Genomic DNA, 57,671 nt, shown 5'->3' with positions numbered 1-57,671 from the left:
CGTGGCTAAACTGTTCAATATGTATAACAGCGTGCGTCAGTATTTCGACAATGGCGGCGGTCCGTGCTACATCGTATCCGTAGGCAGCTACAGCGATACAGTGGCCGCCGGCGACGAAGCTGCCGGCACGCCGGGTTTGCGCGTAGGCTTAAAAGCCCTGGAAAAATACGATGAACCTACTATCATCGCTATTCCGGATGCTGCCAACCTCGGTAAGGAAGAGTTCTACGCCTTACAGCAAATGGCGGTAGCACAGGCCGGCCTGCTGCAAGACAGGGTAGCGCTGCTGGACCTGCGCGAATACCATGCTAACGATCATTCGTATGTAAGGGAAAGCCAGGCAGATACCGTATATACGGAGTTCCGTAATAATATCGGCATCAACGACCTGAAATACGCTGCCGCCTATACGCCGTGGTTGGTATCCACCTACACCCCGGAAATTCCTTATACAGTGTTGAAAGAAAACCTGAAAAATAAGTCCGGCGCGGATCTCAACCTCACGCAGCTCACAACCAATGCTGGTTTGAATGCGCTCGTACAAAAAACGGAAGATGCCGTTGGCGATCTGACAAAAGTAAAGGGCGTAATTGCTACCGGTAAAGGCGATGCCGCAACGCCTTCAGACCGCTTCAACCAGCTGAAAGCAGCGGTGCAGCAAGCTACTTCGGACGACAATGCCAAAACGGCTTTCAACAGCCTGCTCGGCTATGTGCGCAGCCTTGTAAACGGCATCCCCGCACTGAAAGGCGCTACGCCATTGGTAAGCACCCAGCTGCTGAGCGACCTCGACGCCAGCGCAAAGGATGCCAACGCCGGCCTGGCGGCTACTTTGAAAGCGCTCGTGTCCTTCGAGAATAACGATGATATCAAGCTCTTTGGCGCCGCCGATACCTATGCCGCTTATGATGCAGCGCCGGTAAGCGCCTGGTGGAAAGTATTCCCTGATACAGATTTCGCCGGAAAGGATATGAGCAAAATTGCCAACTTCAATTCCAATGGCAAGGAGTATGGCGCCGCAGCGGATAAAGCGACAGCGCTGAAAGCCGCTGCCGACCTGGAAGCCATCTTCCGCGGATTGCTCGTGTTCCTGAATAAACTTCAGTCCAGCGCGACCAAATACGTAACCAGCAACCAGTCCGCATTGTATGCTTCCCACCCGGTTATTGCCGCAGCGGTGACTGCCCTGCAATCCAAGCTGGCCATCGTGCCGCCATCCGGCGCAGTTGCAGGCGTGTACGCTAAAACTGACCGCGAACGCGGTGTATGGAAAGCGCCTGCCAACACCAGCCTGAACAGCGTGAGCGCGCCGCTGGTAAAAATCGACAACAACACGCAGGACAGCCTGAACGTAGACGCCGACGCCGGCAAGAGCATCAACGCCATCCGCGCATTCAGCGGTAAAGGTACTCTCGTATGGGGCGCCCGCACACTGGATGGCAACAGCAACGAATGGCGCTACATCAGCGTTCGCCGCCTCTTTAACATGGTGGAAGAAAGCGTGAAGAAAAGTACGGCCCCGTTTGTGTTCGAACCTAATGATGCCAACACCTGGGTGAAAGTAAAAGGAATGGTGGAAAACTATCTCACCACGCTCTGGCGCCAGGGCGCACTCGCCGGCGCTAAAACTGACCAGGCATTTTTTGTAAGAGTAGGCCTGGGTCAAACCATGACCGAACAGGACATCCTTGAAGGACGCCTCATCGTGGAAATAGGCATGGCCGCTGTTCGCCCGGCAGAATTTATCATCTTACGCTTCTCTCACAAAATGCAGGAAAGCTGATTGACGCTGACCTGATTCTTTTCTGATCCAAAAAATTTAAACATACTCCAATGGCACAATATCCATTATCTAAATTTCACTTCCAGGTAGAATGGGGCGGAGCAAGGCTCGGCTTCACAGAAGTAACGGGACTCAATGTGGAAACCCAGGTGATTGAATACCGCGAAGGTATCAGCCCGGAATACCACAAAATCAAAATGCCCGGCATGCAGAAATTCGACAACATCACCCTGAAACGCGGCCTGTTCAAGGCGGACAATGAGTTCTTCCAGTGGTGGAATACCGTTGCGCTGAATACCATCACCCGCCGCGACATCATCGTATCCCTCATGAATGAAAAACATGAGCCGGTGATGGTGTGGAAAATCAAGAACGCCTGGCCGGTGAAAGTAAACAGTACCGATCTGAAAGCAGATGGGAATGAAGTAGCTGTGGAAAGCATCGAGCTGGCGCATGAAGGGCTGGTGATGGAAGCGGCGTAGGTTTTTTTTCTCGCAAAGAGGGTTTTTCTCGCAAAGAGGCATAAGAGGGCAAAGCTCGCAAAGGTTTTTTGCTCGCAAAGAGGCATAAGAGGGCAAAGCTCGCGAGGGTTTTTGCTCGCAAAGAGGCATAAGAGGGCAAAGCTCGCAGAGGTTTTTTGCTCGCAAAGGAACATAAGAGGGCAAAGGTCGCGAGGGTTTTTGCTCGCAAAGGAACATAAGAGGGCAAAGCTCGCAAAGGAACAACATAAATAACTTTGCGCCCTTAAAATCCTCTGCCTCTTTGCGAGAAAAAAACAAACCACAATCCTTTGCGCCCTTAAAATCCTCTGCCTCTTTGCGAGAAAAAAACAAACCACAATCCTTTGCGAGCTTCCCACCCTCTGCCTCTTTGCGAGAAAAAAGATCCCTGCAAGAAAAACACAAACTATGTTAGAACGTACTCCCCCCGTAGGCTTTCACTTCCTCGTCGCTTTTGAGCTATTCCCGCAAACACTGCAGGAATGCGCCTTCCAGGAAGTCAGTGGCCTCAACGTGGAAATGGAAACAGAGCCTTACAAAGAAGGCGGCGAAAACAGGTTCATTCACCAGCTGCCCCTGCGGGCACGCTATGAGGACCTCGTGCTGAAACGCGGACTCCTCAACGGCTCTGGCATCATGCTCTGGTGCCAGGAAGCCATCGAAAGCTTTATGTTCAGCCCCATTAACATCATCGTCAGCCTGCTCAACGAAAAGCATTTGCCGGTGTACTCCTGGTACGTGGTGAATGCGTTTCCGAAGAAATGGACCGTCAGCAATTTTAATGCGGAAGAAAACAGCATCGTGGTGGAAAGCCTCACCCTGGGATACCAGTTTTTCCGGCCGGTGAGCCTTAATACCATCGTCAGGGGAAATACCATCGGCTCCGGCGGAGTCGCGTTTACCTAATCCTTAATATCCGTTTTATGCCCATAGAAATTAAAGAGATCAGCATCCGGGCCGATGTATATCCCGGCCAGAAAAACGCCGCCAATGGCCTTACGCCTGCTGAACTGGAACGCATGAAGCAGGAGATCAAAGAAGAAGTTACCCTGGAACTGATCCGGGAATTTACCAACACTATAGAAAGATAACTATGTTCAGCACAGCTGTAGGTCAACTGGAAAAAATGAAGCTCAAGGCGTATAAAGAGCCGAATGTAAACAGCGCGCCGGTGTCTGTCAAAGGCAGCGATACCTTTTCTTTCAAGGTCAACCCGGAGTCGTTCAAGCGCTCGTATTCCATCGCCTATAAGGATGAATGCCATACGCCCCAGGGTACTACCAGTCAGCCCAAGCAATTCAGTCATATCAACCCGGAAAGCTTCAGCGTGGAAATGCTGCTGGATGAAAGCGGCGTTATACAGGAACCGCACCTGGCCAGCTTTACCTCACCGGTAGTGCTGGAGCCACAGCAGCGGCCGGACATTGCCGACCAGGTGGCGGACCTGCTGGCATTCTGCTACGAATACCAGGGAGATATCCACCGGCCTCACTACATCCTGCTTTGCTGGGGCTCTTCCGCCGGCTTTTTCTTTGGCGTGGTGAAGTCGCTGGAAATAGACTACAAGCTCTTTCGCCCGGATGGAAAGCCCATCCGCGCCGTAGTACGGCTGCAGCTGGAAAGTGCGGAATCCCGCACGGAGATGATGCGGCGGCAATCCCCCAACTCCCCGGATATGACGCATGAAAAAGCTTTCAAAGCCGGCAACAGCCTGTCCAACATGGCCACGGCCATCTACCAGGACGATAGCTATTACATCGACGTCGCGCGGGCCAACAACCTGCTGGGCTTCCGTAACGTAAAACCCGGTACCACCCTCAAATTTCCACCCCTGAAATAAATCATTATGGCAGCAGTAGCAACGAGAGAATTACAAACCACGATCCCGGGTACGGAAAAAGTCACCCTCGTTTCGTGCAAGGTATTGATAGATGGACAGGAGCTGGACCCGGCTATCCCGATCTTGAAAATTACCATCGAGAAGGAGGTAAACCGGATACCAGCTGCTATCCTCACTATTCCGGACGGAGATGTGAGCCTGCAGGATTTCCCGGTGTCCAACAAGCAGCTGTTTAAACCCGGCAACAAAGTGGAGATACAACTGGGTTATGAAACCAAAACGGAAACAGTGTTCAAAGGCATTGTGGTTGCTCATGGCAGCAGGATTTCCCGGCTCTCGTCCCAACTGGTGGTTACCTGCCGGGATACGGCCATCCAAATGACGCTGGCCCGCCGTAATGCGGCTTTCTATGAAATGACGGACAGCGACATCGCCTCCCAGCTCATCGGCCAGTACAGCGGCCTTACGGCGGATGTGGAAAGCACCGATATCAAACACCTGCAACTGCTGCAATGTAACCTGAGCGACTGGGATTTTATCCTGGGGAGGTTTGATGTGCTCGGGATGTGCTGTACCGTGGAGGATGGAAAGATCAGTATCAAAAAGCCGGATTTAAAACAGGATCGGAAATTCGATGTGGTCTATGGCGCTACACTGATAGATTACCAGGCTAACATTGACGCACGTACGCAATCCAGCGGCGCGGAAGCCAGCAGCTGGGATTATAGCGCGCAGGCGTTGAACAACGGCGCCGGTGCGGACCCCTCCGTGAACGCTGCCGGCAACCTCGGCGCAGCGGACCTGGCTGGCGTAATGGCCTTTGAATCGGAAACCTTCGCCTTCCCCGGCAAATGGTCGGAAGCGGAACTCAAAGCCCTGGCAGATGCCCGGCTGACCAAACGCAGGCTCGCCGCCATTAAAGGGAATGTGCGCTTCCAGGGCACCAACAAGATCCACCCCAACGAATTTATCACCATCGGCGGCATCGGCGACCGCTTCAGCGGACCGGTGTACGTTAGCGCCGTGAAGCATGTGTTTGAAGGAGGCGACTGGCTTACCACGGTGAATTTTGGACTGGACCCGGTTTGGTTTGCAGAAAAAATAAATCCCTGGCACCCTGTGGCGGCGCAAGGCATCATGCCCGTAACGCAAGGACTGTATAACGGCGTAGTGACGGATATCGAAGATCCGGAAAATGAATTCCGGGTAAGAGTGAAAATACCCGTGATAGACGCGAAAGGAGAAGGGGTATGGGCCCGCATCGCCACGCTGGACGCCGGCAACAACCGGGGCACCTTCTTCCGCCCGGAGCTGAACGACGAAGTAGTGGTAGGCTTCATGGGTACGGACATGCGGGATGCCGTAATACTCGGTATGTTGCACAGCAGCTCCCTGGCGGCTCCGCTCACCCCCGCAAAAGATAACTACCAGAAAGGCTACGTTTCCAAAACCAATTTCAAACTCATTTTCGATGATGAGAAAAAAAGCCTCACCATCGAATCCCCCAAGGGAAAGAAGATCACCGTCAGCGATGAGGACAAAGTGCTGCAGCTGGAAGATGAAAACGGCAATAAAATTATCCTGGACGAAAAAGGTATCACCCTCAAGACGGATAAGGACCTGCTGTTGGACGTTGGCGGTAAGTTTAACCTGAAAGCCGGTGGCGACGCAGGCGTGGAAGCCATGAACCTGGCCCTGAAAGGCAGCTCCAAAGCGGCGATCGAAGGCGCGCAGGTGGAAGTGAAAGGCAGCGGCCAAACCACCATTAAAGGTGGACTGGTAAATATTAACTAACGATAAAAAATAACAGATATGCCCCCGGCAGCAAGAGCGACAGATATGCACGTATGCCCGATGACAACAGGCCCGGTGCCCCATGTAGGCGGCCCTGTTGTGGGCGGCGTGCCTACGGTACTGATAGGCGGCCTTCCGGCAGCAGTAATGGGAGATACCTGTGTATGCACCGGCCCGCCCGATACCATCGTTAAAGGCAGCGCCACCGTCATGATTGGCGGCAAGCCGGCTGCCAGGATGGGAGATACCACCGCGCATGGCGGCTCCATCGTATTAGGTTGTGTGACCGTGATGATAGGTGGCTGACAGCAAACATTCAATTGTAACCATTAACCCCAAAAAAATATTACCCCATGGCATCCTTTTACGGAACGGGATGGAGTTTCCCTCCGGCGTTTGATAATGTGCCCGGCGAAGTGGCCACCGCCAGCGACCTGGCGGATATTCAGGAAAGTCTGCAGATACTGCTGGGTACCCGGCCGGGCGAAAGGATCATGCAGCCGAATTATGGCTGCAACCTGGACCAGCTTTTGTTTGAGCCCCTTACCACCACCTTCAAAACCTATATGAAGCATGTGATAGAATCCGCTATCCTGTACCATGAACCACGTATTAAAACGGATTCGGTAGAACTCTCGGAAAGCAGCGACACGGAAGGGCTGGTGCTGATCCGCATCGCATACACCGTGCGGGCCAACAACAGCCGCTTCAACTTCGTGTACCCGTACTATAAGAATGAGAAATCCGGTTGATACTTATTTCTTCATCTATTAATACTACTAACTTGTCGACCAATACTTCATATAAAAATCCATTGCTGCACAGTGGCACTTCCCGCTACAACCGGGTGCTGGCTGCGTTGGAGCCTGCATTTGCCAAAGTGGATGAAAGGAGCATGAGCGATTTGATCCTCTTTGCCAAAGAATACAGCAGGCAGCTCACTTACTACAACGCCCGCAATGAGCAGGACGGCAACTGGCTGCCCCTCATGCAAATGGACGTCAGCGTTATCCTCGCTACGCTGGGCAACCAGGATATGGCAGGCTACCGGCAATTGATCCGCCAGCAACTGCAGTACCTCTCCGATAAGAAGCATGCCTCAGCGCCGGACCTGGTGGAACGGTTTTCCTTCCTGTTCGATTTCACCTGGAGCTGGCTTTACGAGCTGGATACGCAGCTGCGGCTGCTGCCGGATGGCTGGCCGTTTAAAAACTGGCTGACGGATGTCATCAGCAGCAGGCTGGCCATACAACGCGGTAAGCTCAACGCCTGGTACCAGCAGGCCGCCATGATGGGATGCGTAAAAGCCGATTATGACGCCACCGCTTTCCTGCTGCCTACCAGCACCGTCCCCTTCCACATTGAGCATGCCGGCAGCCTGCAGGCGCAAAAGTGGGAAAGCGCATGGACCCAGCCGCCAGCCGCCTACAGCTTTCACCTGCAGGGCGAAAGCATTGCGGAGAAAATCCGCTTCGCCGCCACCAACAACCTGTTTACCACCATGCTGGACGCCATCTTCAAACAGGGCAGCATGATTGCCAACCACGCCGCGCAAAGCCTGGAAGAGGCAGTACACACGTTCCCGGCACATACGCCGCATTACGCGCTCTTCCTCACCTTCCTCCAACTCTTCCGCCTGGCGCAGGAAGAGCTGAATACCTTTACCGGCCGCCACCTGGATTGCTATTACCGGGACGTGCTGCAGCTCTCGCCCGCACCCGCCGTGCCGGATGCCACGCACCTGCTGGTTGAACTGCAAAAGAATGTAAAGGAATACCTGGTGCCGGCCGGCTTCCTGTTCAAAGCCGGGAAGGACGCCGCCGGCAACCCGCAATTCTATGCGACAGATAAAGAAGTATTGCTGAACCAGGCAACGGTAACGGATATACGCGGTATTACCCACTTTGGTCCCACGCACCCGCAGGCAGGGCTGTATGCCAGCCCGGTAGCCAACAGTGCGGACGGACTGGGAGCGCCGCTGAAAGCCGGCAGCACCTGGCAGCCCTTCGGCGTAGCGGGCCCTCAAACCCTGACCTGCAACGGGTTTGCCATCGCCTCCCCGCTGCTGCTGATGAAGGAGGGAAGCCGCAAGGTGGTACTCACCCTCAAATCCAATAATGTATTTCCGCAAAATGCAGCGATCAGCAACCTGCGGGTCATGATACAACTCACCGGCGCCTCGGGCTGGATGGACGCAGTAGCGCAGCTGGAACCGGAAGACCCCTCCTTTAAACAACCGTCCTACCAGCTTAAAATTATCGCCACCCTGGCCACAGAGCAGGAAGCGGTGATCCCCTATAACCCTGCGCTCCATGGCGGTAATTTTGTTACGGCCCACCCGGTCATGCGCCTGAAATTCAAACCGCAGACCATGGAGGCTGCCTTGTTGCTGCAACAATGGACCGCCACCGCGCTGAGCGAAGTGCAAGTGAACGTGCAGGTCAACGGCGTCCGCCAGCTGAACGTATTCAATGAAGCAGGCCAGCTGGACATCTCCAAACCCTTCCAGCCATTCGGTTACGCGCCATACGCTGGCAGCGCCTGCATCATCGGCAACAACGAAATCTTCATGAAACCGAATGTGCAGGTAAGCCTCAATATTGCGTGGGACAAAGTTCCGGCAGCGGAAGGCATCGTGAACCACGGCAGTAAATACCTGCCCAACGCCGCCGGCGTACCGGAGCCCACCACCAAACCTTATTCGGCAGATCAATTGAAGGATGCCAGTTCCAACCCGCTTGCCAACACCCCGGTAGCCGCCGTGGAAGTACTGGAAAACGGCAGCTGGCAGTACAAAAGCACTCACCCGCTTTTTTCAGCGATGGAATATTACGGGGAGTCGCTCATCAACCCTGTTGACCTCAACACCCTGCATACCAACTTCTTTACCATATACCCGAAAGCCACTGTCAAAACGCGCTACCCAGCCAAAGTTACTTTTCAGGCAGCCGTAGCGCAGCCTTTGCAGTACGGGGAGAATATCAAGTTTCAAACGGCCGCCAATCACGGCTTCGCAAGGCTGGTATTGCAGGCGGACCTCGGCCATCGCGATTACCAGCAACGCTTTGCCTTCCTGGCTGGCAAGCAGCAACCTTTGCCGCCGGAGCCATATACCCCGCTGGCAAAAAGTATTACGGCAGATTATACCGCTACCCAAACGCTGAAATTTGGCAGCGCTGCCAACCCGCAGTTCCCCGGGCAGTTCTTTTCCCTGCACCCCTTCGGGGAAAGGGAGGAGAACGATTTCTCCCGCCGGGACCTCCGCTGGACGCCGCTGCCAGCCAGCGAAGGGGCAGGGCAATTATACATCGGCCTGGATAAATGCCAGCCGGAAACTACCGTGCAACTGCTGTTCCGCGTGAGCGAAGGCAGCGCCAACCCGCTGTTGCCCAGCCAGCCACTCCGCTGGCAATGGCTCTCCAACCGCGGCTACTGGGAAGATTTCAGCGCCATCGCCGTGGAGGATGATACCAATGGACTCCTCCATACCGGCATCATCACCTTCCGCCTGCCGGCCGCACTGGCCCAGGGCGCGCCGGTAATGGGAGGGAAGCATGCCTGGATCAGGGCCGTGGTAGCTGGTAACCCGGACGCGATCAGTAACCTGCAGGCGGTAGATGCGCAGGCGATCCGGGTCCGCTGGACGGACAATAACACCGGTAACGCCTATACGACGCCGGCCCCCGCCGGTACCATACAGCAACCGCTGCAACCGGCGTCTCCCCTTAAAAAAATATACCAGCCCAACGCCAGTACGGGTGGGCGGACAGAAGAAACCGCCGCACAATTTCGTATGCGCGTCAGCGAAAGGCTGCGTCATAAGTCGCGCGCCATTACCATCTGGGATTACGAACACCTGGTGCTGGAAAAATTCCCGGAGATCTACCGCGTGAAATGCCTGAACCACTCCGCCGCTACGGCGGACAGTACCCGCGAAATGGCGCCCGGCAACATCGTCATTGTACCCGTACCGGATATCACGCGCATGAGCGCCGCCAACCCGCAAAGGCCCCTCACGAGCCTCGATACGCTGAGCGCCATCGAAAAATACCTGAAAAGCATCAGCGGCAGCTTCGTAAACATACAGGTCTGCAACCCGGTGTTTGAAGAAGTGGTGATCAGCTGCGAAGTGTTGTATAAAGACGGCAATACTGCCTTCAATACCACCCGCCTCCTGAAGGATTTCCGCGCGTTCCTTAGCCCATGGGCCTACGATAACAGCGTACAGCCGGAGTTTGGCGGCAAGATCAGCAAAAGCACGCTGGTCAACATGCTGGAAGGACTGCCTTATGTGGAATACATCATCAACCTGAAACTATTCCTGCGTAAAGACGGCGTGACCATCCTGGAAGACCGGGAAGAAATTACCACCACCTCCTCCCGCAGCATGCTCGTATGCGCGCCGGATGAAGTTCAAATGATAATCCCGGTGATCAACAACTCAAATAATTAGTCATGGCAACAGCTGAAAATATTATTCTGAAATCAAGGAAGCTGCCTGCCGCAGCGGACTTTCACTTCCTGCGGTCGGAAGGGCTGCGCTACATTGAGCGCATGGCCAGCCGCTACTGGACGGATTACAACGTGCACGACCCGGGCGTCACCATCCTGGAAGCTTTGTGCTACGCCATTACGGAGCTGAGCTATCGTACCGGCTTTGATATCAGGGACCTGCTGACCAACCGGGACGGTACCATCAGTCAGCCGTTTTTTACGCCGCGGGAAATTATGACCACCGCGCCGCTCACCCTGCTGGATTACCGCAAGCTGCTGATAGATATCAACGGCGTGGCCAATGCCTGGATATTTCCTGTCAACAACCTGGGAGACGCGCCGGATTGGGTGCGCGCCAAAGGCGCGACGGAAGTGCCGCTGTATCCGGACTGCAAAGCGGAAGCGCTCTCGTTTGAAGAAACGCACCATGAGCCTGTCGCCATGCGCGGCCTGTACCACGTGCGCCTGGACCTCGATACCACGGATGAATATGGTGACCTCAACAGCGGCGATATCGATATTACCCTGCAACGAAAAGCCATCGCGGGCGCTAAGCTGACCTGCCTGATGCCGCCGGTCAACAAAATTGACCTGATGCAGCTGGCCATATATGCCACCCTCCTGCCGGACAGGGTGGAGGTGTACATTGCGGAGCGGAACGCCGCCGGCAACGCCATCCGCTGGCGGGTGTACCTGGAATATAACTATACGGAAACGCGGGTGATCAAACATGAATATGAAGTGGTCGTTGCCATCCGCGTGCCCGTGGAAGCCGAAACCCCCACCGGCGAAACTGACCTCGAAGATGAGGAAACCCAATACCAGCCAACGTTTGAAGAATATGTAAAACAGGAGCTGGAAGTGCAGAGTATGCAGCAGCGCATCCTCACTTTATACTACCAGAAGATGCTGCTGACGCACGATATCATGCGGCAGGTATGGGCCACCCTCCATGGCAACCGTAACCTTTGCGAGGACTGGTGGACGGTGGATACCATTTCCTCCACGCCGGTGGCTTTCTGCGCCGATATTGACGTGCAGCCGGGGGCGGACATCGAAGCCATCTATGCGCAGGTAGTAATTGCCCTGGAACAATATTGTAACCCAACCCTGGTGTTTTATAACCTGAAAGAGATGCAGGACCTGCAACTCTCTACTGACGCCATTTTCGAAGGTCCTGCGCTCAGAAACGGCTTCCTGCTCAATGAACAGGTAACAGGCTCCGAGATCAAAAATAAATTACTGGGCAGCGAGGTGATTGAAGCCATCATGCAAATAGATGGCGTGGTGGCAGTCCGTAACCTAGTCATGACAGCCTATGACGACAATGGCCGGCCTGTACTGCCCAGCCAGCAATGGCTCGTGCATTTGCAAACGGACCATAAGCCCATACCGGATATGGAACGCAGCAAATTCACCTTCTTTAAGAACCAGGTACCCTTTCATATCAATGCCGTGGAAGCAGCCGATAGCCTGCTGTACCAGAAAGGCCTTTTGCAGAGCCGCAAGATCAGCAGCAGCGAACTGGATTTCCAGGTGGCTGCAGGCAGATACCTGGAACTGGATAAATACAGCTCTATTCAGCACGACCTGCCGGAGATATACGGTACCGGCCCTGCCGGCCTGCCGGATGCGGCTTCCCCCGAACGGAAGGCACAGGCACGCCAGCTGAAAGCCTACCTGATGTTTTACGATCAGCTGCTGGCCGGGTTCTTTTCCCAGCTGCATCACGCAAAGGACCTGATGAACCTGGACAGCTCCCTCAGCGCTTCCTATTTCCAGCAGTTCCTGCAGGATTGGGAAGATGATCCCGAAAATGGTATTCATCACATCAAAGCCATCTATGCTAATCCCGGTCTGTTGAAACAGGTGTTTGCACAGCCTGCGGCGGACGATCCCGCAGCGGTGAAGCTGCTGCGCAACAAACTCGTGGAAACGCCACGCCAGCAATTCAACCGCAGGAACCGTTTCCTGGATCACCTGATCGCACGCTTTGCAGAAACGTTTAACGATTATGTGTTGTCCAGGTACGCCTCTCAAAGCGCGGCAGGAGAGCAGGAGCTGATTGCGGACAAAATCCGCTTCATCCGGGATTACCCGCAAACGAGCAGTCGCCGCGGCCTGGGCGCCAACCTGACCCTCCCGGTATGGAACACGGAAAATGCTTCCGGCCTGCAGAAGCGCATCGCGCGGCTCAGCGGCATTAACCAGGCCGGCCACCGCAGCCTGTTCCGGTTTCCGCTGCCGGTGGTTACGGAAGACAGTAACGGGTTTTTCACCTTCGTGCTTGCGGACGAAAACGCCGGCGGGGAGAAGTACCTGCAGCCCGCCACCTCCCTGAACTCCGAACGGGAAGCCTGGCAGATGGCCAATGAAATCTATAAGCATATGCGCAGCGCGGACCGGTATAGCGTCAAAAGCTACGGCGCCTACCACGTGGTGCAGCTCAGCAACGGCCATGAGGTAATTGCCGTATCGCCCAATACCTACGATACCAAAGAAGAAGCCCAGGCCATGATAGAAGTGATGCTGCAAAAATTCCAGCTCCCGCAGGATGCGGAAGTGCTGCACGTGATAGAGCATTTCCTGCTGCGGCCACGCTTTGCGCCGCCGGTGGTGGAAGGCATTCCCGGCGCAGACATCTACCGCCTCATGGACGTATGCCTGCCGGACGATTGCAGTTATTGCGGGGAAGAAGATCCTTATTCCTTCCGCATCTCCGTGGTGTTGCCCTATTGGCCGGAACGCTTCAGGGATAATGGTTTCAGGACTTTCTTTGAAAGAATGGTACGGATGGAATGCCCCGCGCATATCCATGCAAAGATATGCTGGGTGAACTACGCCACCATGCACCGCTTCGAAACCGCGTACCGCCAATGGCTGGAAGTACTGAAGGATTATAATGCCTTTATTGTGCCGGATACATCCCTGCAGTCAAAACTGATGCACGCCGCCAACCAGCTGGTAACCGTCATGAAGGACCTGAACAGCGTATATCCGGAGGCCACCCTGCACGATTGTGCGGAAGGTACCACCAACCCGGTTATGTTGGGCCATACCAGCCTGGGATCATACTAATACGATTAAGCAAGAAATAAATCACTACCAATGTCAATCATAAACTTCTCATCCGACCCCCAAAAAGTGTACCCCGTGTTTGAGCCGGACCAGGTGTTGACCAACAAACATCTCAACGGCGCTATTGCGCACCTGCAACAGCAGGATGCCCTTACCCGTACCCGCCTGCTGGGAACCGGCATCCTGTCCGGCCTGCAGGCTAGCTACGATACCACGGGCGATGTGCAGAAAATCATTATCTCCAAAGGCGCCGGCATTACCGGCAGCGGCTATCTCGTCAACTTTGAAGGCGGCATTTACAGCGCCACCCGCACCTACACGCTGCCGGAACTGACGGAAGCCATAGACCCCGAAATCCGCGCGGCGTACCGCCAGCTGATTTTGCTGGAACTGGTGCCCCTCAACGCAGAAATAGACGGCGACCAGCCACTGAAGGAATCGGACCTGGCGTCCGCCGATTACGTGGTGATGCTGCTGGCAGAGCCAAAGGTGGTTAACCTGAAAAACTGTACCGTGGACGATTGTACGGACAAAGGCCAGGAAGTGAACATTACCTACCGGCCCATGCTGGTGAAGGCATCCGCGCTCTCCCAGTTCAATCCCTTACCCGTTCAGCAGGATACGCCGTTGTTTCCGGCCATCCCTATCCGTAAATGGAATGTGCCGGCGGATAGCATCCAGCATCCTTCCGCACTCGTTACCTCCTTCGACGCAGTGTTGAACGCCCAGCTGCTGGCCGATTTCAACAACGCTTTCACCTTCGTGTACCACGCCTTCAGCCATCTCTACACCGTACCCGGCGATGATAAGCTGAAAACGGCCGGCACTACCATCGGCACGATGCGGGACCAGGCGCGTAACGGGAAGCCCTACTACATGCAGTGCGTATATGCGTTCGCGGTAGACCTCATCAAAGCGTATGAGGAATTTTGTGCGGCGATCACTGACCTGCTGCCAGCCCCGGATGCCGAACTGCCGCAGTTTCCATTGCACCTCTGTCTTGGCAGGCCGGTGAAAGGTAATGCAAACGGCAACTACCGCACCCAGTTCCAGGGAACGCCTTTGGTGCGCGCAGGCGTGCATCCCTTCGATGAGGCGTGCCTGTTATACAAACGGCTGGTGATTATGCTCAATACCTTCGCCTTGCCGGAGGCGGCAAAAGTCTTGCAGATCACGCCGAGCCGCACCATGGACGCGCCGTTGGGCGATCAGGCCATCCCGTATTATTACGACGGCGTGCAGCTTTTCCCTTATTGGGATTACCGCAAATACAAAACCGGCCGGGCCAAGCAGAACAAGGGTTATTATGCCAACCGTTATCAATCCATACCGGCTGAATATACCACCTGGGTGTATGAGGATTTTGCGGCTAACTTCTACCGTGTGGAAGGGCACCTCGGCATGAATATCACGGACGCCATGAAAGGCATCAATAACCTGAAAGTCCGCAACCAATACCCGTTTGATGTGGTGGCCGTCAACCTCTATGCGACCAGCACCTATCCAACCAGCTCCGGACTGACGGCCATTTTCGCGGACCTGGAAAACCAGTACCAGCTCTTGCTGACCGAGCTGCTCACCCGCGTGGCGCCTTTGTACAACCGGCTGCAATCCATGACGATTGACGGCGCTACCGTACAAGCGCTCATTGGTGCGTATAATAAAAATACCCCGAACGGATACGTGGTGCCGCCCTACCTCGGCGAGCCATGGAACAATACTGCCGCGCGTTTTATCGATAATATGCGCATGATGGCCAGGTACCAGCGTGGTTCCTTCCTCCAGTATTTCTTTGGCGCGAAGTTCAATGATCCGAACGCCAATGGCCCGCTGGGCGGTTATTACCTGCGCTGGGTGGACCACCCGGACAATGCCAGCCGCATTGTGCCTATGCCGCCTGCATTTAAGTTTACCGACGAACCCGGCACGTGGACGAAGAATCACTACCATCATGCTTTTTACCTGATAGATATCCTGGAAGAACTGCTGCGGAAAATCATTTTATCCAATGTGGATGAACTGAGCCTGATCAATTTCAATGAAGAGATCAAAAAGTTCACCGATGCGCTGAATACCTATGCCGACTTCTATAATGCCCAGCTGCATGCTGCTGATATTTTGAAGGATCAGACGGATGCGCAGGCGGATAACCTGCAGCTGGCGGAAGAAAGGGAGTATTGGGAATCCGTTGCCAGCAAGGCATTGCCATTGGTGGCGGAATGCAAATCCCTGGCGCAGCTGGCGCTGGACGAACGTATGGCCCTGCTGAAGCGGGAATACGAAAAGCGCTGCACCTTCATTTTGCAACAGCTGATATTTACCAACTTCACCCGTCAGCATCCGGGCATACGCCACGGAGGCGGCGTAGCGGCCGGCGGCACGCTGGTGTTGGTGTACTTTGACCGTACGGATATTGCCGGCGCACCGGATTATCCCGCCGATACCGTTAACCAGCTCATACAGCAACGCACCGTCTGCGCGGATTTCTATCTTCCCAATATCATGGTTACTTCCTACGCGCCGTTGGCCACCGTGTATGAGTCAGCGCCGAGCGCGGAGGTGGAACCACGGATTAGCCTGGATTCCCATAACTATTGCAGCGGGCAGAATATCGTATATCCCATCACGTTATGGCCGGTAACGGCGGAAGGCCAGGTGACCGGCCCCGGTACCAGCCTTGAAGTGAAGGACGGCGTGCAGAAATGGGTGTTTAAACCGGCAGCCGTAGCGCCGGGGGATTATAATATCACCTATACGATCGGCAACAGGTCCGCCTATTTTCCTATCAGCGTGAAAGCGCCTGTAAGTACTGACTTCACGGTAGTTAAGCAGGTGACCAATGCTGCTAAAAACGGCGTGGAAGTATTGTTCCAGGCCAGCGATATCCGCGGCGTGCATAGCTGGATCTTCGGGGATGGCACTTCTGCGGCGGGTACGTATGTCAACCACCTGTTTACCTTACCGGCCGGCGGTTCCAAGGATTTTGTCGTACAACACATGGTGAGCGACGGCAGCAGTTGCGTGGGCGCTACCACCTCCAAAACGATCACTGTTAAGCGGGATGATGTGCCATTGAGCCTTTCCGTGGAGGATGCCAACCCATGTACGCACCTGAGCCAGGTGCGGGTGTTTAACAGTCCTGCCGGCGGTGTAGTGGCCTGCTCTGAGCCGGCTGCTTTGTCCCTCGTGAGCGGCGTTTATTACTTCAACCCGGCAACGGCCGGCGCGGGCAAACCCGATAACTACGAAGTAACGTTAACGTACACACTGAACGGCCGTTCGGTGGAATGTAAAGTGAAGGTACGGCAGTCCTTGTCTACCGCATTTAATCACACGGTTACGCTCAAATCCAGCACCGGCGGCGGTTTGCCGGATTCCATGCAGTCGCAGCAGCTCAGCGGGTTCAAAATTGGCGGCGGTACCACCAGCCCTACCTACGAGTACAGGGTGTACGAAGTGGCCGTACAGGCCAACAGCGCGGGTACGCATGACTGGTTCCTCAGCACCGGCGATGCGAAGTCCGGCAATACGGCTACGCTTACGTTCAGCGGCCGCTTCCCGGTAAGCGGGGGCAGCAGCGAGACGCCGATAGAGTCCATTGTAGCGGACCCGGTGGAAGTGTTGATACCGGTGTACCTGACGCACCGGGTGACGAACCCGGCCAACGGATGCCAGAGTACAAGGTCCGTGTACCTGACGTCCATGATGGGCAGCACCAGTGGCGGCGTGTTAATAGAAATGTAGCGTAATCCGATCCTTGCAAATGTTGATGTAACCTAAATTTCAATGACCCATAACCCCATTCATATGATCTGTCAGCAGTCGCTGCATCTCCGGTATTTCGGGGAGGTGGCGACTGTGCAGCAGTTTTCCCGCGAGTTGAGCAGGTGGTGTAACCGGGAGCTGTTACCCGCACTGGAAGCGCTGTTTGACGCATTTCCTGTAACAGCCACGCTGCGTATTACGCACCTGGAAGTGGATGCAGGGGCGGTCTGTGGCGCGGACTGGCAACAGCAGCTGTTGCAGCGGGTCTGCGAATCGCTGCACCGGCAGATCAGCGCGCAGTTGACGCCGGATGTACTGACCGGTCAACAGTATGTGAAAGCAGTAACGGGGCAGGCTATACGAAGCTGGGCCCGGCAGCTGGAGCAGCGGAGAAGGCAATTGGGTGTAGTGGGGCAGGGTTTGGAAGCATATATGCAAGAAAATGCAACTGCCGGTATGGGCAAAGTCCCCGGCGGGGAATATTTCCACGAATCGCGGCTGCCTGGCGAGGGAAATACTTTCTATCATGAGGCGGGTTTGCAGGAGGAATGTATGGTTAAAAAATTAGAGGGGGGAGAGATTTACCTGCACGATGCATGGTCTTCCGTTAGTGAAGCAAATAGTACGACGCAGCATGCCATGATAGACGGCGCCGCGATTTTCCACCAGCAGGCGGGAAATGCAGTGGAGAATGGAAGCAGGGACTTATCCGTTTCCCGGAATGGTTCGGAGATCCGGAAGTCCCCGAATGAAAATGCCAATATAATTAACCAACATACGGAACAGTCCATCGGTGGTTCAGGGGAAGCGCCCTCCCCGAATGAACCCCGTTTGGATAACAACAGGCTTATGAATTTTACAAATATTGGTTCGGGTAATTCGCCATCCCCGAATGACAATGGCGATGGGAATACGTTGCAGGGCAGGGATGCAGGAAATCATCCGGCTGCGCCGCAGGATGATGCTAACGAATCCGCTGCACAGCGCTTCGCAAATAATCTGTCTAATGCAGATGCATCCGCTGCACAGCGCTTCGCGGGCAATCCGCCTAATGCTGATGCATCCACTGCACAGCGCTTCGCGGGCAATCCTGCTGCGCCGCAGGAGCATGCTGACACATCCTATACGCAACGCTTCGCCAGCTATACCGCTGCGGCTACATCCGGCCCGGCAGCCATCACTGCCAACCTGGAGCTGGTGATGTATTACCTGCAACACGGCCAGCTGCCCTGGCATGCTACCGGCTTGCCAGGTTCCGTATTACGGTCATGGCTACACGAAGCAGTTAACGGAGGCCTGTTGTTTACGGATGAAGGCATGGGCTTATTGGGCAATTGCCCGGCCGCCTTGCAAAGGCTGCTGCTGCAGTGCGCCCCGGATGTAGTGCTGTCCGCCTGCCTGAAGCGCCATACGCCGGCAGTGGATTATTACTATTGCCTCAACCACGTCCTCCGGCCGCTGTGGGAAGCGGAGCAGGGCAGCAGGCTGACCTTAGCCGTCATTTACGAATTATTGCGGCCCCTGCCTTCCGCCAAACCCCTCTGGGAGCAATGGTTGCCCGCAGCGTACCGGGAGGTGCTACAACCACTGTTGACGGTAATCATGGAAGAAGTTCGCAGGGTGGGTAACGTCAGCAGGGAACAACTGGAGCAATGGAAGGCAGGGTTGCAGCAGTGCATCCCGGCCGGTGGACAGCCTGCTAACGCTGAGCAGCCGCATGGTAAGGAAGTATTTACAGGCGCGGGCTCTAGCTGGGTGGCTGATGCGCGTGCATGGGCGAATGCAGCGAAAATGCCATCAGCCGCAGTACAGCAGCAATTGCAGGGAGATCAGGATATGTTGACAGTTGCAGCGCAGGATAACCCTTTGCCGCCGGCAGTTGAAACGCCTGCGGCAAGTGCAGATAAGCATAATCAGCCATCAGAAAGCCCTTCCGCGACTGCTGCGGATCATCTCGCAGTCGAAGGCCGCGTGGGTGTTCAGCTTTCACCGCAAAGCACACCCCAGCCAGAACCCGCATCCGTAAAGATTTCCGACGCCGCCAATGCACATCATTCCGGTCCGGTTAACCCGGGTACTGCAGCTGCATCCACGCCAGGCAAGGATCATCCGGCGGCGGCAACCAAGCCCGCAGCACATCACCGGCCGCATACGCCACCGCTTGCCCTCCGCCTGTTGCCTGATGAACCAACGCCGGAAACCGGCATGTATATCAGCACCTCCGGGCTGGTGATCGTACACGCCGTTATCGTACCATGGCTCACGGAACTGGGCTTGCTCATCAACGATCAGTGGCGGGATGCCGCCGCGCACGACCGCGCCGTAATGTTACTCTGGTACCTCTGCACCGGGAAGTGCGAAGCGGCAGATTATGAACTCGCGCTTTGCAAACTGCTCACCGGCTTCCCGCTCAACGAGCCAGCCACCGGTTTTATCGTGCCCACGCCGCAGGAAGCGGCGGAATGCATGCAGGTACTCCAACAGGTGATTGACCAGTGGCCGGTGATGAAAAATACATCCGTGGAAGGTTTAAGGGAAACCTTCCTGTACCGCGAAGGAAAACTCCGGCAGCAGGACGGGAAATGGCTGCTTCAGGTAGCATCCAGTCCTTACGATATGCTGTTGCAGCAGATCCCCTGGGGATTTTCCATTGTTCGCAACTCAAAAATGAATGCATTATTATTTGTGGAATGGGCCTGAGGCTCTTGCATCAATACGTTATATGGAACAGGTAATGACAGCTAAAAATAGCCCCCATACGCTGGTAAGCTATTTCGAATATTTTGAAAGATATGTGGCGGCAGCCCTGGCCCGCTATTTCCACGGGGTGGATACCATCATCGATCTCCCCGCATGGAAGCACCCTGCATTTGGCGGCCGGCAGCTGAATACCGCGGAAACCATCGTTATTTGCTGCGCCCTGGCGCCGCACCTGCAGGCCGGCTTTTACGACCGCATTATCCAGCAATACCTGCCGGATGGAGGAGAGTTCGCCTCAATCGGCGGCGTGAAAGGCAGCAATACCCGCTATATGCTGCCCACGGGAGATACGGCGCTTTTCCTCCTCGCCGGCGACGATGCGGCAGAGCGGGAGCCCTACTTTTCCCTGTTCAGCACCAGCCACTGGTTCTGGAAAGAGGGCGTGCTGTGGCTGGAAACCGTGAAGGAAGGGGAGCCGCGCTGCAGCGGGCGACTCATCCTCTCCCCGGAAATACTGGAACTGCTGCTGGAAGGTAAGCAACATGCCCCCGCCTTCGGCCCTGAATTTCCGGCCAAACAACTGGAAACCGCCCAGCATTGGGACGACCTCGTCCTCAACGCTTCCACCATCGAACAACTCAACGATGTACGCGCCTGGCTGCATTACCACGAGCGCGCCCTGAAGGATCCCGTGCTGGCACGCAAGGCCAAACCCGGCTACCGGGCGCTCTTCTACGGCAGCAGCGGCACAGGCAAAACCCTGGCGGCCACGCTGCTGGGAAAAGAACTGCGCCGGGAAGTGTACCGCATTGACCTGAGCATGGTGGTCAGCAAATACATCGGCGAAACGGAAAAGAACCTGGAAAAGATTTTCACCAAAGCCATGCACCGCAACTGGATCCTGTTTTTCGACGAGGCGGATTCCCTCTTCGGCAAACGCAGCAGCGTGCAAAGCTCCAACGATAAATACGCCAACCAGGAAGTCAGCTACCTGCTGCAACGGGTGGAAGACTTCCCCGGGCTCGTCATCCTCGCTACCAACTACAAATCCAATATAGACGCCGCATTCCTCCGGAGGTTCAATGCCATCATCGAATTTCCGCTGCCGGAAACCGAAGAGAGAGTACTGCTCTGGCAAAAGGCCATGCCGGCTGATATTCGTATAGACGATACCGTGAACCTGGCCCAGCTGGCTGCCAAATACCCCGTGTCCGGCGCCACCATCAACCAGGTGGTGTATTATGCCGCGCTGCAATATTACCACCGCCGCCTGCCGGCCATCACGCAGGAATTACTGATCGCCGGCGTGCAGCGGGAACTGCGCAAGGAAGATAAGCTCTTACGTTAACCTCTTGTGACCCCAAAAAAGATTTTTATGAGTACCCAACATACCACCCGGGATAACGCTACCCCCTCACAAAAAAACAAACCGAAAAGCAATTTCTTTTCCGGTAAAGGAAATGGCTTCTTCCCAACGGTCCAGGCCAAACTAACCGTGAGCCAGCCGGGCGATGCCGCAGAAAGGGAGGCGGACGCCATGGCAGACAAAGTAATGCGCAAAGCCGCCACCGGCCCCGTTACGGAGCAGCCGCGTGTAGCCGGTAACGTTATCCCGCCGGTACAACGCAAATGCAGCCACTGCGAGGAGGAAGAAAAAAAGCTGCAACGCAAAGAGGAGGAAGGAGAAGAACTGCCTGTACAACGTAAATGCAGCCATTGCGAGGAGGAAGAAAAAAAGCTGCAACGCAAAGAGGAGGAAGGAGAAGAACTGCCGGTACAACGCAAATGCAGCCATTGCGAAGCGGAAGAAAATCATCTCCAACGCCAACCCGCCAACGAAAATCAACCGGCCGCCACCACCGATGTAGCCGTCGGCATCCGGCGCTATAAAGGCCAGGGTAGCCCCATGCAGCCGGAAGTACAATCCTTCATGCAGGAGCAGTTCAATGCTGATTTCAGCAACGTCCGCATCCACAACGGCGGCTACGCGGCTGAAATGACCTCCGCTGTAAACGCCCAGGCCTTCACCGCAGGCAGCGATATTTATTTCAACGAGGGGAAGTATGCCCCGGATCACCATTCCGGCCAGCGGCTCTTAGCCCACGAACTTACGCACGTGCTTCAGCAAGGTGCAGGCGCTCCTCTGTCACTTTCGCGAAAAGCGGCTGAAGATAGGACGGAACATCCTGCCCCTGCGTCGCCATCTTTTCCCCCAAAAACAAATGAAACAACACTGACCACGGAAGAACCTGCCCATCCGGCGCAAATGAATGCAGCCGTAACCGTTCGCGTACCGGTAGACCAAAGCATGGAAGGCAATAACAGCGACCTGCTCCGGGAAGCGCTGCTGAGAACTGCCCTGCAATCCGTTTTCCCCATCACGGACGAGCAGGTAGATACGCTTGTATCCTCCGGGTGGAACTGGACCTACTGGCGGCCCGTAAGCCGGCAGGAAGCAGCGCAGGGCTTTAAAGTGGTAGCGTTGTCGCAAGCGGATTACCAGAAAATCATGGGCATGGCGCAAACGCCCGCCCCTGGCTATGAACAGCGCGAGCAGGCCAGGCAGGACCAACTGCTGGATAGCCTGGAAAATATGAACCGGGGAGGAGAAGTCATCCGGTTGCGACAAGCAATAAAGGAGAAGAGAGCGGAGCAAAGGGCCTTGTCGCGCCTCAACGGGCCAAACGGATACTACATGCCCGTACCCGGCGTGCTCAAACTGGAAAGGGAGATCATGGAGCTGGAAAAGCAGCTGGACGCCGCTTACAAAGCCCTGGGCTTAAGCAAAGAGATCATGGAGCATCAGCAACAGGAATTCATCGCACGTTTCCGTTACAAGGCTGTGCAGGTGGCATTTGCCCTGTTAGCCAAAAATGAAATGAACGCCAATATCGAAACGCAGCAATATAATAACCCCGCTAACCTGGAGGCCTTGAAACAAGCCATAGCGGACCTTCACAGGAGGTTCGAGACAGCGGATACCCTGCTGGCAAAAGGCCTGGCTATGCAGGCCAATGGCCGGCCCGACGAGGTCAGGAGCCTGCGGGATTACATCTATTCCCACGCAGTACTCGTGCCTTACCCGGGCGGCGGGGAGCGACTTGTTACCGGGCATGCTGAAAAAGAAGTGGATGCCGGCCGCATGATCTGGCGGGAAAAGCGTGCGGAAAATAATCCCTACCTTGCCGCGTATTACGACATGGAGAAGTCCACCGATCAGCAACTGATCGGCGTGGCGCTGCGTTTCCCCATCATTACCTACCCGGAGCTGAACCTCCGTGCAAAGGCCGCGGAGCTGCAAGCAATGCCTAACGACTCCCTGAAGCAAAAGCTGCAGGGCTACATCGGCAAGGCGGGCGAAAGCGGCGTGCTGGACAGTATCCGCAATACCTGGAATAACCTGCGCGCCAATCCGGAACTGGTTTGGGAACTGCCGCCTGTCATCGAAGCTACCCGGCTGGAACTGGGCATCGCGAAAGGCACCGGCGCCGCGCTGGCCCTGGATGAGCAACTGGAAGCGCATAAAGACGCTGCCTTCTGGAAATCCATGGGCATGGCCGCGCTCTCCGTGGGCGCAGGCTTGCTGGCCATTGCCAGCGGCCCGGTAGGCTGGGCAGCGCTGGCCGGCAGTATCATGCTCGGCGGCATTGATGCATACAACACCTACAAGGAAACGGCCTTTAAACGGGATGCTTACAACGCGGCGATGGACCCGGCCTACAGCCTCTCCGCGGAAAATCCTTCCTACTTCTGGTTCGCCGTGAGCCTGGCCGGCCTGGGAATGGATATACACGGTGCGGTAAAGGTCGTGCGAAACCTCAAAGCCGGCGCAAAAGCGACGGAAGAAATACTGGCCGCCATGGACGGGCAAAAGCAGGAATTGCAGCAGCTGATAAAAGAAGGGAAAGCCGCGCCAACCGCGCAGGAAGAGCTGCGCCAGCTGGAGGCGGCCAGGCAGCAGGTGGAAAAAGGCGCCTTTGCACACCAGGTGCAGTTGCTGGAACCGCTGACGGGCGATGCTGCCGCCATGGAATTTATGCTGAGGGCCATGCATCACCCGCAGCAGATCACTGCATTCACCCGCCTCGCGGAAAGAGGCGGCAAGGACCTCGCCATCAAAGCCGCGAAATTCTATATGGCGCAGGGTAAAGATATGTTGCCGTACCTGCCGGAGCTGGTGCAGCTCATGGATAACAGCAGCTTGTACGCCATCCGGGAGCTGGTGGACGTGGTATTCATGGAACGCGGCGTGCAGCAGGCCCTCCTGGAAACAGGGGACGCTTTCCGCCTCGCAAATGAATTTGACGCGTGGACGAAGTTGGCCGAAAGAGGCGCCTTCACGGCGCACCTGCAACAGTTGGGCCTGGGCGCCAACGCAGGCAAAGGAGCTACCATTGCTGAAAAGTTAGGCGCGGCCGTAGCTAATGCCGCGCCGGAGCAATTGAACCGGCAGCTGCTGCAACTGGCGGAACCGCAACTCATGGCCGCGCTGAACGACGGCTCCCTGAAACCGGGCGTCAGCGCCATCCTCCAGGATATCCTGAAGGGCGATCATGTGGGCGTGGTGGTGGACTTCGAAAGAGCGCAACGCAGGGTTGCCGGTCAACTCAGCGCCCTGGCCGCAACGGTAAAAACGCCGCAGGATTTTGTGGCGGTAATGAAGTTGCTGCGCTCAAAAGATGGCGTGGTAAGCTTTACCAGCGGCCTCGCGGATTTCCTCTCCGCCAACCACTATATGCGGTTGCTGGCAGATATACACCTGCAGAAAAATCCAATCCCCGCAGCGGTATGGGAGGACCTCCTGAAGATCGGCGACATGACGGATGAAGGTACTATCATCCGGCTGATCAACGACACGGAGTTCAGGAAGGTATTAGTGGCTAATCCCAGGGCGGCGAGAGCGCTGAAGAAGTGCGACTCTCCCTGCTTCCCGCCGGAAGCCACGCCAGCCCAGGTGTTGCGCATTGCGGATATCCTAAAGGATAAATCCGAGGTGGAGATCGCAAAAATTGCTGAGTACATCTACCAGAACAGGGCCACTGCCAAACAGCTGGACGAAGCGATCCTTGCCATGCAGGAGAATTTCGCAGATGCGGTGAAAGGTATTAAATCCCCCATGGAAGGTATTCCGGCGGCGTACCAGCACGAAGCAGGCCGTATTGCCACGATCACGAACAAGGGGATGTCGCGCAGCCTGCTGATTCGGATACTGGATCGCACGCAGCAGGCAAACATTCCTTCCCTGGATGTCAGCAAGATGCTTGGCCATATATACAACGCGGTCAACATTGAAAAGAAGATGCCGGGTAAGAACCTGGGTAAGATCATGGAAGGGTTGACGAATGAGAACGAGGAGATCTTTGCCGTGTCCTGGCAGTTATTGGATGAGATTTACCGGTATGGCACGCCGCGTGCGACCGATGAATTCGTCGGCAAGTTCTTTGGGTTGGAACGCGCTGAATTCCTGCTGGATATTTTCACCGTGAAGGAACTGGCGGACCTTTCCGCACGCTTCAGGAAAACTGATTTCCTGCGGTCTATGTACGAGGTGTTCAAGCGTGCGAACATTAACGCAGAGGAGTTCAAATCCCTGGTGGAACTGGCCGTGGAAGGAGAGGAGTCGATCCTGCGCTTACAGGATATTCTCTTCCAGGTAAGGAAGCCCGGCGTGCTGACCTACGAGGAGGCCCGCGCCGCCGTGTTGTATGCCAACAACTACGCTACGCAGCTGAAAAAAGTGGCCGGCACCAGCGAGGAATACCCGGCGCTGGTGCGGAAGATATGGGGCGAAAATGCGGTGATAGAAAACGGGAAGTTGAAAGTGGACCCCGGCTTCCATGGCGATCTGGAGGAATCCGGCAGCAAGGCGTATGCGCAGGTGGTGGGCGCCGGCTATGTATTTGCGGACGACCTGGCCGTGAAATACGTATTGAACGGGGCGGAGATCGATGAATTCAAATGGGCGTTGATCCGCAAGATCGTCAATGATGCAGAGGGCGTCAGCAGCTCTATCAAGAATAACATCATCGGCGCGATGTGGAACCGCGTGAACCTGGCGAAGTTCCGGAAACAATTCCCCGCGGCGGAAATCTATACAGAGGTGGCCTTCCGGGTTGGAAAAGGAAAAGCCGCTTCGGCAGACGCACTCATCCTGGACGGCGATACAATCATCATCGTTGAGTTTAAGTCCATGGCGGGTAAAAGGGAGCGCGAACAAAAAATCATTTATGACATGATGGAAAACAACCGGTTCGATGAACTGACGCTCACGAAGAACAAAAAACTCAGTGAAATGTACGCGAAACCGACTACCAAAAAAGTATTCGTGGAGATACGCGATTCCGGCTTGCTGCCTGGCTTTAACCCCAGTGCCGCACCGGTAAAAAATTGAGGCAAATCAATGAAGATATTGCCCTAATCGTTATCTTTATACTGCGAAAAGCGATGCCACTTTAGCAAAGCCCCGGAGTAAGATTGATGTACGTTTAACCCTGATAATCAGTATAAATAAATCCCAGAAATTATGACAGAGAGACCCCTGAAAATCGTCCTGTACCTGCTACTCGGCGTTTGTGTAGTATCCTTCCTGATGACCATTTTCGGTAATAACGCCCTCAAAGGCGCCCGTGAAGATATCCGTGCCGCAAAGAAGAGCGCCGATTCCGCCATCAGCGAGCTGAAAAAGAGCCAGGACCGGGTGGATTCCATCCATGCCGATATGGACGTGCTGAAGCAATACGCTTCCAATATCCGCAAGTTCGTGGAGCTGAGCGATCAGCAGAAGATCCTGGAAGAAACCAGGTCCGCAGCGGAAAAGAAAAGACTGAAAGACTATATCGATTCCCTGCGGAATGAAATTAAGAAAGATAGTCTTCCCGTAATTGAAGTAACCGTGTTTAAAACCCCGAAGTAAATGAAAATCTCCCGACTTTTAGCGGCCGTACTCTTCGTGCTGCTCGCTATGCCAATGATTACCCGCGCCCAGCAGGTGCAGACCGCAACGGATTCCCTCAGCCTCCGTGCCTACCTGCTTTCCCGCGGGGATACCCTCACGCTGGGGTACGACACAGCGTACCTGCTCAACAAACGGATATTCAAGCTTTATTCCGATAATTACCAGAAGGTGCTGAAAGGCAACCTGGCCTCCCAACGCATCATTGAAGCGTACGACAGCCTGGCGACCCTGCAGGATTCCATGCTGAAGCGCAAGGACTTCTATTACGCCCAGCTGAAAAACAGCTTTGATGGTTTGCAGGGCGCTACCGATGTATTCATCAAAAAGACCGACGCGAACCTGGCAGGGCTTAACCAGTCGCTCGCAACAGCGAACCAGCATTTGCAAAATGTGCAGACTTCCCTGGACGCTTCCCTGGAAAAGCTGAAGACGCAAAACAAACAAAAGGTAAAACTGGCGATAGGCGGGTTTGCTATTGGAATTGCGCTGACATCGCTGATTTTTTTGGTGGCGAATTAATTGCGCTGAAATGAGCCTTTTTTCCGGCGGTACATTCACCGCCTGCTAACCCCAAATCACAATACTGCCCGGATTTCCCGGGCAGTAAATATTTCAGCGCCGCCATTACAATGCTGGCGATTGCGTGTATGCCGTCCAGAGTTCATCCAGCGCGCTGCCTGTTTCCCGCTTCCAGATGCTATCCTGGTAAGTATGGTCAAACAGGCTTTTATTCAACGTTACTACAATGCCTGCCTTCCTATGCGCTTCCAGCCAGGCCAGGAACCGGGCGGTAATGCGATAGCTGTTCGTGTAATGCTGGCCGGGCTTATAATCCGGCAACGCCCATTTAGCGCCGGCATTATCGATCCCGAATTGGTAGCGGGCATAGTCCGCAATGCCCTCCGTGAGCCATCCCGGCCCTACGCTTTGTTTGTAATCCTGTACGATGTGCATGACTTCATGCGTCACTACATCCAGGTCAGTCGGCTGCCTGAGCATCCATTTCGGACTGTAGGTAACCACGCCGTTATCCGTAGCGGCCACGCCATCGTAGGCAGGGTCCATCACAAAGGTGACCTGCTTCAGCGTCGCTTTGTTATAGGTTTTAGCCAGCTTCGGATATACCTGGAAGAATGCGCGGATCATCCGCTCCCGGATGGCTTTACCGGCGGTGGCGAAGTTCCCGTCCTTGTTTACAAATATCAGCGTGTAGCCGTTGCGGCGAATAGTGTCCCTGCTGATTTCATCAGCGGCAACGGCGCGTTGTATGGCCAGGCAGCAGCAGGCTGCCAGTAAGATCTTTTTCATATTTGCGGGATTGCGATTTTGGTATTATGGCAGCAAAAGAACTACTAAAAAATCGATTTAGCAAGTGTTTTTGAAAAATTTAATATGACTTTTTGATGAGCGGCTTCCTTACCCCGTTAGTTTATTTGTCCACCTGACTTTTAATATCTATCTTGATCCCGGCAAAAAAACGGCACGTTATGAATCAAAAGCATTTTCTATGACAGCAAGCAACACGTTACGAACTATTGGCGCTTTTTTTGCGTTTTTCCTCACGATGGAATCCGCATATTCGCAAAAAGCTACCGTCTGGACCACCACCGCCCAGCCGCTGAAAGAAATGGAACAGGTACGCCGGCAAATCAAAGCGCCCGTTTTCAAACAAAAGGACTACAACGTTACGGCCTACGGCGCCAAGGGCGACGGTACCACCATGAACTCAGAAGCCTTCCGCAAAGCCATTGAAGCCTGCGCGGCCAACGGCGGCGGCAGGGTGATAGTGCCTGCCGGCAGGTTCCTCACCGGCCCGCTTTACCTGAAAAGTAATGTGAACCTTCATTTGGAGGACAACGCCGTCATCGCGTTCAGCCGCGATTCCAAAGATTATCCCATCGTATTTACCCGCTGGGAAGGGATGGAGTGCATGAACTATTCCGCACAAATTTACGCCTACGGCGAAAAAAATATAGCCGTTACCGGTAGTGGCATCCTCGATGGCAATGCCGATAACGATAACTGGTGGAGCTGGTGCGGAAAACCGGTATATGGCTGGAGCAAGGATAAACCCCGGCAACAGCCTGCCCGCGATTCCCTCCACGCCCTGATGCACGCCAATACGGACCCGCGCAAACGGGTGTTCGGGGAAGGTTATTATCTCCGCCCAAACATGTTCCAGCCCTATAACTGTAAGAACGTGGAAATATCCGGCGTGCAGCTGATCAATTCCCCCATGTGGTTCATCAACCCCGTCCTCTGCGAAAACGTAATCGTGCGCGGGGTGAAGGTAAAGGCCCATGGCCCCAATACGGATGGTTGCGATCCGGAGTCCTGCAAAAACGTGCTGATAAAGGATTGCTACTTTGATACGGGGGACGACTGCATCGCTATCAAATCAGGCCGCGATGAGGATGGCCGGCGTATAGGCCGCCCCGCTGAAAATCACATCATCGAGGGGTGCGACATGAAGGACGGCCATGGCGGGGTAGTCATCGGCAGCGAAATCGCCGGCGGCGCCAGGAACATCTACGCCATCAATTGCAAAATGAACAGCCCGGAACTGGATCGTGTACTGCGTATCAAAACCAGTTCTTCCCGCGGCGGCATCATCGAAAATATTTTCATGAAGGATATTAAAGTAGGGCAGTACAAAGAGGCGGCCATCCATGCTACCATGTTCTACGAAAAGCCAGGCAATTACATGCCGGTTATCCGGAACATCTGGGTGGAAAACCTGGAAGTGACCGGCGGCGGGCAATACGGCATCTTTGTCAATGCTTATGAAGCTTCCCCGGTAACCAACCTGCGCATCGTGAATTCCAGCATCAACGGCGTGAAAGTGCCGCTGAAAGTGGATCATGCAAAAGGCGTGGTGTTCGATAACCTCAGCATCAACGGCCAGCGCATGGAAGTGCCGGCTGATATTAAATAGCGTCATCTCCTGATAAGATAACAACAGGCAGCGGTAGGTAATACCGCTGCCTGTTCTTTTCATGATATAGGATGTAAGCAGGTACGAGTGCCGCCTGTGTTCGATTTCCGGGTCTTTCCTTATCTTAGACCTTTATTCAGGCCTTAGCTCACTTAGTGATCAATACTCATGAAACGAATGTTCCTTTACCTTACCAAATGGACACCTGTTGTAACCCTGCCGTTGCTGCTGTTGTACGCCTGCGGTGATACAGCAAAGAAAACCAACGCCGGGCAAACGGCGCACAAAGCCGCAAAAGCAGATTCAGCCCGTGCTGCCATTGTGTTAGACTCGCTCACCACTGAGCAATATGTCGCGGAGATCATCCGCCGCCGTGAGGCCGCCCTCAGGCAGCTGCCCGCCCTGAGCCAGGACGCTGCCGCCGCTGCCTACCGCTCACTGGCCCAGTATATGGACACCGCGCTGGCGGGCATCTTCCAAAACGAAGCTAAGTGGCTGGATACCTATGTCAATTATTATTCCGAAGAAAAACACAAAACCCTGCCGCCACCGGAGGTACAGGCCCGGGTAAATCTCCTGGCCACCGCCGGCATCGAACCCTGGTATATCGGGGAAGGCTATACGGAGTTGCGGGTGGTACCGGACTACCTCCTGAAGCTGTTCCAGCAGTACCTCCCGGCGGACTACCGCCAGTACCTCCGCATCCGCGCGGATGAGGATTCCGTGTTGTACTCGGCCGATGGCGGCATCCTCGTGCCGGTGCAAGACATAGGGCTGCGCGTACTGAACTGGGAGAAGTTCCTGCGGGATTATCCTGCAAGTATTTTCACCGCCAACGCAAGAGAGGAGTACAAATTTTATCTGACGGATTATTTGTTTGGGGAAGACAATACCCCATCGTTTGAAAACCACAACGACCTCAGTACCTTACTGCCGGAATATAAAGCCGAATACATCGCCTACGCTGAAAAGCATAAAGATACCCGTAGTGGTTCCGTGGTAAAATTGTTTCTCGACAACGTGGAGAAAGTCAATTCCATGGACCTTTTCAGGGATATGATCCGCAACGCCATCGAGCAGGCCCTCGACCCGGCGGTGACCATCCTGCCCGCGCAGCCGGAGTTCCGCGAGGAGCAGGCAGAGCGGCTGACCAAACCGGTGTACGACACCGTGCCCGGCGAAGTGGAGATCGCGGAAGGCACGAACGAAAAAATTGACCGTACCCTGGATACCCTCCTGTATTTCGCGCAGCAAAACCAAACCTATTGCCTGGCCGTCTATAAAAACCAGGGCAGCCAGGGCAGCGCGCCGGTATCCGGCTGGGTGGATGTATGGGTATTCAAAAAAGTACACGACCAATGGCAAATTGCCGATTATAAGCTGGAAGCCGGCGGCGGAGGCATGTACGGCAACTCCGGTTATTTTGAAAAGGTGCTGGCGATGGGCGCCAACAGCACCGGCATCGTCGTGAACGGCGGCCTTACGCACATGGGTACCAGCGCCTCCTGGGATGATGTGCTGACCTTTGCTAACGATAAACTAACGCCGGCCTTCCACCTCGTCACGATGGACGGTTACGACGGCGGCATGGGCGCCTCCAGCTGCAGCAGCAACAAATGGTATATGGCTGCCGGTAACAACAAGGAGGCCTTTGACCTCGTGATTGTGCCCAGCAGCTGCCTGGGGCAGAACATACCGCTCGAAAAACTCGTTATCTCCGCAAAGGACGGCAGGTACGAAGTGCCGTCCCGGTTCCGGGATACCGGCATTTAAGTAAAAAGTAAGCCCCCATCAGTGTTTCACTGTTGGGGGCACTCCCTGTCAGGGCAGGCATTCATTACTGCAGTACTGCATCGAACCCGGTATTCACCGTTACTTCCTTCCACTGTTCCAATTCTTCCTGCAATGCGTTCAGCTTATCTTTCGCCAGCTGATAGGCGTCCGCGCCGAGGTACAGATGTTTCGCAGGCGTTGCTTCGGATGCCAGCGCAATGATTGCTTCGGCCGCTTTTTCCGGATCGCCGGGCTGGTTGTGGTTGATCACCTGCGCATGTTGCTCCAGCGCCGCCCTTACGTTGGTATATGCCGCAATAGGGTTAGCGGGCATGCCGATAGAGCCGGCAGCCAGGAAGTCCGTACGGAAATAACCTGGCAGTACCACCGTTGCGTGGATGCCAAATTCCGCCACTTCAGCGGCCAGCGCTTCCGTGAGGCCCACTACGGCAAACTTGGTGGCGCAGTAAATGCCGAATCCAGGGAAATCGCCCGTGAGGCCGCCTATAGAGGCAATATTGATCACATGGCCTGCTTGTTGCGCCCGCATCACTGGCAGAATTTGACGGGTGGTATTCAGCAAACCGAATACATTGATATCAAAATTTGCGCGGGATTCCGCATCGGATAATTCTTCCAGCGCGCCTCCCAGGCCATAACCGGCATTGTTGACCAGCACATCGATGCGGCCGAATTTTTCCCGGGTGGCCTGCACGGCGGCCGCCACGCTTTTTTCATCGCCGAGGTCCACCTGCAGGGGCAACAGGTTCTCATGGCTCAAAGGGGCCAGGGCGGCCAGTTGACGGGAGGTAGCAGCTACTTGCTGGCCCTGGGCCAGTAACTGTAATACGATGGAGCGACCAAATCCTTTTGAAGCTCCTGTAACAAACCAAACTTTGCTTTTCATATAATTTTTCTTTTTTGGTAAAGCAAAGGTAGCGGCGTTGCGAGGCTCAAAAATTGCGGTCTTCAAACAGATGATTGCAAAAATCAAACAAGGCGGTAAGCGCCCGGGGTCGTGTTGGTTTGCTTGCGGAAAAAGTTGTTGAAGTGAGCGGGTTCTTCAAAGCCCAGGGCATAACTGATCTCTGAAATATTCCAGTGGGTGTGCTTCAGCAGGGCCTTAGCTTCCGCGGTGAGGCGCTCCGTAATGTGCGCTGTCGTGGTTTTGCCGGTGGTTTCCCGGATGGCCCGGTTCAGGTGGTTCACATGCACGCTGAGCTGGTCCGCAAAATCGCTGGCAGAGCGCAGTCCAAACCGTTGCCCGGGGGATTCAATAGGGAACTGCCTTTCCAGCAGTTCAATGAACACGGCCGTGATGCGGGCATTGGCATCCGTATGCCTGTACAGCGTTTCCGCCGGCTGCATCTTCAGGGCGTAATGCACCATTTCCGAGAGGTAGTTGCGGAGCAGGTCATACTTATAGATATAATCCCCGGCAATTTCGTCCATCATCTTTACAAACAACTGCGCTACCTCTTTTTCCTGCTTTTTGTTCAGCGGGTAGGAGGGGATATTGCCCGGCATCATCATCGGCAGTTCATGGGCTTTTGACCGGCCAACGCCGGAAAAGAAGGCCTCTTTGAAAATGCAGAAATAGCCCGTGGTATTGTTGTCCATGGACTCCCAGGAATAAGGTACCTGCGGGTTGAAGAAGATGAGCGCGGGCCCTTTTATTTCCAGCGTTTTCTCCGCGTAGTGGTAGAGGTTATGCCCCCGTACGAGGCTGACCTTGTAATAGTCGCGCCGGCTGTAAGGCACTTTGATCGTGCCATCGTCCAAAATACAGTCCTCCAGCCGGAAGACGTTGAAATGCCCGATGTCCTGCTGCAGGGCAGCCGGCACGGAATGGAATTTCTGCTCGTAAAAGTCCTCCAGGGATTCTGTTTTGTTCATGCAACAAAGTTACAAAATTCAAGCAATATGGAAAAAGCGTTTTACCCCGGCGGCGTTCCGTTCCAGTGGGGCGCCGGCCATGGCATGGCCCGTGCGCTTCCCACCGCCGCTCCGGGCAGCGCGCCTGGCGCGGGTTTAAATCTCTCCCAGTAAAATCCTCCATCATTACAGTAAAACCTGTCATTGGCCCCCAGGGGCCCTTAAACTAATTTGAATCGCGCTAAGGAAAGAGGTTTAGTAATTATTTAATCAGCGATAGGATTCATGTTTGTAAAAAAATATTACGAAGAGTTTGAGCCGGACGAAAAGCGGAAAACGAAAGGCCGCACCATTACTGAAACGGATATTGTGCTGCATGCGGGGCAGTCGGGCGACTTCTTCCCCCACCACATGGACGAGGAGTGGTGCAAAACGCAGCCTTTCAAACGGCGCATTGCCCACGGCACGCTCATTTTCACCGTGGCCATAGGCCTGACGGCCGAACTGGTCAACGAAGTGTCCATGACCTACGGCTACGACCGCCTGCGTTTTATTGCGCCCGTTTTCATTGGCGATACCATCCACGTACACGTAACCATCAAAGAAAAAAAAGATCATAAAAAACCCGGAATGGGACTGGTAACGGAGCTGGTGGAAGCCTACAACCAGCAAGGGCAGCTGGTCATGCTTTGCGAGCACCTGTTACTGGTACACAAAAAAGATAGTTAATTATGGCCCGAATCGTATTGCAGGGAATCACATGGGATCATAGCCGCGGCCTGACTCCATTGCTGGCAGCCGCGCAGCGTTACCAGGAACTCCATCCCAACGTGGATATTCACTGGAAAAAAAGAACGCTGCAGGAATTTGCCGATGCCCCGATTGAAAAACTGACACACCACTATGATCTCCTGATTATTGACCATCCGTGGGTAGGCTGTGCCGCCGCCACCCGCTGCGTGCTGCCGCTGAACGAATACCTGCCCGCGGAGTACCTGGCCAACCAGGCCGCCAATTCCGTCGGCGCCTCGCATGCCAGTTATGAATACGACAAGCAGCAGTGGGCGCTGGCCATCGACGCCGCCACGCCGGCCGCCAGCTACCGGAAGGACCTCCTGGAAAAACACCACCAGCAGCTGCCCGCCACCTGGAACGACTTGCTGCTGCTCGCCGTGAAAGGAAAAGTAGCTGTGCCGGCTATTCCGATTGACCTGCTGATGAACTTCTATACCTTCTGCATCGCCAACGGCGCTGCGCCGTTTGCAAACCGGGAAGAGGTAATCGACCGGGAAACCGGGCTGCGGGCTATCGAAAGTATGAAACAGCTGTATAGCCTCCTAGATAAAAGGATGTTCCAGTGCAATCCCATTGCCGTAGCGGAACTCATGAGCCGTACGGATGATTTTTGGTACTGCCCCTTTGCCTACGGTTATTCCAACTATGCCCGTTACGGCTATGCGGACAACCTCCTGCATTACGCGCCGGTGGTCACTTTCAATGCCAGGCCTTTTCGTACAACCGTGGGCGGTACCGGCATCGCTGTTTCCGCTTATTCCAAACACCGGGAGGCAGCGGTGGACTTCGCCGCATGGATATGCGCAGAGCGCATCCAGCGCACGCTGTACGTGCAAAACGGCGGGCAGCCGGGCCACCGCGCCGCGTGGACGGACCCGCTGGCCAATCAGCTGACCAATAACTTCTTCCAACAAATATTGCCCGTGATGGATAACGGGTATATCCGTCCGCGTTATAACGGCTACCTGCACTTCCAGGACCATGCAGGCCTGCCGCTGCATGCCTGCCTGCTGGACAATAAAAACCCGGTGGCCACCCTGGATGAAATGAACCGTATTTACCGCGACAGCCTCGTCACTCACAAAACGCATGCTACTGTATGATGGACCTGCCATTAGAAGGAATTACCGTGCTGGAATTTAGCCAGTACCTCTCCGGCCCCTCCGCAGGCCTGCGCCTGGCGGACCTCGGCGCAAGGGTGATCAAAATTGAACGGCCCGTACACGGGGAAGCCGGAAGGAAATTGTCGATCAAAAACCTGTGGGTAGACGATAGCTCCCTGCTCTTTCATACGATCAACCGCAATAAGGAAAGCTTTGCGGCGGACCTCAAAAACCCGGACGACATCGCCCTCGTGCAACAGCTCATCGCAAAGGCGGATGTGCTCATTCATAACTTCCGCCCGGGCGTGATGCAAAAGATAGGGCTGGACTACGCCGCAGCCGCGGAAATCAATCCCCGCCTCATTTACGCGGAGATCACCGGCTACGGCAAAGACGGCCCCTGGAAGGAAAAGCCCGGGCAGGACCTCCTGCTGCAATCCATCACCGGCCTGGCATTCACCACCGGCAACCGGAGCAACGGCCCCGTGCCATTCGGTGTAGCCATTGCCGATATCCTCTGCGGGTCGCAACTGGTGCAGGGTATCATCGCGGCGCTGATACGCCGCAACAAAAAAGGCGTAGGCGCGCTGGTGGAAATCAGCCTGATGGAATCCTTGCTGGACTTCCAGTTTGAGCTGCTCACGACTTATTACAATAGCCGGCAACAGCCGCAGCGGAGCGAGTCCAACAGCGGGCATACCTTGCTGGGCGCGCCTTACGGCGTGTATAAAACCGCCGATGGTTTCATTGCCCTGGCGATGATGGATATTGGCGCGCTGGCGGAAACGATTGACTGCAGCGGTTTGCAGGGCTTTACGAACGACCAGGCCTTTGCCGAAAGGGACCGTATCAAAGCCCTCCTCGCCGCGCACCTGCCGGCGCAACCTACCGCGCACTGGCTGGAAAAGCTGCAGCAGCGCGGCCTCTGGGCGATGGAAGTATTTGACTGGGAAAAAATGACGGCCCATGACGCCTATCGCGCGCTGCAAATGGAACAGCCGCTGCACGCGGAAGGCAAGGAGATCATTACCACCCGCTGCCCGATCCGCATCAACGGCCGCCGCCTGTTATCCAACCGGCCTGCCCCGAAAGTGGGAGAGCATACGGAAAAGCTGATCCGGGAAATGAATGAAGTGTTGAAGTAAACAAGAACGAATGTTGTTAGACGATATACTGGTAATAGATTTTAGCCAATTTTTATCCGGACCTTCCGCCGCATTGCGGCTGGCGGACATGGGCGCGCAGGTGATCAAAATTGAAAAGCCCGGCACGGGCGACATCTGCCGGCAGCTCTATGTATCCGACGTACGGATAGAAGGGGAGTCCACCATCTTCCACGCCATCAACCGCAATAAACAAAGCTATGTGGCGGATCTCAAACAGCCGGCCGACCTCGAAAAAATAAAGCAACTACTGTCCGGAGCGGACGTGATGATGCACAACTTCAGACCCGGCGTCATGGAGCGCATCGGGCTGGATTACGCATCCGTGAAGGAGATCAACCCCGGCATCGTATATGCGGAGCTGAACGGCTTTGGACACGAAGGCCCCTGGAAACACTTGCCCGGGCAGGATTTGCTGTTGCAGGCCGCCTCCGGGCTGACCTGGCTGAGTAATAACCAGCAGGAAAATCCTACGCCCATGGGCGTGGCCGTGGTAGATATTATGGCCGGTACCCACCTGGCGCAGGGCGTGCTGGCAGCGCTGCTGAAGAAGAGCGTGAGCGGCAAAGGCGCGCTGGTACAGGTGAGCATGTTCGAAAGCATACTGGACTTCCAGTTTGAAGTACTCACCTGTTATTATAACGACGGGCGTCAGCTCCCGGTGCGCAGCGCAGTGAATAACGGGCACGCCTATATTTCGGCGCCCTATGGTATTTATAAAACGAGCAGCGGCTATATGGCGCTGGCCATGGGCAACATCCTTGTGCTGGCGGAACTGCTGGGCTGCGCGCCACTGAAGCAGTTCACCGAGCCGGCGAGCTGGTTTAACAAACGGGATGAGATCAAACAAATCCTGGCCGGTCACCTGGCGGGTAACACGGCGGCGCACTGGCTGGGTATTCTGGAGCAGGCGGACATCTGGTGCGCGCCTGTAATGGATTATGACCAGCTGGTGAAGGAAGAGGCCTACCGCCTGCTGCAAATGGAAATTACGGTGAAAACCAGCAACGGCTTATCCGTAAAAACTACGCGCTGCCCTATTAGAGTAGACGGGAAATTATTATCTTCCGCCAAAGGAGCCCCGCTGCTGGGAGAAGACAATGAAGCAATAGACAGGTTGTTTGGGCTCAGGGATTAACCACGTCTTGTATGGAAGCCAATAGAAAACCAGCATCGATGAAAATAGTCGATACACACGTACACGTATGGAACCTCAGCCGGGCGCCTTACCCCTGGCTGGAAGGGGATACCTCTATCCTGAATCGTACCTGGACCATTGATGAACTTGCGCCCGTGCGGGAAGCCGCCGGCGTAACGCATGGCGTGCTGGTACAGGCCAGCGGCTGCCTGGAAGATACGGAGCTGATGCTGGAAACCGCCCGCGAAACGCCATGGGTGCATGGCGTAGTGGCATGGCTACCGCTAACGGATATACGAAGTACGACTGTTTTGTTGGAGGAGCAATTCCTCCACGAACCATATTTCAAAGGCATCCGCCACCAGATCCATGATGAGCGCGATCCCAGGTGGCTGCTGCAGCCCGCCGTGATAGAGAGCTTGCGGCTGCTGGCCCGTTATGATATTCCTTACGACCTGGTGGGCATCCTGCCGGAACACCTGGAAACAGCGCTGGCCGTAGCGGAAAAAGTACCCGGTTTAAGAATGGTGTTCGACCACCTGAATCAGCCGCCGATCAGCGAAAAGCGGCTGTCCGGCCGCTGGCATGAGCTGATGCGCGAGGCGGCCGGGCATCCCGGATTTTATGCTAAAATATCCGGGCTGGGCACGGCTTCCGGGAATTTTGCAGGGCGCACCGCGGAGGATATACTGCCGTACGTGGCCTATGTATTGGAGCATTTCGGCGCGGAGCGCTGCTTTTGCGGGGGCGACTGGCCGGTGTCTATGCTGGCGGACGATTATGCCGGCACCTGGCAAACCACCCGCAGCATCATCTCCCGGCTTTGCGGCAGGGAGGACCAGGAGAAAATATTTCACGAAAACGCAGCGCGTTTTTACCGATTAACCACCATTTAAAATATTACCATGGAAGTGATCAATGGTATATTCTTTCATGCAATGGGCGCTTCCGGCGCGGCATTGTGCTATACGCCGCAAAAGAAGGTCAGCGGCTGGTCCTGGCATACCTACTGGCTATTGCAGGCGGCGGTTTGCTGGCTGTTGCTGCCGGTGCTGGTGGCGTGGATCACCATTCCTCAGCTGACGGCCGTACTGCGGGAAGCCCCGGGATACGCCATGCAGCGCTCCTTCCTGCTGGGCATGGCTTACGGCGTGGGCGGTACGGCGTTTGGCATTGCCATCCGCTACGTGGGCTTTTCGCTGACCTACGCTATCTCTGTGGGCATCTCCTGCGTGCTGGGTACCTTGCTGCCGCCATTGGTGCACGGTACGCTGCCAATGATATTTGCCGCCAGCGGCGCGCCTTACCTGGCGGGCGGCGTAACCATGGGCGCGGTGGGCATTGCCCTGTGCGGCCTTGCCGGCCGTAAAAAGGAGAAGGACATCACCGCGGGGAACAAGGCTGCTGCCTTTTCGCTTGCGAAAGGGTTGCCTTTATGCCTGCTGTCTGGCGTACTTTCCGCCCTGTACGGCTTTTCGCTGGACCAGGGCCAGCCCGTGGCCGATGTGGCGGCGCGCTATGGCGCCGGGCATTTCCAGGGCAATGTGATTTACCTTTTTTCCAATACCGGCGCTTTTGTTACAACGCTGTTGTATTGTTTATACCTGCATGCGAAGGAAAAAACGTTTGGGGAGTATGCAGTGGCGGGCGACAATAAACTACCGCTGAATTACGCCATGGCCGCGCTGACGGGCTTACTCTGGTACGGACAGTTTTTCTTTTACGGACTGGGACACGTGCGCATGGGGCAATTTAAATTCTCCAGCTGGGCCATTCACATGATCATGCTGGTATTGCTGAGCGCTATCCTGGGTTTGGTGCTGAAAGAGTGGAAGCACTGTTCCCCCGGCACGCTGCGCATCCTGCGGCTGGCGCTGGGCGTACTGGTGGCGGCCATCCTATTGTTAACTTACGGCAACTATGTGGACGCTTAGTCCGCCCTGTTGCCCAACTTATTCACGTTATGAAACCGGCTTTACCTTTACATACGCATCCCGTTTTTATCATCGGCGCAGGCGGCATTGTGAACGCCGCGCACCTGCCTGCCTATCAACTGGCGGGCTTTTCCGTGCAGGGCATCTACGATCTATCCTATGAAAAAGCGGCGGCTACTGCTGCCAGCTTTAATATTCCGCAGGTATTTCATTCCCTGGAAGCCATGCTGGCAGCCGCTCCCGAGGGGGTGATCTACGACGTGGCCGTACCGGGATCGGCCATGTTATCCGTGCTGGAGCAATTGCCTGCCGGCGCGCGGGCGCTGCTGCAAAAGCCGATGGGCGAAAACTTGCAGCAGGCGCAGCAAATACTTGCGCTCACCCGCGCAAAGCAAATGCTTGCCGCAGTGAACTTCCAGCTCCGTTATGCGCCCTACATCCTGGCTGCCAAGGACATGATGCAACGAGGGGAGATAGGGGCGCTGAATGATGTAGAGATTAACGTGAACGTATATACGCCGTGGCGCCTGTGGGATTTCCTGTACACGGCCGAACGGGTGGAAATCCTTTACCATAGTATTCATTATATAGACCTCGTCCGCAACCTCCTGGGCAACCCGGTGTCCGTCTTTGCGAAGACGGTGAAGCACCCGGCCATGGCGCAACTGGCTTCTGTGCGCAGTAACATCATCATGGATTACGGGGACCTGGTGCGGGCCAACATCCTCACCAATCATTGCCACCACTTCGGCAATGAACAGCAGCATGCCTACATTAAACTCGAAGGCGATAAAGGCGCGATCAAAATCGATTTTGGCGCGTTGATCAACTACCCGCACGGAGTGGGCGATCGCTTTTATTACACCGTGGCTAACGGTAATGGTTACACGGAGTGGAAGGAGTTGCCGGTAGAGGGCACCTGGTTTCCGCATGCTTTTACAGGCAGTATGGCGCAGTTGATGGTAGCGGCTGAAACCGGCGCCCGGCCTGATAATTCCGTGGAGGACTGCATTGATACCATGGCCTGCGTAGAGGCGGCCTATGCGGCCAGTCAGCAAGGCGGGCTGCCGTTGCGCAATTTCCAGAACTTTTGAATGAGTAGCATCGTGAGAATATTTTGTATCGTTTTAAGTTTTTTACTGTGGCCAACTTTTACCGCTGGCCTGCACGCCATGCCGCAGCGGGATGCGGAGAACGCCATTTGCCTCCGCTATGTATCCGGGCAACCATCGCCCCGGGTAAAATGGGGGATGGAGCAGCTGGCCGCTGCCCTGAAAAGTGCCGGCTATGCGGTGGTTACAGGTAATAAAGGGGTGGGGGGAAAAACTATTGTTATCGGGGGGTGGGATGCCGCGTCCGTACAACAGGAGTTGCAGGGCATTACGCACGAAGCAGCAAGGCCGGGAAAGGAGGGGTTTCTCCTGACAAGCGGAAAAGGTGGGCTGCTGATCGCCGGCAATGATGATACAGGCATCCTCTATGGTTGCCTCGGGCTGGCGGATAGCATCAGGCAATCCGGCAAACTGCCGGCGTCCATCCACCAGGCGGACCAGCCGCAGATGGTGCTGCGTGGCGCCTGCATCGGTGTGCAGAAGCCCTATTACCTCCCGGGCAGGAACGTCTATGAATACCCTTACACGCCGGAAACCTTTCCCTGGCTGTACGACAAGCAACTATGGATACAATACCTGGATTCCCTGGCGGCGAACCGGATGAACGCCCTCTTCCTCTGGAACGGCCACCCCTTCGCATCCCTGGTGAAGCTGAAGGACTACCCCTATGCCGTGGAAGTGGATGAAGCCACCTTCCGCAGGAATGAGGAATTGTACAGCTTCCTCACTACGGAAGCGGATAAACGGGGCATCTGGGTAATCCAGATGTTCTATAACATTATTGTTTCCAAACCTTTTGCCGGGTATCACCATATTAAAACGCAGGAGCGGGAACGCCCCATTATCCCACTCATAGCGGATTACACGCGTAAGTCCATCGCAGCCTTCGTGGAAAAATACCCTAACGTGGGCCTCATGGTTTGCCTGGGGGAGGCCATGGAAGGCGTGGGCAACGATGATATCGAATGGTTTACCAAAACGATTATCCCCGGCGTGAAAGACGGGCTGGCGGCGCTGGGCAAGACCACAGAGCCGCCCATCGTGCTGCGGGCGCATGATACCAATGCCCCGGAAGTGATGCGGGCCGCCCTGCCGTTGTACAAAAATCTTTATACGGAAGCTAAATTTAACGGGGAGGCGCTCACCACGCCGCGCCCGCGCGGCTCCTGGGCGGAGCTGCACCAAACGCTCAGTAAGCTGGGCAGTGTGCAGCTGGAGAACGTGCATATCCTCGCCAACCTGGAACCTTTCCGCTATGGGTCGCCGGCATTCATTGCAGCATCAGTGAAAGGAATGCATGAGGTCATGGGAGGTAACGGGTTGCACCTCTACCCGCAGGCCTCCTATTGGGACTGGCCGTACAGTGCGGACAGCGTGCAGGGCCATCGCCTCCTGCAGATTGAGCGGGACTGGATCTGGTACCGGGCCTGGGCGCGCTATGCCTGGAATGCGGACAGGCCGCCCGCGGAGGAAGCGCAATACTGGAATCAACAGCTGGCCGCCCAATACGGCTGCAGCGCCTCCGATGCGGCGAACATAGTAGCGGCCTACGACCAGTCCGGCGAAATTGCGCCCAAACTGCTGCGCCGCTTCGGCATCACGGATGGCAACCGCCAAACCCTGACGCTGGGCATGCTCATGACGCAGCTGATCAATCCTTTCCGCTATGGCCTGTTTACGCTGTTGTATGACTGCGAAAGCCCGGAAGGGGAGATGATTATTGATTATGTGGACAAGGAAATAAAAGGCCAGCCGCACACCGGCGAAACGCCGGTGGCTGTCATGCAGGCGGTCAAGGCCCATGGCGATGCCGCCGTGGCTGCGCTGGAAAAGGTTGCGCCTCATGTAACCCGTAACAGGGAAGAGTTTGAGCGCCTGCTCAATGATATGAAATGCTACCGGGCGCTCGCTTATCACTTTAGCCATAAAGTAGGCGCAGCCATCCAGTTGCTGCGCTATAAATATACCGGCAACGTGGCGGACCTGGAAGCCGCTATCCCGGACCTGGAGCAGAGCGTAACCTGGTACAGGCAACTGGCTGCCCTTACGGCCGGCGCCTACCTGTATGCGAACAGTATGCAAACGGCGCAACGCAAAATTCCTATGCGCGGGGTGGACGGTACTTATAAACACTGGACGGAGATGGTACCGGTATTCGAACAGGAGCTGACTACGTTCACCGGCAAAATTGATTCGCTGAAGCATATGCGTACGAACGGCAGCGTAGTACGCCAGCCGTTGGCGCAGGCGCCCGTGGCGGCCAGCGCGCCTATGGTGGCGCTGCGGGAAGGCGCGCAGTTATTTAATGATACCAGCCTTACCGTGAAAAGCCTGGCCCCTGAGCTCTCCGGCCTGCGCGCCGTGCAGCTCTCTTTCCGGCAGTTGCAGCAAACGCCGGCCACGGTTACTTTTACCACCAAAGCCCCGGTGAAAGTGCTGGTAGGCTATTTCAAAACGCAGCGCGGCGCCTTTGTAACGGATACCGTTTTTGCGAAGCCGCCGGAGCTGGAAACCAACGCCGCAGCGGATGATTACGGGCAGGCAGAAGCCCGCATTTCCAATGGGCTGATCATCGGTGACCTGCCCCCGGTGAACGTCCATACCTACCAGTTTACTACGGGCACGCATACACTCCGGCTGCCGAAAGGGGCCTGCCTGGTGCTGGGCTTTGCCAATGGCGCACAGCCGGTACCCGTGTACGATGCTATGCTGAGCGGGGATGATAAGTCAAAAAATTTGGATTGGTTATTTGAACGCTAACGGGATAATATATATGAAGATCAAATTTTTTATAAGTGCCTTGCTGCTGCTCTGCAGCCATTTCGTATATGCGCAGGCGTTAAAGCTCTGGTACAGGCAACCGGCGGTGAAATGGACGGAAGCGCTGCCCATCGGCAATGGCCGCATTGGCGCCATGGTATTTGGCGGCGTCGCGGAGGACCGCATCCAGTTCAACGAAGAGACTCTCTGGACGGGCGAGCCCCGGAATTACAACCGCCCGGGCGCTTATCACTACCTCGATACCCTGCGCCAGCTGCTCTTCCGCGGCGATCAGCAAGCGGCGGAGGCCCTGGCGGAAAAAGAATTCATGGGCCTCAAGAGCAACGAAGCGGAGAAGCATAACTGGATTGCCATGGTGCGCGCCAGCCAGGAAAAAGCCACCCGCGGGTATAACGACAGCGCCTGGAAAACCATGTGGGTACCGTCTTACGAAGGTTGGGAAGCAGCCGGCTTCGATGGACTGGACGGGGCGGTATGGCTGCGCAGGACTTTTGAAGTAGGGACGGAGCTGGCAGGCAGGGAAATGATACTGGACCTGAACCGCATCCGCGATTATGATTTTACTTATATCAACGGGAAGCTGGTGGGCTCCCAGCAACAACCCGAAGGCCGCAAATACAAGGTGCCGGCGGGGTTACTCCACCAGGGAACCAACACCATTGCCGTGCTGGTCTTAAACTTTACGGATAAAGGCGGCATCACCGGCTATAAGGATACGACGCGCCATATTGGACTGTACCTGCCGGAGCAAAGCGCGCCGGCCATTTCCCTGAACGGCAGCTGGAAGTACTTTATTCAAAACGATGAACCGCCTGCCGTGGGCAAATACCAGGCGAATTACCTGCCATTCGGGGATGTGTATTTAGGATTTAACCATAAAGGAACGATAAAAAATTACCGGCGGGAGCTGGACCTGAACCAGGCCCTGGCCAGCGTAAGCTATACAGTGGATGGTACGGATTACACGCGGGAATACCTCGTGAGTCAGCCGGATCAGGCGCTGGCCATCCATCTGGGGGCCAGCAAGAAAGCGAGTGTGAATACCGTGGTACGCCTGGGTAGTCCGCACAAAGCCACAGTGCGTACCAATGCGGACCAGTCGGTTATTTCCATCGCGTTCCACGTGCGGGAAGGCGTACTGTCCGGCGCGGGCTACCTGCAGGTGCATACGGACGGCGGAAGGGTAAAAGTCCTGGAAGACAGGATTGAAATCGAACAGGCGGATGCCGCGGATATTTATGTAACGGCTGCTACCAGTTATGTCAATTTCAAAGACCATAGCGGTAAGCCGGAAGCGGCCTGTGAGCGGGCCTTGCAGGCGATCAAAGGAAAATCCTACGCGCAGCTGAAAGCGGCGCATATCAAGGAATACCAGCAGTACTTTAACACTTTCTCCGCTAACTTCGGCACTTCCGCCAACGAGGCCCTGCCTACGGATGAAAGGATTGTGCGCTTCACCCAATCGAACGATGCGCCGTTTGTAGCCCTGTACATGCAGTATGCCCGCTACCTGCTGATATCCGCTTCCCGCCCGGGTACGCGGCCGGCGAATTTGCAAGGCATCTGGAACGACCTGATGTCGCCGCCCTGGGGCAGTAAGTACACCACCAACATCAACCTGGAAATGAACTATTGGCCGGCGGAAATCCTCCACCTTTCGCCCATGCATGAGCCGCTGTTCCGCATGATAGACGAATTGCAGGTGACCGGCCACCAGACCGCGCAGGCATACTACCATGCGCCGGGATGGGTGCTGCATCACAATACGGACTTATGGCGCGGCACGGCGCCTATCAATGCCGCAAACCACGGGATATGGGTTACAGGCGGGGCGTGGCTCTGCCAGCATCTTTGGGAGCATTACCTGTTTACGCAGGATAAGGAATTTTTACGCGTGAATGGCTATCCCGCCATGAAGGAAGCGGCCGCATTTTTCAATGCTTACCTCGTGAAGGACCCTGCCACCGGCTGGTTGATCAGCGGTCCGTCCAATTCGCCGGAGCATGGCGGGTTGGTTATGGGGCCCGCGATGGATCACCAGATCATCAGGACCTTGTTCCGGAACGTGATAGCCGCCAGTGAAATATTACAGGTAGATGCAGATTTCCGCCGGGAGCTGGCGGCAAAAGTTCCGCAAATAGCGCCGAATAAGATTGGGCAACACGGGCAGCTGCAGGAGTGGCTGCAAGACCTGGATGATCCGCAGGACAGGCACCGCCACGTATCGCACCTCTGGGGCCTGTACCCAGGCAGCGAAATCAACTGGGAGGACACGCCTGACCTGGTGAATGCCGCCAGGCAATCCCTGCTCTTCCGCGGGGATGCCGCTACAGGCTGGAGCCTGGCCTGGAAGATCAATTTCTGGGCACGGTTTAAAGATGCGGATCATACGTTTAAAATGATCGGCATGCTGCTGAGCCCTGCCAGTAAAGGCGCGGGCAGCTATCCCAACCTCTTCGACGCGCATCCGCCGTTCCAGATTGACGGGAATTTTGGCGGCGCGGCCGGCATGGCTGAAATGCTGATCCAGAGCCATACCCGCTACATCGATATCCTGCCGGCCCTGCCTGCGGCCATACCCGATGGCGACATCAAAGGCATTTGCGCCAGGGGAGGTTTTGAGATGGACATGGGATGGAAGCGGGGCGCGCTGCAATACCTCACCGTAAGATCAAAAGCCGGGCAGCCGCTCGTGCTGCGGTATAACGGCAAAGTGCGGGAAGTGCCGACGGTAAAGAACGGCACGTACCGGTTCAACGGAAAACTTGAAACATTATAATACATGAAGTACTGGTGTTGTTGTTGGTGGATATTATCGGCGGGTACGGCACTTGCGCAGCAACCTGCCACGGTGGCCAACCTCCGGGTAGAGTACCTGGATAATCCCACCGGGATTGACCGCAAAGCGCCCGCTTTCAGCTGGGAGTACGGGCTTGCGCCGGATAACTACCGCCAGGCAGCCTATCGCATACTGGTGGCGGATGATAGTTTGTTGCTGGGGAGAGATACAGGGAATATCTGGGACAGTAAGCGCGTCAGCGCAGGAGATGCCCTGCAGGTACATTACAATGGCCTGCCGTTACAATCCGGCAAAAAATACTGGTGGAAGGTAATGGCCTGGGATGTAAATGGTAGCCCTACCGGGTGGAGCGCCATCCGGCACTGGCGGATGGGACTGTTGCAGGAGGCCGACTGGAAAGGGGCGAAGTGGATCGGTTATGAAAACATCCCCGATTCAGCGGTGATAGTGCCGCATGTACACCTCAATGGCAAAAAGGCCTGGGGTCCGCGGAGGGATGTACTGCCAATGTTCCGCAGGGAGTTTACAGTGCGCAAACCGCTGAAAGCCGCGGTGGCCTTTGTATCCGGACTCGGGCAGTTTGAAATGAGTATCAACGGTGTCAAAACCGGGGACGCCTTTCTGGAACCGGGATGGACGGACTATCGCCGGGCTGCCCAATACGTTACCTATGAAGTGACGCAGCAACTCAAGCCGGGGGCTAATGCCATCGGCATACTCCTTGGCAACGGGTTTTATTACATCCCCGGGGAGCGTTACCGTAAAATGACGGGCGGTTACGGATATCCTAAAATGATCCTCCGCCTGCAACTGCAATACACCGATGGTACCACGGAAGATGTAGTGACGGATGAGCGTTGGCAAACCGCTGCTTCGCCGCTGTACTTCTCCGGTATCTACGGCGGGGAGGATTACGATGCCCAACGGGAGCAGGAGGGCTGGGACCGGCCCGGCTTCCCGGCGGACGGCTGGAAGGCCGCGCTGCCAACCGCCCCGGCGCCGCTGGTAGCGCAGATCAACACGCCTGTACGCAAAACCACGCGATATGAAGTGCAAAAAAGCTGGCAGCTCCATGATACAACGGTGTACGACTTTGGGCAAAATACGGCCGCAGTACCTTCCATAGTAGTTTGGGGGAATAAAGGGGATACGGTCCGCCTGTTTCCAGGAGAGCTGGTGAATGCAGATGGCGCCGTCAACCAGAAGGCTACCGGCGCTCCCTATATCCTGACTTATGTGCTGAAAGGCAGCACCGCCGCGGCGCCTGAAACATGGCAGCCACGGTTTACGTACTATGGTTACCGTTATATACAGGTAGTGCGCATCCCGAAGGAGGCGGGCGCTAAGCGGCCGGCCCTCGTGAAAATCTCCAATGAAGCCATCAGCGCGGCGGGCTCCCGTTCGGGGAGTTTCAGCTGCTCGAATGAACTGTTCAATAAGATCTACCAGCTGATTGATCACGCGATCACCAGTAACACGGTGAGCGTGTTTACGGACTGTCCGCACCGCGAAAAGCTGGGCTGGCTGGAACAGACCTACCTCATGGGCCCTTCCGTATCCTACAACTATCACATTGCGCCGCATTACCGCAAGGCAATTTTCGATATGCAGCATGCGCAATACCCGGATGGGAAAATCCCCGAGATAGTGCCGGAGTTCACCCGCTTTACCCCGCCGTTCGACGAATCGCCGGAATGGGGCAGCGCGGCCGTGATCGTGCCGTGGAACAACTACCGCTGGTATGGCGACCTGCGGACGCTGGAGGAGTCGTACCCGATGATGCAGCAGTATGTGGCGTACCTGCAGGGCCGCAGCAAGGGGCATATTGTGTCGCACGGGCTGGGCGACTGGTTCGATATCGGTCCGCAGCGGTCCGGCTTTTCCCAGATGACGAAAATGGGCATCACGGCAACGGCTACTTATTATTACGACCTCTCCATTATGGCCCGGGTGGGGGCTTTGCTGCATAAATCCGCCGATGCGGCCAGGTACCGGCAGTTGGCGGCGCAGGTGAAAGCCGCTTTCAATAAAGCGTTTTTCGATCCTCAACGGATGCAATATGACACCGCGAGTCAAACCGCCAATGCCATGGCGTTGTATATGGACCTGGCGCCGGCGGACAAGCGGGCTGCCGTGTTAAACGCCCTGGTAACGGACATCCGTACACGAAATAATGCCCTCACCGCGGGGGACATCGGCTACCGCTATGTACTGCAGGCGTTGCAGGCCGGAGACCGGAACGACGTTGTTTTTGATATGAACTCCCGGGACGATGTGCCGGGATATGGTTTCCAGATCAGGCACGGCGCTACCGCGCTCACCGAAAGCTGGCAGGCCTATGAATTTGTATCCAACAATCACTTTATGCTGGGCCACCTGATGGAATGGTTCTATAGCGGGCTGGCAGGCATTCAGCAGGCAGCTCATTCCGCCGGCTTCCGGCATATTGTGATCAAACCCGCTCCCGTAGGCGATATCAGCTGGGTAAAATGCAACTACGCCAGCGCTGCCGGCCTGATCAGGGTGGAATGGAAAAAATCCGCGGAGGCGTTTGAGCTGAACGTTGAAATTCCTCCCAATACACAGGCGACCATCTGCCTGCCAGCGAAAGCCGGCGCTGTTGTAAAACAAAATGGCAGGCGGTTATCCAAAGCAGCCATTCAAAATGGCCGTATAGCCGTGCCCGTTGGGTCCGGCAAATACCTGTTCACTGTAATCTGATAAATGATGAAACGCATCTCCTGTATAAATATCTTCCTGTTGTGCTGCTTACTCGCCATGCAACCCTTGCAGGCGCAAACGGATTTTAATGACAACTGGAAGTTCCTGCAGGGGGACGACAGCCTGGCCCGCGCGCCCCGCTATAACGACGCGGGCTGGCGTACGCTGCGCCTGCCGCATGACTGGAGCATTGAAGGGGATTTTTCCGCAACGGCGCCGGCCACCACGCAGGGCGGCGCGCTGCCTGCCGGCATCGGCTGGTACCGCAAAACCTTTACCCTGCCTGCCGCGGCGGCGGATAAACTGGTGCGCATTGAATTTGATGGCATCTACCGGAACAGCGAAGTATGGATCAACGGGCATTACCTTGGCAAGCGCCCCAATGGTTATATTTCCTTTTCGTATGACCTGACGCCTTATATCCGCTTTGGCAGCCAAAATGTAATTGCCGTAAAAGTGGATAACAGCAGGCAGCCAAACTCCCGCTGGTACAGCGGCTCGGGGATTTACCGGAACGTAAGGCTGGTGGTAGGCAACAAAACAGGGTTTGAACGGAATGGTATTTTTATCAAAGCGCGCTATGAGAAGGACAGCCACGGTACAGCCACGGGGGTAATCGGGGTACAGGCTGCAATCCGCAACCATTCCGGAAGTAAGGCATACTGCCAGGTAGAAGTGCAGCTATACGATGCGGGAGGGAAGCTGGCGGCTTATATTATCTCCCCCAACACCCCAATAGCAAACAATACAAAAGATACACAGTTCCTGCAGGTGAAAATACCCGGCGTACAACTATGGTCCGTAACGGAACCGAATTGTTACACGGTTAAAACGCTGCTGAAATCAGGCGGTAAGGTACTGGATAGCGTCATAACGGTAACGGGCGTACGTAATTTTCATTTCGATGCGGACAAAGGCTTTTTCCTCAATGGGCAACCCCTGAAGATAAAGGGCGTGTGCATGCATCACGACCTCGGCGCGCTGGGCGCAGCGGTGCATGTACGCGCAATGGAGCGGCAGCTGGAGATCCTCCGGGAGATGGGCTGTAACGCCATCCGCACGGCCCACAACCCGCCTGCGCCGGAGTTCCTGGACCTTTGCGATAAAATGGGATTCCTGGTAATGGTGGAAGCGTTTGACATGTGGAAGAAGAAAAAAAATAAGTACGATTATTATGCTGATTTTGAAGCCTGGCATAAGCAGGACCTGGAGGAGATGGTGCTGCGGGACCGGAATCACCCGTCCGTGTTTATGTGGAGCATCGGCAATGAAATCCGCGAACAGTTTGACAGCAGCGGCATTACGCTGGGCCGGGAACTGGTGGGGATCGTAAAAGCCATTGATTCCACCCGCCCCGTTACCTGCGCGTTGAGCGAATGGAACCCCGCGAAAAACTTTATTTACCAGTCGCACGCCCTGGATGTGGTGGGGCTCAATTACCATCATGAAGTGTATGAAGATTTTAAGAAATACTATCCCGGGGAAATATTCCTGGGCAGTGAAAATGTCTCCGCCTTCGCTACAAGAGGCCACTATGGCCTGCCTTCTGACAGCGCTTATTTTTGGCCGGCGAAGTCGCCCCAGAAGATCGTGGAAAACGGCAACCCGGATTACACCGTTTCCGCTTACGATCAGGTAGCGGCCTATTGGGGCAGCACGCACGAAGCTACCTGGAAAATCATCCGGAAACATGACTTCCTTTCCGGCCTGTTTGTATGGAGCGGATTTGACTTCCTGGGCGAGCCCATTCCTTACCCATGGCCGGCGCGTAGCTCCTACTACGGCATCGTTGACCTGGCGGGCTTTCCCAAAGATGTGTACTACATGTACCAATCGGAATGGACGGACAAACCGGTGCTGCACATGTTCCCGCACTGGAACTGGCAGCCGGGCCAGCTGGTAGACGTTTGGGTGTATTACAATAATGCGGACGAAGTGGAGCTGTTCCTCAATGGCGCATCCCTCGGCGTAAAGCGAAAATCCCCGGATGACCTGCACCTGCTCTGGCGGGTACCGTTTACACCCGGCACGCTGAAAGCCGTATCCCGTAAGGGCGGGAAGGTGGTGCTGCAACGGGAAGTGCGGACGGCGGGCGCCCCTGCCGGCATTCAGCTCCAGGCGGACCGTAGTAAGATACAGGCCGATGGCAGGGACCTGTCCTATGTTACCTTACAGATTGTGGATGCCAACGGCATTCCAGTGCCGGATGCCGGTAACCGCATTCAATTTTCCATCGAAGGCCCCGGCGCAATTGCCGGCACTGACAACGGCTACCAGGCGGATACCGTTTCGCTGAAAAGCCCATCCCGGCAATGCTGGAAAGGCATGGCCCTGGCCATCGTCCAATCCACCGGCCAGCCGGGCGTTATCCGCCTCAAAGCCTCCGGCGCAGGTATCGCTCCCGCAACTATTTCCATCCGCACGGAGTAGTAAAAATTTTACGCAATCGTTCCCGGAGATATTTTATACGGCAAATAGTAAAATGTTCCATCTTTATAGTGAAACCTTACATTGGTTAAGGTAGTACTTGCAGGTATCTTTAAACCGGTGAAAAAATTACAGCGTCCACACTGTTTTTCACCTGAATGAAAAATCTGATGCAACATGAAAAAGCTATTCCGTGTTATGAAGGGTACCTCCCTGGCTGCTGCCCTGTGCCGGCTATCCGCTGCTGGCAGACGTTTGCCGTCTTTTTCCACTACGCTGGCTACTGCCGCCCTGGGCTTTTCCCTGTTGTGTTTTTCTTCCCGCGGCGAAGCGCAGGCAAACCCGGATTATGAAAAAGTATTGACGGAAAGGACGGGTAAGATTGTCCAAACTTTAGGCATTACCGACAGCGTCCAATATAAGGCCGTTATGAACACGATCGTCCATCAATACATGGACCTCAACGCTATCCACGATCAGTATAAAGTGGCGGTAGCCGCCATCAAAGCCGATTCCTCCAAAGGGGTGGATAAAGCCGCCGCGGTCAGACAGCAGGAAGAAAAAAAACAAGCCGCCCTGCGCGCCCTGCATCAGCAGTTCATCGCCAGCCTGAGCGCGCGGCTGAATGCCACGCAGGTGGAGCAAGTGAAGGACGGTATGACCTACCGCGTGCTGCCCGGCACTTTCAGCGCCTACCAGGATATGCTGCCGCAGCTGACGGCTGCGCAGAAGGAGCAGATCTACACCTGGCTGGTGGAAGCAAGGGAGCTGGCTATGGACGAAGGCACTTCCGGCGATAAGCACAAAGTTTTTGGCAAATACAAAGGGAGGATCAACAACTACCTCTCCGAAGCAGGGTACGACCTGAAGAAAGAAACAGCAGCCTGGCAGCAACGCCTGAAAGAAAGAAAAAATTCCAGATAACAACTCCGCATCCACGTTTGTCCTGACCACGAAAGGTTTCCACGATTGATGAAATTCCGGTTACGCTGATACAAACAGTCAACCAGATTGAATTATCCAGCTATTTGACTCAACCAAACTCATCTCACAAGCTATTTTTTTAAACGAACGCCAATGAATTCCATACGTTACATCAAACCGTTGCTGTTACTATTGCTATTGGTAGGCACGCTGCGGGTGTCCGCGCAGGAACGTACGATTTCCGGTACCGTGAAGGACCAGAAGACCGGCGAACTGATTGTGGGCGCTACCGTACGGGTAAAGAACAACACCATCGCCACGACCACCAACGGGGATGGTAAGTTTACCCTGAAAGTGCCTTCCGCGGAAGCGGTGGTAATGGTATCCCACCTGGGTTATACCTTTTATGAAACAAAAGTTTCCAACCTTCCGTCCGTGATTATGCTGACTACCGCCGAAAGAGGAGTAGGCGAAGTAGTGGTGGTAGGTTACGGCAGTAAAAAGAAGGGCGACCTGCTCGGCGCTATCGCCAACATTAAAGGCTCCGAGGTGGAAGACCTGCCGGTGGCCAACCTCGGCAGCGCGCTGATCAACCGCGTGCCGGGCGTGAGCGTCAACTACTCTTCCGGAAAGCCCGGTTCCACTACGAATATAAACATCCGCAATTCCATCACCTTCCCGGGGTCTACGGCGTCTACGACGCAACCGCTGTATGTGATAGACGGCATCATCGTCAACCCTACGACCTATAACCAGTCGCCCAACCCGGATTTCTTTGAAAACCTGGACGCGAGCCAGATTGAAGATATCACCTTCCTGAAAGACGCTTCCGCGGCCATTTACGGCGCGGCCGGCGCAAAAGGGGTGGTGCTCATTACTACGAAAAAAGGAAAGATCGGCAAGCCGAGGATTAACTACAACGGCTATCTTGGCCGCTCTACCGAGGCGGTGAAAACGAAAACCATGACGGCCTACCAGCACGCAAAGATGCTGAACGACGGCTGGGAAGCCAACAACGCCGCCTATTCCAACCGTTTCTCCGATGCGGACCTGGAAAAGCTGAAGCAAATGCCGGACCGTGCCTGGTACGACGACTTCTGGCAGCCGGGCAACGTGATGCGCCATACGCTGAATATCTCCGGCGGTTCCGAGCGGATCACCTTTTTTGCCGGCGGCAGCTATTATAAAGAGGATGGTAACTACGGCGATATCAACGTAAAGAAATACAGTGTGCGCGGATCCATGGATGCGAAGATCATTGACGGGCTGACGGCCAATGTCAGCTTCTCGTCCGACTTCAACCAGGAGTACCGCGGCACCAGCAAGGGCGCTAATCCGGAAACGGACGATCAGACTATCCGCGCGCTGTACCTCACGCCCAAATGGGTGCCTACTACCGTCAACGGTTTGCCGGTAGCGTTTAACGGTCCTAACCCGCCGGGCAACTGGAGCCTGCTGGCGCTGCTGAACTCCGGGAACTATACGCGTAACAAGTCCCAGGGCCTGAGCACCAACGCCTCCCTGGAATACCGGCCCAGCTATATCAAAGGGCTCAGCGCCAAAGTGCAGCTGGGTATCCTGAACCGCAACAACCAGGATAAGCAGTATTATCCTACTTATCGTGTAGCCAACGTCGTTAGACCCGGCTTCAGCAACAACGGTTTGCTGTATTCCGATTCCATTGACGCCAAAACGCCCTGGGTGACGATTACGAATAACGACCAGCTCTCGGAAGGTTCCACCATTTCCAGCAGCTACCAGCTGATCGGAACGCTGAACTACGCGCGCACCTTCGGGCAGCACGACATCGGCGTGCTCGTAGCCGTGGACCAGAGCGAAGCGGAAGCCCGCAACATCTTCCTGACCAAAAACAAACAACTGGTAATGGGCGTGGATGAGTTCTGGGCATTCAGCGATGACCCTACCACCGTGGCCTCCCTGGGCGCGGTGATCCGCAACCCGCAATCCACCCAGTTTGCGAAGCGTTCCTTCATCAGCCGTGCGAACTATTCCTTTGCAAATAAATACCTCATTGAATTTATCGGCCGCTTCGACGCTTCTTCCAACTTTGCGCCGGACAAGCGCTGGGGCTTCTTCCCCACAGTGGGCTTAGGCTGGCGGGTGAGCGAAGAGGAATTTTTTAAAGAGCGTTTTTTCTTTATTGACAACTTTAAGCTGAGAGCGATGTACGGGATCGTAGGAGAGGACCGTGTTTCCAATAAAACCTACGTCAACCGGTTCACCCAAACAACGGGCATGCTCTTTGGTAACGCCAATACCAATGGTCTTGATCCCAGCATTTACCCGAACCCGGATGCGACCTGGGAAAAAGCCCGTACCCTCAACGTGGGTTTTGACCTCACCATGCTTAAATCCAAACTCAATATCACGGCGGATTTTTACCACCGCTATACCTACGATGCGTTTAACCAGCTAGACGTAAGCGTGGTGCCGATGACCACCGGTTTGATCACTGCGGTGAAGAACTACGGTAAGGCGGTTGCCTACGGCGCTGAATTTGGCATCGGTTACCGGGATAACATCAACCGGGACTGGGGCTTTACGGCGGATGTGAACTTCGCTGTCACCAACAGCATGATCCTGCAGCAGTATTATAGTCCTGCCGCGCTCGGCCTGTTTGGTGAAGACGGTATTGAAAACCCGATCGGGAAGAATCCGAAAATCTATAACGGTAACAACTACGGCTATATCGCCACGGGCATCCTCCGCACGCAGGACGAGGTAGAGGCCATCCTGGCGAAGAATCCGAATTACACCATCGGAGGGCAAAAGCCGCAGGTGGGCTTCATGAATTACAAGGATGTGAACGGCGACGGGAAGATAGACGATAATGATGTAACGCTGATGTTTGACCGTACAGCGCCGGTTATAGGTTTTGGTATCACCCTGGGGGTTAACTACAAACAATTCAAACTGCAGACGAACCTGAACCTGTCTGTAGGGGGTAAAGTATTCTACGATTCCGAAGCCAAGAAAGCGCCGACTACTACGCAGAACGCGCCATCCTTCTGGAACGACCACTGGACGCCGGAGAATCCGAATGCCAAATATCCCCGCGCCGATGCGCCGCTGATCAAGGAGAACTCCACTTTCTGGGCGGTGAATGGTACGCAGTGCCGCATCAACAACGCCGTACTGTCGTACTCATTGCCAAAAGAGCTGGTGAACAGGTACAAGATTCCGGACCTGCGGGTAATGCTGACGGGCACCAACTTGTGGAACATCATTAATCCGTATAAGTACAAGGATCCATACACGAGCAACTTCGCCTCTTACCCTACGCTCAGAACGCTGTCCATAGGTATAGGCGCCAGTCTGTAAACTGCATTCCACCACGTTAACAACCACGAAAATGAAATTACTGAAACATATCAAGTTGTCAATGGCGATTGCGGGCGTGAGTTCCCTGATGATGCTGGGCGCCTGCAACAAGGATTTCTTTGAAATTGAGGATCCCAACGGTATTGAAGATGCCGAGATGTGGGAGAGCGAGGGGGCGATTGGCCTCTACCTGAACCGGACTTACTACTTTGTCATTCCGCAATGGCCTACGGTGGGAGGCATCCACAATTCCTCCGATGAAACGAACAACATCAGTCCGGACTTCATGTACGGCCGCCTGCTGGAAAATTCCGTGACGGACATTGGCTCTTCCGCCGATATCAGGAATAACCGGTATGCGGATATACGCCGTTGCAATACCGCCATTGAAGGCATCAATGCCAGCAAAACCTTGCCCAAGGCTTCCCGCGATTTGCTGAAGGCACAGTTCTTCTTCCTCCGCGCCTACACCTACTTCAAACTGGTACGGCTATACGGAGGCGTGCCGCTGGTGTTAAGGGCGCAGGGTCAGGCGGAAGATAACCTGCAGGTGCCGCGTAGTAAAACCAGCGAGTGCATTGCGCAGATAGCCGCCGATTGCGACTCTGCGGCGGCCTTCCTGCCCAAGACCTGGACGGGGAATGATATAGGTCGCGCTACCCGCGCAGCCGCCCTGGCAGTAAAAGCGAAGGCGCTGCTGTATTGGGCCAGCCCGCAGTTCAACATCGGCAACGATGCGAGCCGCTGGCAGAATGCCTACAAAGCCAACAAAGAAGCTTATGAAGCCTGCGTGGCCGACGGGTATGAGCTGATCAGGAATTATGGCGACCTGTTTGTGCAGGAAGATAACAAGGAAATCCTGATCGTCCGCAAGTACACGACCACCAAGGACCTGGGCACGAATACCGAACAGGTTACCCGCCCGAACTCTGAAACCGTTGGCGGTGGCGGTTCCAACCAGCCTACCTGGAACCTCGTGAAAGCATATACGATGAACAACGGTTTGCCGATTACCGATCCTAACTCCGGCTATGACGGCGTGTTGTACTGGCGTAACCGCGATCCCCGCTTTAAAGCGAGCATTTCCTACAACGGGGATGTATGGCCGCTGAGCGGTAAATCAGGCCGTATCCAGTACACCTACAAAGGCGTAGCGGAGGAGAGCAGTTCTTCCATCGTCACCGGGTTTTACTGCAAGCGGTTGTGCAATCCGAGCATCAGTCCGACCCAGGCGTTGTATAACAGCAACAGCGGCGGTGGCAGCGGCATGGATTGGATAGAAATGCGTTTTGCAGAGGTGATCCTCAACCTGGCGGAATGCGCGAACGAAACCGGCAACCTGGCCGAGGCGAAGGATATGGTGCGGCTGATCCGCAAACGTGCCGGTATTGTACAGGGCGCATATGATTACGGTTTAAGTATAGCCAGCGACGTGGTGGCCATGCGCAAACTGCTGCTCAATGAAAGGCAGGTGGAATTTGCCTTTGAAGGGATGCGTTACTACGACCTGCGCCGGACCCGCAACCTGGGGCTGATCACCAACAGGGAGTCCTACATCCCGACGCCATTGTCGCCATACGTGGGCGGTACAGGCGGCTCCAACCCTGATCCTACGAAGATATACCTCGATAAGGTGTACCCTTCAGGCATCAAACCAAGAGATACCCTCAACCTGGAAAATCCGGATACCTACAAGCGCGTGCTGGGTTTAACGCCTACATCCCTGGAAGGTTCGGACGCGATCAGCCTGCCGGATAAATACTACGTATATCCGTTGCCGACCACCTTTACCAGAACGCCTGCCATCCAGCAAACCAATGGCTGGTCCGGCGGAACCTTCGATCCATATCAATAATCTATAACTGCAAACAGAATGACGATTAAAAAATATTTGGTGAGCGCCGTGTGCATCCTGGGGATATTTTCTGCCTGCGAAAAG

General features: G+C 55.2%; 37 protein-coding genes (2 of these 37 cut by a window edge). 34 read left to right on the top strand and 3 right to left on the bottom strand.

Features of this window, described 5'->3' with window-relative positions; translation table 11 throughout:
* The 16 genes from BOC67_RS17280 to BOC67_RS17205 all read left to right on the top strand — a co-directional run.
* Positions 1 to 1,783: the 3' portion of a phage tail sheath C-terminal domain-containing protein gene (locus BOC67_RS17280; RefSeq protein ID WP_291911899.1), read on the top strand. The gene continues 272 nt to the left of window position 1, outside the view; 1,783 of the gene's 2,055 nt are visible here — the last part of the coding sequence; its start codon lies off the left edge, out of view; its stop codon occupies positions 1,781 to 1,783.
* Positions 1,784 to 1,833: 50 nt separating this feature from the next.
* Positions 1,834 to 2,265 (top strand): phage tail protein, encoded by a 432-nt coding sequence (locus BOC67_RS17275; RefSeq protein ID WP_291911898.1) that lies wholly within the window; start codon positions 1,834 to 1,836, stop codon positions 2,263 to 2,265.
* A gap of 426 nt (positions 2,266 to 2,691) precedes the next feature.
* A complete protein-coding gene (locus tag BOC67_RS17270) occupies positions 2,692 to 3,189 on the top strand; it encodes a phage tail protein (RefSeq protein WP_291911897.1) in 498 nt (165 codons plus the stop codon).
* A 17-nt stretch (positions 3,190 to 3,206) separates the two neighbouring features.
* Positions 3,207 to 3,374: a DUF5908 family protein gene (locus BOC67_RS17265; protein ID WP_291911896.1), complete on the top strand. Its 168-nt coding sequence runs from the start codon at positions 3,207 to 3,209 to the stop codon at positions 3,372 to 3,374.
* A gap of 2 nt (positions 3,375 to 3,376) precedes the next feature.
* Positions 3,377 to 4,123, top strand: coding sequence for a hypothetical protein (locus BOC67_RS17260; RefSeq protein WP_291911895.1), 747 nt, complete (start codon positions 3,377 to 3,379; stop codon positions 4,121 to 4,123).
* A gap of 6 nt (positions 4,124 to 4,129) precedes the next feature.
* Positions 4,130 to 5,917, top strand: coding sequence for a type VI secretion system tip protein VgrG (vgrG, locus tag BOC67_RS17255; protein WP_291911894.1), 1,788 nt, complete (start codon positions 4,130 to 4,132; stop codon positions 5,915 to 5,917).
* An 18-nt stretch (positions 5,918 to 5,935) separates the two neighbouring features.
* Positions 5,936 to 6,223: a PAAR domain-containing protein gene (locus tag BOC67_RS17250; protein WP_291911893.1), complete on the top strand. Its 288-nt coding sequence runs from the start codon at positions 5,936 to 5,938 to the stop codon at positions 6,221 to 6,223.
* Between the two features lie 47 nt (positions 6,224 to 6,270).
* Positions 6,271 to 6,669, top strand: coding sequence for a GPW/gp25 family protein (locus tag BOC67_RS17245; protein ID WP_291911892.1), 399 nt, complete (start codon positions 6,271 to 6,273; stop codon positions 6,667 to 6,669).
* A gap of 32 nt (positions 6,670 to 6,701) precedes the next feature.
* Positions 6,702 to 10,370: a baseplate J/gp47 family protein gene (locus tag BOC67_RS17240; RefSeq protein ID WP_291911891.1), complete on the top strand. Its 3,669-nt coding sequence runs from the start codon at positions 6,702 to 6,704 to the stop codon at positions 10,368 to 10,370.
* Positions 10,371 to 10,372: 2 nt separating this feature from the next.
* Positions 10,373 to 13,489 carry a hypothetical protein gene (locus BOC67_RS17235; protein WP_291911890.1) on the top strand — a complete coding sequence of 1,039 codons (3,117 nt, stop codon included), beginning with the start codon at positions 10,373 to 10,375 and terminating at the stop codon, positions 13,487 to 13,489.
* Between the two features lie 30 nt (positions 13,490 to 13,519).
* A complete protein-coding gene (locus tag BOC67_RS17230; RefSeq protein WP_291911889.1) occupies positions 13,520 to 17,233 on the top strand; it encodes a hypothetical protein in 3,714 nt (1,237 codons plus the stop codon).
* Between the two features lie 42 nt (positions 17,234 to 17,275).
* On the top strand, positions 17,276 to 19,954 hold the full coding sequence (locus tag BOC67_RS17225) for a contractile injection system tape measure protein (RefSeq protein ID WP_291911887.1): 2,679 nt from the start codon (positions 17,276 to 17,278) through the stop codon (positions 19,952 to 19,954).
* Between the two features lie 34 nt (positions 19,955 to 19,988).
* Complete coding sequence (locus tag BOC67_RS17220) at positions 19,989 to 21,302, top strand: ATP-binding protein (protein WP_291911886.1); 1,314 nt, start codon at positions 19,989 to 19,991, stop codon at positions 21,300 to 21,302.
* A 27-nt stretch (positions 21,303 to 21,329) separates the two neighbouring features.
* Positions 21,330 to 26,345 carry a DUF4157 domain-containing protein gene (locus BOC67_RS17215; protein ID WP_291911885.1) on the top strand — a complete coding sequence of 1,672 codons (5,016 nt, stop codon included), beginning with the start codon at positions 21,330 to 21,332 and terminating at the stop codon, positions 26,343 to 26,345.
* A 132-nt stretch (positions 26,346 to 26,477) separates the two neighbouring features.
* Entirely contained in the window at positions 26,478 to 26,867 is a 390-nt protein-coding gene (locus BOC67_RS17210; protein WP_291911884.1) for a hypothetical protein, read from the top strand.
* A complete protein-coding gene (locus tag BOC67_RS17205; RefSeq protein WP_291911883.1) occupies positions 26,868 to 27,428 on the top strand; it encodes a hypothetical protein in 561 nt (186 codons plus the stop codon).
* Positions 27,429 to 27,533: 105 nt separating this feature from the next.
* On the opposite strand, the gene BOC67_RS17200 is transcribed toward BOC67_RS17205, so the two are convergent.
* Entirely contained in the window at positions 27,534 to 28,217 is a 684-nt protein-coding gene (locus BOC67_RS17200; RefSeq protein ID WP_291911882.1) for a basic secretory protein-like protein, read from the bottom strand.
* Between the two features lie 199 nt (positions 28,218 to 28,416).
* Between BOC67_RS17200 and BOC67_RS17195 the strand changes: the two genes are divergently transcribed.
* Positions 28,417 to 29,844: a glycoside hydrolase family 28 protein gene (locus BOC67_RS17195; RefSeq protein ID WP_291911881.1), complete on the top strand. Its 1,428-nt coding sequence runs from the start codon at positions 28,417 to 28,419 to the stop codon at positions 29,842 to 29,844.
* 168 nt (positions 29,845 to 30,012) lie between these two features.
* Positions 30,013 to 31,617 carry a hypothetical protein gene (locus BOC67_RS17190; protein ID WP_291911880.1) on the top strand — a complete coding sequence of 535 codons (1,605 nt, stop codon included), beginning with the start codon at positions 30,013 to 30,015 and terminating at the stop codon, positions 31,615 to 31,617.
* A gap of 64 nt (positions 31,618 to 31,681) precedes the next feature.
* On the opposite strand, the gene BOC67_RS17185 is transcribed toward BOC67_RS17190, so the two are convergent.
* Positions 31,682 to 32,524: an oxidoreductase gene (locus tag BOC67_RS17185; RefSeq protein WP_291911878.1), complete on the bottom strand. Its 843-nt coding sequence runs from the start codon at positions 32,522 to 32,524 to the stop codon at positions 31,682 to 31,684.
* Positions 32,525 to 32,607: 83 nt separating this feature from the next.
* On the bottom strand, positions 32,608 to 33,513 hold the full coding sequence (locus BOC67_RS17180; RefSeq protein ID WP_291911877.1) for an AraC family transcriptional regulator: 906 nt from the start codon (positions 33,511 to 33,513) through the stop codon (positions 32,608 to 32,610).
* A 27-nt stretch (positions 33,514 to 33,540) separates the two neighbouring features.
* Between BOC67_RS17180 and BOC67_RS17175 the strand changes: the two genes are divergently transcribed.
* The 16 genes from BOC67_RS17175 to BOC67_RS17100 form a co-directional block, all read left to right on the top strand.
* The gene (locus BOC67_RS17175) at positions 33,541 to 33,666 is read left to right on the top strand and encodes a hypothetical protein (protein WP_291911876.1); all 126 of its coding nucleotides are present in this window, start codon (positions 33,541 to 33,543) and stop codon (positions 33,664 to 33,666) included.
* 111 nt (positions 33,667 to 33,777) lie between these two features.
* Positions 33,778 to 34,221 (top strand): MaoC/PaaZ C-terminal domain-containing protein, encoded by a 444-nt coding sequence (locus BOC67_RS17170; RefSeq protein WP_291911875.1) that lies wholly within the window; start codon positions 33,778 to 33,780, stop codon positions 34,219 to 34,221.
* A gap of 2 nt (positions 34,222 to 34,223) precedes the next feature.
* Positions 34,224 to 35,390 (top strand): extracellular solute-binding protein, encoded by a 1,167-nt coding sequence (locus tag BOC67_RS17165; protein WP_291911874.1) that lies wholly within the window; start codon positions 34,224 to 34,226, stop codon positions 35,388 to 35,390.
* Entirely contained in the window at positions 35,387 to 36,535 is a 1,149-nt protein-coding gene (locus BOC67_RS17160; RefSeq protein WP_291911873.1) for a CaiB/BaiF CoA-transferase family protein, read from the top strand. The genes BOC67_RS17165 and BOC67_RS17160 overlap by 4 nt, the downstream gene beginning before the upstream one ends.
* A 10-nt stretch (positions 36,536 to 36,545) precedes the next feature.
* The gene (locus BOC67_RS17155; RefSeq protein WP_291911872.1) at positions 36,546 to 37,691 is read left to right on the top strand and encodes a CaiB/BaiF CoA-transferase family protein; all 1,146 of its coding nucleotides are present in this window, start codon (positions 36,546 to 36,548) and stop codon (positions 37,689 to 37,691) included.
* A gap of 38 nt (positions 37,692 to 37,729) precedes the next feature.
* A complete protein-coding gene (locus tag BOC67_RS17150) occupies positions 37,730 to 38,587 on the top strand; it encodes an amidohydrolase (protein WP_291911870.1) in 858 nt (285 codons plus the stop codon).
* 9 nt (positions 38,588 to 38,596) lie between these two features.
* Complete coding sequence (locus BOC67_RS17145; RefSeq protein ID WP_291911869.1) at positions 38,597 to 39,625, top strand: L-rhamnose/proton symporter RhaT; 1,029 nt, start codon at positions 38,597 to 38,599, stop codon at positions 39,623 to 39,625.
* Between the two features lie 29 nt (positions 39,626 to 39,654).
* The gene (locus BOC67_RS17140) at positions 39,655 to 40,719 is read left to right on the top strand and encodes a Gfo/Idh/MocA family oxidoreductase (protein ID WP_291911868.1); all 1,065 of its coding nucleotides are present in this window, start codon (positions 39,655 to 39,657) and stop codon (positions 40,717 to 40,719) included.
* 78 nt (positions 40,720 to 40,797) lie between these two features.
* Positions 40,798 to 43,497 carry a hypothetical protein gene (locus tag BOC67_RS17135; protein WP_291911866.1) on the top strand — a complete coding sequence of 900 codons (2,700 nt, stop codon included), beginning with the start codon at positions 40,798 to 40,800 and terminating at the stop codon, positions 43,495 to 43,497.
* Between the two features lie 13 nt (positions 43,498 to 43,510).
* Positions 43,511 to 46,297, top strand: coding sequence for a glycoside hydrolase family 95 protein (locus BOC67_RS17130; RefSeq protein WP_291911864.1), 2,787 nt, complete (start codon positions 43,511 to 43,513; stop codon positions 46,295 to 46,297).
* Positions 46,298 to 46,300: 3 nt separating this feature from the next.
* Entirely contained in the window at positions 46,301 to 49,039 is a 2,739-nt protein-coding gene (locus BOC67_RS17125) for a family 78 glycoside hydrolase catalytic domain (protein ID WP_291911863.1), read from the top strand.
* 3 nt (positions 49,040 to 49,042) lie between these two features.
* Positions 49,043 to 51,469 (top strand): glycoside hydrolase family 2 TIM barrel-domain containing protein, encoded by a 2,427-nt coding sequence (locus tag BOC67_RS17120; RefSeq protein WP_291911862.1) that lies wholly within the window; start codon positions 49,043 to 49,045, stop codon positions 51,467 to 51,469.
* Between the two features lie 174 nt (positions 51,470 to 51,643).
* Positions 51,644 to 52,390: a DUF3826 domain-containing protein gene (locus BOC67_RS17115; RefSeq protein WP_291911861.1), complete on the top strand. Its 747-nt coding sequence runs from the start codon at positions 51,644 to 51,646 to the stop codon at positions 52,388 to 52,390.
* Positions 52,391 to 52,543: 153 nt separating this feature from the next.
* Complete coding sequence (locus tag BOC67_RS17110) at positions 52,544 to 55,732, top strand: SusC/RagA family TonB-linked outer membrane protein (protein ID WP_291911860.1); 3,189 nt, start codon at positions 52,544 to 52,546, stop codon at positions 55,730 to 55,732.
* Between the two features lie 31 nt (positions 55,733 to 55,763).
* Positions 55,764 to 57,587: a RagB/SusD family nutrient uptake outer membrane protein gene (locus tag BOC67_RS17105; RefSeq protein ID WP_291911859.1), complete on the top strand. Its 1,824-nt coding sequence runs from the start codon at positions 55,764 to 55,766 to the stop codon at positions 57,585 to 57,587.
* Positions 57,588 to 57,605: 18 nt separating this feature from the next.
* Positions 57,606 to 57,671, top strand: partial view of a hypothetical protein gene (locus BOC67_RS17100; protein WP_291911858.1) — the start only. 855 nt of this gene lie beyond the right edge of the window; 66 of the gene's 921 nt are visible here — the first part of the coding sequence; its start codon is at positions 57,606 to 57,608; its stop codon lies off the right edge, out of view.

The organism is Chitinophaga sp. CB10, assembly GCA_001870995.2.
GTDB lineage: Bacteria > Bacteroidota > Bacteroidia > Chitinophagales > Chitinophagaceae > Chitinophaga.
Note: the sequence above shows the minus strand (reverse complement) of the source record. Positions and strands in the feature narration are given on the sequence as shown.

Coding starts and splice junctions, on each gene's coding strand:
- BOC67_RS17275 (WP_291911898.1), top strand. CDS start 1,834: ATGGCACAATATCCATTATCTAAATTTCACTTCCAGGTAGAATGGGGC.
- BOC67_RS17270 (WP_291911897.1), top strand. CDS start 2,692: ATGTTAGAACGTACTCCCCCCGTAGGCTTTCACTTCCTCGTCGCTTTT.
- BOC67_RS17265 (WP_291911896.1), top strand. CDS start 3,207: ATGCCCATAGAAATTAAAGAGATCAGCATCCGGGCCGATGTATATCCC.
- BOC67_RS17260 (WP_291911895.1), top strand. CDS start 3,377: ATGTTCAGCACAGCTGTAGGTCAACTGGAAAAAATGAAGCTCAAGGCG.
- vgrG (WP_291911894.1), top strand. CDS start 4,130: ATGGCAGCAGTAGCAACGAGAGAATTACAAACCACGATCCCGGGTACG.
- BOC67_RS17250 (WP_291911893.1), top strand. CDS start 5,936: ATGCCCCCGGCAGCAAGAGCGACAGATATGCACGTATGCCCGATGACA.
- BOC67_RS17245 (WP_291911892.1), top strand. CDS start 6,271: ATGGCATCCTTTTACGGAACGGGATGGAGTTTCCCTCCGGCGTTTGAT.
- BOC67_RS17235 (WP_291911890.1), top strand. CDS start 10,373: ATGGCAACAGCTGAAAATATTATTCTGAAATCAAGGAAGCTGCCTGCC.
- BOC67_RS17230 (WP_291911889.1), top strand. CDS start 13,520: ATGTCAATCATAAACTTCTCATCCGACCCCCAAAAAGTGTACCCCGTG.
- BOC67_RS17225 (WP_291911887.1), top strand. CDS start 17,276: ATGACCCATAACCCCATTCATATGATCTGTCAGCAGTCGCTGCATCTC.
- BOC67_RS17220 (WP_291911886.1), top strand. CDS start 19,989: ATGACAGCTAAAAATAGCCCCCATACGCTGGTAAGCTATTTCGAATAT.
- BOC67_RS17215 (WP_291911885.1), top strand. CDS start 21,330: ATGAGTACCCAACATACCACCCGGGATAACGCTACCCCCTCACAAAAA.
- BOC67_RS17210 (WP_291911884.1), top strand. CDS start 26,478: ATGACAGAGAGACCCCTGAAAATCGTCCTGTACCTGCTACTCGGCGTT.
- BOC67_RS17205 (WP_291911883.1), top strand. CDS start 26,868: ATGAAAATCTCCCGACTTTTAGCGGCCGTACTCTTCGTGCTGCTCGCT.
- BOC67_RS17200 (WP_291911882.1), bottom strand. CDS start 28,217: ATGAAAAAGATCTTACTGGCAGCCTGCTGCTGCCTGGCCATACAACGC.
- BOC67_RS17195 (WP_291911881.1), top strand. CDS start 28,417: ATGACAGCAAGCAACACGTTACGAACTATTGGCGCTTTTTTTGCGTTT.
- BOC67_RS17190 (WP_291911880.1), top strand. CDS start 30,013: ATGAAACGAATGTTCCTTTACCTTACCAAATGGACACCTGTTGTAACC.
- BOC67_RS17185 (WP_291911878.1), bottom strand. CDS start 32,524: ATGAAAAGCAAAGTTTGGTTTGTTACAGGAGCTTCAAAAGGATTTGGT.
- BOC67_RS17180 (WP_291911877.1), bottom strand. CDS start 33,513: ATGAACAAAACAGAATCCCTGGAGGACTTTTACGAGCAGAAATTCCAT.
- BOC67_RS17175 (WP_291911876.1), top strand. CDS start 33,541: ATGGAAAAAGCGTTTTACCCCGGCGGCGTTCCGTTCCAGTGGGGCGCC.
- BOC67_RS17170 (WP_291911875.1), top strand. CDS start 33,778: ATGTTTGTAAAAAAATATTACGAAGAGTTTGAGCCGGACGAAAAGCGG.
- BOC67_RS17165 (WP_291911874.1), top strand. CDS start 34,224: ATGGCCCGAATCGTATTGCAGGGAATCACATGGGATCATAGCCGCGGC.
- BOC67_RS17160 (WP_291911873.1), top strand. CDS start 35,387: ATGATGGACCTGCCATTAGAAGGAATTACCGTGCTGGAATTTAGCCAG.
- BOC67_RS17155 (WP_291911872.1), top strand. CDS start 36,546: ATGTTGTTAGACGATATACTGGTAATAGATTTTAGCCAATTTTTATCC.
- BOC67_RS17150 (WP_291911870.1), top strand. CDS start 37,730: ATGAAAATAGTCGATACACACGTACACGTATGGAACCTCAGCCGGGCG.
- BOC67_RS17145 (WP_291911869.1), top strand. CDS start 38,597: ATGGAAGTGATCAATGGTATATTCTTTCATGCAATGGGCGCTTCCGGC.
- BOC67_RS17140 (WP_291911868.1), top strand. CDS start 39,655: ATGAAACCGGCTTTACCTTTACATACGCATCCCGTTTTTATCATCGGC.
- BOC67_RS17135 (WP_291911866.1), top strand. CDS start 40,798: ATGCCGCAGCGGGATGCGGAGAACGCCATTTGCCTCCGCTATGTATCC.
- BOC67_RS17130 (WP_291911864.1), top strand. CDS start 43,511: ATGAAGATCAAATTTTTTATAAGTGCCTTGCTGCTGCTCTGCAGCCAT.
- BOC67_RS17125 (WP_291911863.1), top strand. CDS start 46,301: ATGAAGTACTGGTGTTGTTGTTGGTGGATATTATCGGCGGGTACGGCA.
- BOC67_RS17120 (WP_291911862.1), top strand. CDS start 49,043: ATGATGAAACGCATCTCCTGTATAAATATCTTCCTGTTGTGCTGCTTA.
- BOC67_RS17115 (WP_291911861.1), top strand. CDS start 51,644: ATGAAAAAGCTATTCCGTGTTATGAAGGGTACCTCCCTGGCTGCTGCC.
- BOC67_RS17110 (WP_291911860.1), top strand. CDS start 52,544: ATGAATTCCATACGTTACATCAAACCGTTGCTGTTACTATTGCTATTG.
- BOC67_RS17105 (WP_291911859.1), top strand. CDS start 55,764: ATGAAATTACTGAAACATATCAAGTTGTCAATGGCGATTGCGGGCGTG.